Annotated in this window: 62 protein-coding genes and 1 other annotated feature (1 of these 63 running past the window's edge); of the genes, 44 read left to right on the top strand and 18 right to left on the bottom strand. The window is 31.3% G+C overall.

The features are described 5' to 3' along the window. The 4 genes from J2S72_RS05880 to J2S72_RS05865 all read left to right on the top strand — a co-directional run. Positions 1-550 carry the 3' portion of a hypothetical protein gene (locus tag J2S72_RS05880; protein WP_307495160.1) on the top strand. 293 nt of this gene lie to the left of the window's left edge, so the window shows 550 of its 843 coding nt (coding positions 294-843); its start codon lies off the left edge, out of view; the stop codon is at positions 548-550. Between the two features lie 599 nt (positions 551-1,149). Next, entirely contained in the window at positions 1,150-1,965 is an 816-nt protein-coding gene (locus J2S72_RS05875) for an MBL fold metallo-hydrolase (RefSeq protein ID WP_307495159.1), read from the top strand. Beyond that, positions 1,943-2,677, top strand: coding sequence for a 5'/3'-nucleotidase SurE (surE, locus tag J2S72_RS05870; RefSeq protein ID WP_023055048.1), 735 nt, complete (start codon positions 1,943-1,945; stop codon positions 2,675-2,677). Before J2S72_RS05875 ends, surE begins: the two co-directional genes overlap by 23 nt. A gap of 4 nt (positions 2,678-2,681) precedes the next feature. Beyond that, positions 2,682-3,611, top strand: coding sequence for an alpha/beta fold hydrolase (locus tag J2S72_RS05865; protein ID WP_307495158.1), 930 nt, complete (start codon positions 2,682-2,684; stop codon positions 3,609-3,611). Position 3,612: 1 nt separating this feature from the next. On the opposite strand, the gene J2S72_RS05860 is transcribed toward J2S72_RS05865, so the two are convergent. The 6 genes from J2S72_RS05860 to J2S72_RS05835 are packed head-to-tail and all read right to left on the bottom strand — an operon-like array spanning position 3,613 to position 8,841. Continuing rightward, positions 3,613-4,137, bottom strand: a complete 525-nt coding sequence (locus J2S72_RS05860) for a DUF3783 domain-containing protein (protein WP_307495157.1) — start codon at positions 4,135-4,137, stop codon at positions 3,613-3,615. 27 nt (positions 4,138-4,164) lie between these two features. Beyond that, positions 4,165-4,887, bottom strand: a complete 723-nt coding sequence (ymfI, locus tag J2S72_RS05855; RefSeq protein WP_307495156.1) for an elongation factor P 5-aminopentanone reductase — start codon at positions 4,885-4,887, stop codon at positions 4,165-4,167. Between the two features lie 39 nt (positions 4,888-4,926). Continuing rightward, positions 4,927-5,355 carry a hypothetical protein gene (locus tag J2S72_RS05850; RefSeq protein ID WP_307495155.1) on the bottom strand — a complete coding sequence of 143 codons (429 nt, stop codon included), beginning with the start codon at positions 5,353-5,355 and terminating at the stop codon, positions 4,927-4,929. An 8-nt stretch (positions 5,356-5,363) separates the two neighbouring features. Beyond that, the gene (locus J2S72_RS05845) at positions 5,364-5,762 is read right to left on the bottom strand and encodes a hypothetical protein (RefSeq protein WP_307495154.1); all 399 of its coding nucleotides are present in this window, start codon (positions 5,760-5,762) and stop codon (positions 5,364-5,366) included. Then, positions 5,759-6,115: a DUF6483 family protein gene (locus J2S72_RS05840; protein WP_307495153.1), complete on the bottom strand. Its 357-nt coding sequence runs from the start codon at positions 6,113-6,115 to the stop codon at positions 5,759-5,761. Before J2S72_RS05840 ends, J2S72_RS05845 begins: the two co-directional genes overlap by 4 nt. Then, on the bottom strand, positions 6,112-8,841 hold the full coding sequence (locus J2S72_RS05835) for a TRAP transporter fused permease subunit (RefSeq protein ID WP_307495152.1): 2,730 nt from the start codon (positions 8,839-8,841) through the stop codon (positions 6,112-6,114). The genes J2S72_RS05840 and J2S72_RS05835 overlap by 4 nt, the downstream gene beginning before the upstream one ends. Before the next feature lie 113 nt (positions 8,842-8,954). On the opposite strand from J2S72_RS05835, the gene hpf reads away from it, so the two are divergent. Next, positions 8,955-9,482, top strand: a complete 528-nt coding sequence (hpf, locus tag J2S72_RS05830; RefSeq protein WP_023055016.1) for a ribosome hibernation-promoting factor, HPF/YfiA family — start codon at positions 8,955-8,957, stop codon at positions 9,480-9,482. A gap of 294 nt (positions 9,483-9,776) precedes the next feature. After that, on the top strand, positions 9,777-11,309 hold the full coding sequence (locus tag J2S72_RS05825; protein WP_023055035.1) for a hypothetical protein: 1,533 nt from the start codon (positions 9,777-9,779) through the stop codon (positions 11,307-11,309). A gap of 29 nt (positions 11,310-11,338) precedes the next feature. Here J2S72_RS05825 and J2S72_RS05820 read toward each other — a convergent pair whose 3' ends face one another. Continuing rightward, positions 11,339-11,851, bottom strand: a complete 513-nt coding sequence (locus J2S72_RS05820) for a hypothetical protein (protein ID WP_023055049.1) — start codon at positions 11,849-11,851, stop codon at positions 11,339-11,341. 169 nt (positions 11,852-12,020) lie between these two features. On the opposite strand from J2S72_RS05820, the gene J2S72_RS05815 reads away from it, so the two are divergent. From J2S72_RS05815 to J2S72_RS05790, 6 genes are all read left to right on the top strand, one after another. After that, positions 12,021-13,721, top strand: coding sequence for an ABC transporter ATP-binding protein (locus J2S72_RS05815; RefSeq protein ID WP_023055030.1), 1,701 nt, complete (start codon positions 12,021-12,023; stop codon positions 13,719-13,721). Beyond that, positions 13,722-14,477, top strand: a complete 756-nt coding sequence (locus J2S72_RS05810) for an energy-coupling factor transporter transmembrane component T family protein (protein ID WP_023055056.1) — start codon at positions 13,722-13,724, stop codon at positions 14,475-14,477. A 16-nt stretch (positions 14,478-14,493) separates the two neighbouring features. Continuing rightward, a complete protein-coding gene (locus J2S72_RS05805; RefSeq protein ID WP_023055060.1) occupies positions 14,494-15,285 on the top strand; it encodes a QueT transporter family protein in 792 nt (263 codons plus the stop codon). A 105-nt stretch (positions 15,286-15,390) separates the two neighbouring features. Beyond that, entirely contained in the window at positions 15,391-16,512 is a 1,122-nt protein-coding gene (locus J2S72_RS05800; RefSeq protein WP_023055059.1) for a M20 metallopeptidase family protein, read from the top strand. 879 nt (positions 16,513-17,391) lie between these two features. Next, a complete protein-coding gene (locus J2S72_RS05795) occupies positions 17,392-18,618 on the top strand; it encodes an arginine deiminase (RefSeq protein WP_023055020.1) in 1,227 nt (408 codons plus the stop codon). 17 nt (positions 18,619-18,635) lie between these two features. Then, positions 18,636-20,021: a YjiH family protein gene (locus J2S72_RS05790; protein ID WP_023055032.1), complete on the top strand. Its 1,386-nt coding sequence runs from the start codon at positions 18,636-18,638 to the stop codon at positions 20,019-20,021. 82 nt (positions 20,022-20,103) lie between these two features. Here the strand turns inward: J2S72_RS05790 and J2S72_RS05785 are convergent, their stop codons facing one another. Beyond that, positions 20,104-21,588 carry an aldehyde dehydrogenase family protein gene (locus J2S72_RS05785; RefSeq protein ID WP_023056009.1) on the bottom strand — a complete coding sequence of 495 codons (1,485 nt, stop codon included), beginning with the start codon at positions 21,586-21,588 and terminating at the stop codon, positions 20,104-20,106. Between the two features lie 181 nt (positions 21,589-21,769). Between J2S72_RS05785 and murI the strand changes: the two genes are divergently transcribed. From murI to J2S72_RS05770, 3 genes are read left to right on the top strand one after another with little or no spacing between them, the layout of a single operon-like run. Then, positions 21,770-22,573, top strand: coding sequence for a glutamate racemase (gene murI / locus J2S72_RS05780; protein ID WP_023056064.1), 804 nt, complete (start codon positions 21,770-21,772; stop codon positions 22,571-22,573). A 10-nt stretch (positions 22,574-22,583) separates the two neighbouring features. Continuing rightward, positions 22,584-22,787: a CopZ family metallochaperone gene (locus tag J2S72_RS05775; protein ID WP_023056054.1), complete on the top strand. Its 204-nt coding sequence runs from the start codon at positions 22,584-22,586 to the stop codon at positions 22,785-22,787. Then, positions 22,784-23,302, top strand: a complete 519-nt coding sequence (locus J2S72_RS05770) for a GNAT family N-acetyltransferase (protein ID WP_023056070.1) — start codon at positions 22,784-22,786, stop codon at positions 23,300-23,302. The genes J2S72_RS05775 and J2S72_RS05770 overlap by 4 nt, the downstream gene beginning before the upstream one ends. Positions 23,303-23,381: 79 nt before the next feature. Here J2S72_RS05770 and J2S72_RS05765 read toward each other — a convergent pair whose 3' ends face one another. Further along, entirely contained in the window at positions 23,382-24,077 is a 696-nt protein-coding gene (locus tag J2S72_RS05765; protein WP_023056035.1) for a gamma-glutamyl-gamma-aminobutyrate hydrolase family protein, read from the bottom strand. Positions 24,078-24,302: 225 nt separating this feature from the next. On the opposite strand from J2S72_RS05765, the gene sdaAB reads away from it, so the two are divergent. The 4 genes from sdaAB to J2S72_RS05745 are packed head-to-tail and all read left to right on the top strand — an operon-like array spanning position 24,303 to position 27,500. Further along, positions 24,303-24,968, top strand: a complete 666-nt coding sequence (gene sdaAB / locus J2S72_RS05760; protein WP_023055994.1) for an L-serine ammonia-lyase, iron-sulfur-dependent subunit beta — start codon at positions 24,303-24,305, stop codon at positions 24,966-24,968. A gap of 1 nt (position 24,969) precedes the next feature. Next, on the top strand, positions 24,970-25,845 hold the full coding sequence (sdaAA, locus tag J2S72_RS05755) for an L-serine ammonia-lyase, iron-sulfur-dependent, subunit alpha (RefSeq protein ID WP_023056067.1): 876 nt from the start codon (positions 24,970-24,972) through the stop codon (positions 25,843-25,845). A 25-nt stretch (positions 25,846-25,870) separates the two neighbouring features. Then, entirely contained in the window at positions 25,871-27,097 is a 1,227-nt protein-coding gene (locus J2S72_RS05750) for a dicarboxylate/amino acid:cation symporter (protein WP_023056099.1), read from the top strand. A 10-nt stretch (positions 27,098-27,107) separates the two neighbouring features. After that, on the top strand, positions 27,108-27,500 hold the full coding sequence (locus J2S72_RS05745) for a hypothetical protein (RefSeq protein ID WP_023056089.1): 393 nt from the start codon (positions 27,108-27,110) through the stop codon (positions 27,498-27,500). A 308-nt stretch (positions 27,501-27,808) separates the two neighbouring features. Here J2S72_RS05745 and cutA read toward each other — a convergent pair whose 3' ends face one another. Together cutA and J2S72_RS05735 are read right to left on the bottom strand one after the other, a co-directional pair. Beyond that, positions 27,809-28,120, bottom strand: coding sequence for a divalent cation tolerance protein CutA (gene cutA / locus J2S72_RS05740; RefSeq protein WP_307495151.1), 312 nt, complete (start codon positions 28,118-28,120; stop codon positions 27,809-27,811). Further along, positions 28,117-29,691, bottom strand: a complete 1,575-nt coding sequence (locus tag J2S72_RS05735) for an SH3 domain-containing protein (protein WP_023056047.1) — start codon at positions 29,689-29,691, stop codon at positions 28,117-28,119. The genes cutA and J2S72_RS05735 overlap by 4 nt, the downstream gene beginning before the upstream one ends. Positions 29,692-29,761: 70 nt before the next feature. On the opposite strand from J2S72_RS05735, the gene J2S72_RS05730 reads away from it, so the two are divergent. Together J2S72_RS05730 and J2S72_RS05725 are read left to right on the top strand one after the other, a co-directional pair. After that, a complete protein-coding gene (locus J2S72_RS05730) occupies positions 29,762-30,661 on the top strand; it encodes an alpha/beta fold hydrolase (RefSeq protein ID WP_023056078.1) in 900 nt (299 codons plus the stop codon). Beyond that, complete coding sequence (locus tag J2S72_RS05725) at positions 30,662-31,615, top strand: NAD(P)-dependent oxidoreductase (RefSeq protein WP_023056098.1); 954 nt, start codon at positions 30,662-30,664, stop codon at positions 31,613-31,615. Between the two features lie 123 nt (positions 31,616-31,738). Here J2S72_RS05725 and J2S72_RS05720 read toward each other — a convergent pair whose 3' ends face one another. Together J2S72_RS05720 and J2S72_RS05715 are read right to left on the bottom strand one after the other, a co-directional pair. Beyond that, a complete protein-coding gene (locus tag J2S72_RS05720) occupies positions 31,739-32,764 on the bottom strand; it encodes a sugar kinase (protein WP_023056030.1) in 1,026 nt (341 codons plus the stop codon). Next, the gene (locus tag J2S72_RS05715) at positions 32,757-33,386 is read right to left on the bottom strand and encodes a bifunctional 2-keto-4-hydroxyglutarate aldolase/2-keto-3-deoxy-6-phosphogluconate aldolase (RefSeq protein ID WP_307495150.1); all 630 of its coding nucleotides are present in this window, start codon (positions 33,384-33,386) and stop codon (positions 32,757-32,759) included. Before J2S72_RS05715 ends, J2S72_RS05720 begins: the two co-directional genes overlap by 8 nt. Before the next feature lie 163 nt (positions 33,387-33,549). Here J2S72_RS05715 and J2S72_RS05710 point away from each other — a divergent pair, with 163 nt between their 5' ends. From J2S72_RS05710 to rlmH, 12 genes are all read left to right on the top strand, one after another. Continuing rightward, complete coding sequence (locus J2S72_RS05710) at positions 33,550-34,308, top strand: IclR family transcriptional regulator (RefSeq protein WP_023056114.1); 759 nt, start codon at positions 33,550-33,552, stop codon at positions 34,306-34,308. 61 nt (positions 34,309-34,369) lie between these two features. Beyond that, positions 34,370-34,588, top strand: a binding site (T-box leader). Between the two features lie 45 nt (positions 34,589-34,633). Continuing rightward, positions 34,634-35,476 (top strand): transporter substrate-binding domain-containing protein, encoded by an 843-nt coding sequence (locus J2S72_RS05705; RefSeq protein ID WP_023056000.1) that lies wholly within the window; start codon positions 34,634-34,636, stop codon positions 35,474-35,476. A 3-nt stretch (positions 35,477-35,479) separates the two neighbouring features. After that, positions 35,480-36,205, top strand: coding sequence for an amino acid ABC transporter permease (locus J2S72_RS05700; RefSeq protein ID WP_023056083.1), 726 nt, complete (start codon positions 35,480-35,482; stop codon positions 36,203-36,205). 1 nt (position 36,206) lies between these two features. Continuing rightward, a complete protein-coding gene (locus J2S72_RS05695; RefSeq protein WP_023055999.1) occupies positions 36,207-36,941 on the top strand; it encodes an amino acid ABC transporter ATP-binding protein in 735 nt (244 codons plus the stop codon). 172 nt (positions 36,942-37,113) lie between these two features. After that, positions 37,114-38,568: a nicotinate phosphoribosyltransferase gene (locus J2S72_RS05690; protein ID WP_307495149.1), complete on the top strand. Its 1,455-nt coding sequence runs from the start codon at positions 37,114-37,116 to the stop codon at positions 38,566-38,568. A gap of 16 nt (positions 38,569-38,584) precedes the next feature. Next, positions 38,585-39,322 (top strand): hypothetical protein, encoded by a 738-nt coding sequence (locus tag J2S72_RS05685; protein ID WP_023056087.1) that lies wholly within the window; start codon positions 38,585-38,587, stop codon positions 39,320-39,322. A gap of 116 nt (positions 39,323-39,438) precedes the next feature. Beyond that, positions 39,439-40,059: an HAD-IA family hydrolase gene (locus J2S72_RS05680; RefSeq protein WP_023056015.1), complete on the top strand. Its 621-nt coding sequence runs from the start codon at positions 39,439-39,441 to the stop codon at positions 40,057-40,059. Further along, a complete protein-coding gene (locus J2S72_RS05675; RefSeq protein WP_023056096.1) occupies positions 40,059-40,415 on the top strand; it encodes a hypothetical protein in 357 nt (118 codons plus the stop codon). The genes J2S72_RS05680 and J2S72_RS05675 overlap by 1 nt, the downstream gene beginning before the upstream one ends. Then, positions 40,412-41,059 carry a trimeric intracellular cation channel family protein gene (locus tag J2S72_RS05670; protein ID WP_023056007.1) on the top strand — a complete coding sequence of 216 codons (648 nt, stop codon included), beginning with the start codon at positions 40,412-40,414 and terminating at the stop codon, positions 41,057-41,059. The genes J2S72_RS05675 and J2S72_RS05670 overlap by 4 nt, the downstream gene beginning before the upstream one ends. A 155-nt stretch (positions 41,060-41,214) precedes the next feature. Continuing rightward, positions 41,215-41,715: a thiol peroxidase gene (tpx, locus tag J2S72_RS05665; RefSeq protein WP_023056122.1), complete on the top strand. Its 501-nt coding sequence runs from the start codon at positions 41,215-41,217 to the stop codon at positions 41,713-41,715. Between the two features lie 55 nt (positions 41,716-41,770). Then, positions 41,771-42,313, top strand: coding sequence for an isochorismatase family protein (locus J2S72_RS05660; RefSeq protein WP_023056038.1), 543 nt, complete (start codon positions 41,771-41,773; stop codon positions 42,311-42,313). After that, entirely contained in the window at positions 42,310-42,789 is a 480-nt protein-coding gene (rlmH, locus tag J2S72_RS05655; protein ID WP_023056117.1) for a 23S rRNA (pseudouridine(1915)-N(3))-methyltransferase RlmH, read from the top strand. Before J2S72_RS05660 ends, rlmH begins: the two co-directional genes overlap by 4 nt. On the opposite strand, the gene J2S72_RS05650 is transcribed toward rlmH, so the two are convergent. From J2S72_RS05650 to J2S72_RS05640, 3 genes are all read right to left on the bottom strand, one after another. Beyond that, positions 42,790-43,437 (bottom strand): DUF1361 domain-containing protein, encoded by a 648-nt coding sequence (locus tag J2S72_RS05650; protein WP_307495148.1) that lies wholly within the window; start codon positions 43,435-43,437, stop codon positions 42,790-42,792. Positions 43,438-43,507: 70 nt separating this feature from the next. Further along, positions 43,508-45,385, bottom strand: a complete 1,878-nt coding sequence (locus J2S72_RS05645; protein ID WP_307495147.1) for an ABC transporter ATP-binding protein — start codon at positions 45,383-45,385, stop codon at positions 43,508-43,510. Next, positions 45,372-47,108, bottom strand: a complete 1,737-nt coding sequence (locus tag J2S72_RS05640) for an ABC transporter ATP-binding protein (RefSeq protein WP_307495146.1) — start codon at positions 47,106-47,108, stop codon at positions 45,372-45,374. The genes J2S72_RS05645 and J2S72_RS05640 overlap by 14 nt, the downstream gene beginning before the upstream one ends. A 131-nt stretch (positions 47,109-47,239) precedes the next feature. Here J2S72_RS05640 and J2S72_RS05635 point away from each other — a divergent pair, with 131 nt between their 5' ends. Next, positions 47,240-47,458, top strand: a complete 219-nt coding sequence (locus J2S72_RS05635; protein WP_023056025.1) for a CDIF630_02480 family spore surface protein — start codon at positions 47,240-47,242, stop codon at positions 47,456-47,458. A 48-nt stretch (positions 47,459-47,506) separates the two neighbouring features. Here the strand turns inward: J2S72_RS05635 and msrB are convergent, their stop codons facing one another. Beyond that, on the bottom strand, positions 47,507-47,965 hold the full coding sequence (gene msrB, locus J2S72_RS05630) for a peptide-methionine (R)-S-oxide reductase MsrB (RefSeq protein WP_023056076.1): 459 nt from the start codon (positions 47,963-47,965) through the stop codon (positions 47,507-47,509). A gap of 56 nt (positions 47,966-48,021) precedes the next feature. Here msrB and J2S72_RS05625 point away from each other — a divergent pair, with 56 nt between their 5' ends. Further along, positions 48,022-48,723, top strand: a complete 702-nt coding sequence (locus J2S72_RS05625) for a hypothetical protein (protein ID WP_023055997.1) — start codon at positions 48,022-48,024, stop codon at positions 48,721-48,723. Positions 48,724-48,832: 109 nt separating this feature from the next. Here J2S72_RS05625 and J2S72_RS05620 read toward each other — a convergent pair whose 3' ends face one another. Next, positions 48,833-50,713, bottom strand: coding sequence for an ABC-F family ATP-binding cassette domain-containing protein (locus J2S72_RS05620; RefSeq protein WP_023056073.1), 1,881 nt, complete (start codon positions 50,711-50,713; stop codon positions 48,833-48,835). A gap of 101 nt (positions 50,714-50,814) precedes the next feature. Here J2S72_RS05620 and J2S72_RS05615 point away from each other — a divergent pair, with 101 nt between their 5' ends. The 9 genes from J2S72_RS05615 to J2S72_RS05575 all read left to right on the top strand — a co-directional run bounded on the left by J2S72_RS05615 (position 50,815) and on the right by J2S72_RS05575 (position 57,333). Beyond that, a complete protein-coding gene (locus tag J2S72_RS05615; RefSeq protein ID WP_307495145.1) occupies positions 50,815-51,450 on the top strand; it encodes a redox-sensing transcriptional repressor Rex in 636 nt (211 codons plus the stop codon). A gap of 65 nt (positions 51,451-51,515) precedes the next feature. Further along, positions 51,516-52,397 (top strand): DNA-3-methyladenine glycosylase family protein, encoded by an 882-nt coding sequence (locus tag J2S72_RS05610; RefSeq protein ID WP_307495144.1) that lies wholly within the window; start codon positions 51,516-51,518, stop codon positions 52,395-52,397. Next, entirely contained in the window at positions 52,394-53,086 is a 693-nt protein-coding gene (locus J2S72_RS05605) for a DUF554 domain-containing protein (protein WP_307495143.1), read from the top strand. The genes J2S72_RS05610 and J2S72_RS05605 overlap by 4 nt, the downstream gene beginning before the upstream one ends. 98 nt (positions 53,087-53,184) lie before the next feature. Beyond that, positions 53,185-53,466, top strand: coding sequence for a co-chaperone GroES (locus J2S72_RS05600; RefSeq protein WP_023056097.1), 282 nt, complete (start codon positions 53,185-53,187; stop codon positions 53,464-53,466). 14 nt (positions 53,467-53,480) lie between these two features. Continuing rightward, on the top strand, positions 53,481-55,106 hold the full coding sequence (gene groL, locus J2S72_RS05595; protein WP_023056037.1) for a chaperonin GroEL: 1,626 nt from the start codon (positions 53,481-53,483) through the stop codon (positions 55,104-55,106). A gap of 88 nt (positions 55,107-55,194) precedes the next feature. Beyond that, positions 55,195-55,797, top strand: coding sequence for a ribonuclease H1 domain-containing protein (locus tag J2S72_RS05590; protein ID WP_307495142.1), 603 nt, complete (start codon positions 55,195-55,197; stop codon positions 55,795-55,797). Then, positions 55,794-56,231 (top strand): deoxycytidylate deaminase, encoded by a 438-nt coding sequence (locus tag J2S72_RS05585; protein ID WP_307495141.1) that lies wholly within the window; start codon positions 55,794-55,796, stop codon positions 56,229-56,231. Before J2S72_RS05590 ends, J2S72_RS05585 begins: the two co-directional genes overlap by 4 nt. A gap of 15 nt (positions 56,232-56,246) precedes the next feature. Continuing rightward, positions 56,247-56,705 carry a large conductance mechanosensitive channel protein MscL gene (mscL, locus tag J2S72_RS05580; protein WP_307495140.1) on the top strand — a complete coding sequence of 153 codons (459 nt, stop codon included), beginning with the start codon at positions 56,247-56,249 and terminating at the stop codon, positions 56,703-56,705. After that, on the top strand, positions 56,689-57,333 hold the full coding sequence (locus J2S72_RS05575) for an NUDIX hydrolase (RefSeq protein ID WP_307495139.1): 645 nt from the start codon (positions 56,689-56,691) through the stop codon (positions 57,331-57,333). The genes mscL and J2S72_RS05575 overlap by 17 nt, the downstream gene beginning before the upstream one ends. The last annotated feature ends 132 nt before the right edge of the window (positions 57,334-57,465 follow it).

Below are 57,465 nucleotides of genomic sequence, written 5' to 3'. Positions count from 1 at the left end.
GGGTAATGGAAGAATAGACTTTAAAGACTCTTCATTTATTTTAATAAATTCAAGAAGAATTTTGTACGAAAGACAAAAGGGTCAAGGCTATACAATTGAAAACTTAGAAGACGCAGTAAAGGCAAGCAAGGATTTTTTAGTAAAACACGGTTTAAGTAACACGGACATGATAATTACAAAAATGGAAAAAGAAGAAGATCAATTTATAGTAGAATACAGAAAACTCTATGACAACAAACTTCTTGAAACTTCCTATACAAACTTTCAAATGGACAAAAACGGAGTAAGGAAACTTGACAGACTCTGGCTCAACGTAATTGATGAAAGCGGAAGAAAAATATATATGGAATCCGCATCAAAAGCCCTTTTATCCATTTTGGAAAAAGACATATCGGACAAGAAAATAACAAAAATAGAAGCTTGTTATTACTTTGATCCAGAAGAACAAGGTTATATAGACGACATAACAAAAGTACTTCAAGGACGTGCAATTCCATCTTGGAGAATAGAATTTGACGACGGAGAAGATTTAATAGTTGAAAATTATTAAAAAATAAAATCCATTGAAAAAATATCAATGGATTTTTTTAATGGAAAAAAATATAAACCCAATGTATGAGACCAATAAATTGGTCCGACGGCGAAGGCGAATTAAACAAAATAAAAAAATGAAGTTGAAAATTAAAACAAAAATGCTCTATGTGAAGCATAAAAAAATATTTGTAAAAAATTTTAAATCAAATATTTATTTTTTCTCCCACAAAAAACACGCGGACCGGTAAACCGGTCCCTAGGCCCCACAAAATCCCACACAAATTTATTATAATTTTGAATCCACACAGAAATGTGGGGTTAATTTATGCGAAGAGATTTCACAAGAATAAATCCCTGCAAGAGAATGTAGGGACCAATTTGAAGACCTAACCCGATTTTTGAAAAAAATCGTGGTAGGTCTCATGCAACTATTTGCCCAAATCTTTGATTTGGCTGCAAATATCTGCAATTGGTCCGGCGGCGAAGCTGAATAAAATAAAACAAAAAAATATAAGAACTTTTACAAATATGTTTTAAAATTTATATTTATAAAAGAGCTTTTTCCTCCTTTATTTTTTTATATAAAACTGTGTTATAATAGCTGCGGAGGTAGTTATGAGATTTTGTTCACTATCCAGCGGTTCCGACGGAAACTGTCAATATATTGAACACAAGAACACAAAAATTTTAATAGACGCAGGTCACAGCGGCAAGAGGATAAAAGAACTTTTAAGTTTAATAGATATAAATATTGAAGATATTGATGCAGTCTTTGTAACTCATGAACACATGGACCATTGTAAGGGTGTAGGAGTAATTTCAAGAAGACACAACATAAAAGTTTTTGCCAATGAAAATACTTTTAAAGGCATGAGTCCTTTTGTGAAAAAAATAAGTTTGGAAAATGCTTTTCAATTTAACAACGGTAAGGCTTTTCAATTTAAAGATTTATTTATTGAGCCTATGCCAATTTTTCACGACTGCCTGGGCGGAACAAGTTTTATAATTCACGGTGGTAAGGAAAAAATTTGTATAATTACCGATACAGGTTGGATTTCTGCAAGCATGATGGAAAAGGCTCAGGGAAGTGATTTATTTTATCTTGAGGCAAATCACGATTTGGATATGCTTATAGGAGGAACTTATACCTGGGCTCAAAAGCAGAGGATAATGTCCAATGAGGGGCATCTTTCCAATGAAAATGCAGGGAAAGTTTTAAGTAAGCTTTTAAGGAGAAAAAAGGAAAAAATCCTTCTTGCTCATTTAAGTCTTGAAAATAATACGCCTGAAAGGGCAAAGAAAACAGTGAAAGATTTGTTGCTTGGAAAAAATTTACAAGAGGGAAGAGATTATTTCTTAGAGGCTGCACCCAGATACCTTCCTTCAAATGTTTACGAATGGAGAAAAGATGAGGATACTTTTAACAAATGATGATGGATATTTTGCACCGGGCATTCTTGCTTTTGCAAAAGAAACAAGAAAAAGAGGTCATGAGGTGGTTATATTTGCACCGGATAAGGAAAATTCGGCAAAGAGCCATTCAATTACAATTTTGGAGCCTCTTTATGTAAAAAAAGTTGAAATTGAAGATTTTGAAGCTTATTCAGTTTCAGGCACTCCTGCAGATTGTGTGAGAGCTGCCATAGAAGTTAAGGGCCACAATTTTGATTTTGTATTTAGCGGTTGCAACTTAGGTCTTAATTCTGGTATGGATATTTTATATTCAGGAACAGTTTCAGCTGCTGTTGAAGCAAACATATTGGGCATTCCTTCTTTGGCATTAAGTGCTCAATATAAACACGGCAACTGTAATTTTCAAACGGCAGTTTACTACGGTCTTGAAGTTTTTGAAAAAATAAAAAATTTAAAGGAAGCAAAGCTTGTTAATGTAAATACACCCAAACTTGAAATTAATAAGGTAAAGGGAATAAAAGTTGCAAGTGTTGGAGGTTCCATTACAGATAAATTTAAAAAGACCGTAAAGGGAGATACAATAAAAATTGAGGTAGTGGGAAGAGATGCGCAAAATGATATAGAAACTGACAGGACTTATCTTGAAGACGGCTATGTTACTGTAACGCCTCTTATTTATGATTTTACAAATTTAAGAGAACTTAAGAATTTTAAGGAAATTTTCAGGTAGAAAAATGGAAGGTTATTTTAAATCAGCAAACGGGAAAAATAATATTCACTATATTGTGTGGGAAGTTGAAAATCCTCTTGCCGTTGTTCAAATTGTTCACGGTATGAGTGAACACATTGCAAGATATGATGATTTTGCAAAATTCTTAAATAAAAAAGGCTATTTGGTCATAGGTCATGATCATTTGGGCCATGGTTTAAGTGTTGAATCAAAGGAAGATTTGGGATATTTTGGAGAAGGAGATACAGTTCAATATTTAATTCAAGATATTAAAAAAGTTAATGAGATGACACAAAATTATAAGGTGCCTCATTACATATTGGGTCATTCCATGGGTTCTTTTTTAGCGAGGATTTATATTCATAAATATAAAGTTGATAGGGCCATTATAATGGGAACAGGTCATTTTACAAAGTTTCAAGGTAAATCTCTTATACGTTTAGCAAAATTAATTGCAAGATTTAAGGGCCAAAGATATAGGGCAAAAATTTTAGGCTATTTTACAACAGGAAGACTTGCAAAAAAAATTGTAGGCGGAAAATTTGATTGGATAAGTAAAAGTGCAAGAAATGTAAAAGACTTCATAGCAGACCCTCTAAGCGGTTTTGATTTTACAGCCAATGGATATATCACCTTAGGTGGAATTCTCTTTAAAATGGCCAGTCTAGAGTCTAAGAGAAGTAAATTTAAAGATACTCCTTGTCTTTTTATTTCCGGCGGAGATGATCCTTTAGGTTTAGGTGGATATGGAGTTAAAAAAGTTTTGGAAGATTATAGGAAGAGGTCATGGAAAGATACGGATATGGTTCTTGTAAAAGATTTAAGGCATGAAGTTTTAAATGAAGACGATAAAAGAAGTTATGATATATGCTATGAATTTTTTGAAAAAAAGCCCTACAAAATCTTGGAAGCCCAAGAAATTGAAGAGCCTTAGTTTAAAATAATTTCATAAATTTTTCCAGCATCTCATCTAATTTTTCTTCAGTAAGATTTTTATCAACACGAAGCTTTTCAGCTTCTTCAATATAAACATTAAGCTTGGGATTTTTAATTTCCTGAGCTTTTTTTATGCACTTACAAAGATTTTGATACTTCATAACAAGCCTGTGTTCTTCTTCAATGTGATTTATCATATAAAAAAGAGTCCAATTTTTGTTGGTTTCTGTTAAAACAGCCTTGTGGGGAATATAAATGTCCTTTTCTTTTAAATCTCCTATAATTTCATAAAGTCTTTTTTCAGTGAAATCACAAAACATCATAAAATTTGTCTTTGAATTAAAATCTTTTTCTTCCTCATTTTCATTTTTTTCAAAACCATCTAAACCCAAAATATATCCTATATTTTGGCAAAGTTCATCTTTTCCTGCTTCCACAAGATTAATGTTGTTTTCCTTTAAAATAGAATATAAGTCATCTTTTTTTTCATAATTTTCAAAACCATAAAGTAAAATTTTTTCCATAAAACCTCCTGTAAAATATAATAAATTTTAGTAAATAGTCATTCCACCGTTAGGTGAAATAATTTGTCCTGTCATAAAAGAATTTTCATCAGAAATTAAAAAAGCTGCAAGATTTGCAATTTCAGAGGGATCTGCAAAACGTCCGAAGGGAATTTCGTTTTTTACCTCCTCAAGGTCCTTTTGACTTAAAAGATTAACCATTTCAGTTTTAACAGGACCTGGTGCAAGGGCATTGACTTTTATATTTGAATAAGCAAGTTCCCAAGCAAGGCTTTTGGTAAAAGCATTTATAGCTCCCTTTGATGCTGAATAAAGAGATTCACAAGAAGCACCCACAATTCCCCAAACGGAAGAAATATTTAAAATGTTTCCCCCACCCTCATGAAGCATCATGGGGACAATTTTTTTTGTAAGATAAATAGTTCCAAAGACATTAGTATCAAAAACTTTTCTATATTCTTCATAGGTAAGGTCTTGGACCATTTTATAAGAGGGAATAGCAGCATTATTAATTAAAACATCAATTTTTTTATAATTTTTTTCTATAAAAGAAACCATTTTGTCTATTTCATCTTTATTTGAAATATCAGCCTTAAAAATTTCAACATTTCCCTTGAGATTTTTCTTTAAAAATTCAGCAGCTTCTTTGCTTTTATTGTAATTTATAATTAAATTGCAGTCCCCGGAAAGTTTTTCAGCTATAGCCCTGCCTATACCCTTAGCTCCTCCTGTAATAAGAACATTTTTCATAAAATACTCCTTAAAAATAAAAAGCGATTTTACTCGCTTTTATTTTTTAAAAATTTCCTTATCTCCCACATAAATTGAAATTAAATCAAGTTTATTGTCCTTATTTTCATAGACAACTTTTGTTACCTTTCCATCAATATCAGACTCACTTGTTATAATTCCATTGTCATTATTAATCTTCCAAGATTTAACACTTACAGGATCCACTATGTCCTCGTCGTGTTCAAGTAAAAAAGCATTAACATTATTTGCCGCTTCAATACATTCTTCACGAGTCATATTTGAATCAAAATTTACATTTTCAAAGCCACCCTCTGAAGAAGATGTTTGAGTTTTTTTAGAGTTTTCAGCATTTGTAACCTGAGTTTTATTGTTCTCAGATCCCTTATTATTTTGATTTTCTTTTCCCTTACCGCAAGCACTTAAAATTAAGAGCAGGGATAAAAGTAGAACGGATAATTTTTTCATATTTCCTCCTAAAGTCTAAGTAATTTTTCAAAAACCTGACAAATTTCATCAGGAATTCTATAGTTAAAATATTTGCCGTCATTGTTTGTGTATATAAATATATACCCCTTATCAGTAAATTTTTTCAGGATTATATAAGTTTCATCTTTTGTGTAGTCAATTATGCCCCTATAAATGTCATTAAAGGCCTTTATTAAATTTCCATCTAAACTTTTAAGATCTTTTTCAAAAGCTTGGGGCAAAAAATCATAAAGGTCATTTTTTTTCACATCTTCATTAAGACAATGGCTTTTTAAAATTATACTTAGATGATCCTCTGAAATTACATTTAAAGTGTCCCTTAAAGAATCTATAACTTGTCCTTCAATGGTAACTGGTCTAAAAAATTCTCTTAAAAATCTGCTCATTTCTCACCTATAAAATTTATATTGTAGGCATCTAAAAGATCTTCGATGCCAATTTTAATTTCCTTTCTTGAAAAATCATTTTCGTGTAAAAACTTGTCGTCCAAATCATTTAAGGCCCTATAAAAACTTAAGCCTATTTGAAGATATTCAGTGTCATTAAGGTCAATGTTATCATAATAAAGATTTTCTCCATCATTAATTTTTCCGTCAGAAATAAAATTTTGAAGCTCCCTATAAATTTTATTATTTTTACTATTTTCATTGTCCTTATAAATTTTTCCTGAGAAAAAAACTCCTAAACACATGTTAATAAGGTCGTTTATCTCTTTAATAAAAGTATCGTTTTGTATCATTTTATTCCTCTTTCAAGATAATATTTTTTAGCTCCGGGATGGAGGGGAACCTTACCTATTCCCCGGAGGGCATTTTTAATTTCCACATTTTTTAAAACTTTATTAGAAGCTTTAAGTTCTTCTAAATTTTCCCAAAAAGCCTTTGTAATTTTGTAAGCACATTCTTCGCTCATATCTGAACTTGTAAAAATAACCATGGGACTTGCAGAAGTGTTTATGTCTTTATTGTTATTATACACGGATTTTTTAATTGTGTAATTTTCGTAGCCCTTGTTATTTTCATTTAATTTTTCTATAAAATCAGGATCTAAGTTTAAAATTTCGCAATTGGCGGTTAAAAGTATTTCCGTTACTGAAGCACTGGGAGCTCCTGCCATAATCCAAACTCCAGAAATTTTTTTGCTCTTTAAAAGAGAAATGGCTTCTGAAGGACTTACTCTTTCGGGAAAAATATCTTTATTTATATCCATGCCCAGGGCTTCAAAATGTGCTTTTGCTTCAAGTTCTGTTGTTGAGCCAGGGTTTCCCACAGAAAAATGGCTGCCTTTTAAATCTTTTAAAGATTTTATTTTTAAATCCTTTCTCACAAGAATTTGGTTGGGATTTAAATATAGGCTTGCAATAATTCTAAGCTTTTTATTTTCCCTGCCTTTAAAAATTCCCTTGCCCTCATAACTTTGAGAAACAATGGAATTAACAGCCATGGAAAGATTGGCATCCCTATTGTATAAAATGTTTAAATTATCTATGCCTCCACCTGAAGCTTGAATGTTAGCACGAAAATCCTTATCCCTATTTAAAACATTTGCTAGGGATGCTCCAAGAGGGTATAGGGCCCCTGTAGTTGAGGCTGTAGGTATATCAATCCTATACTTTGGACTTGTACATCCTGTTAAAAAAAACATTAAAATAAAAAATATTGGAAATTTATTTTTTACCTTAAAATTCATTTCTCCTATAAGTAAAAAAATCAGACCTATAAGAGAAAAAATGGAAGTGTATTTTTCCGGATACATTATAAGAAGTCCCAAAACTAGAAAGAGAAATCTTTTTGTTTTTGAAAGATTTTTTTTGAAAAAGCCTGTAAGGCCTAAAGAAATTGCAAAGACACCAATGGAAGAAAAAACAATTAAAAATATTATTTCTAAAAATTTGGGACTTTCAAGGCCTATTAATTTTGGATTTATTAAAAAGAAAAAAGGAAAAATAAATCCACTAAAAGCAAGTTTTAAAGCTATTAAAGAAGTCTTTACCATATCAGACTCTGCTATAGAAGAAGCAAGATAACTTGAAACTGCCACAGGGGGAGTAATATTTGAAAGGCAGGCATAAATTAAACAAAAAAGATGGGCCCCTATAGGTTGAGCTCCAAGCTTAATTAAAACAGGAACTGCAACGGAAACAACTATTACATAAGCTGCAACTCCTGGCACACCCATGCCTAAAATTAAACTCATTATTGCAACTAAAAACCAGGCGAAAATTAGAGAATGGGAATTTAAATTTAAAATCATATTTCCAAAATTAAGACCCAGGCCGCTAAGAGATACACTTCCTATAATAAGTCCTATTAAAACACAAGATATTCCAACAGCAATTGAATTTACAGCTCCATCAACAAGAGCATCTAAAATATTTTTAAAAGACATTCTTGTGGATTTTTTAAAAGCACAAACTCCAATAAGGGAAAAAATTGAAATAATTACACAAAATTCCAGAGGGAAATAAAAAAGGCCGGCAATTAAAATAAAAATTGGGATTAACAAATGGCCCCTTTCTTTTAATAAATCTAAAAAATTATAAGAAAAAGCCGAACTTTTTAAATTTAATTTTTTTGCTTCATAATGAACTGAAGTAAAAATCCCCAAATAATATAAAAAGGCAGGAATAACTGCAGCCTTAACCACCCTTAAATAAGATATATTTAAAAATTCCGCCATTACAAAGGCAACAGCTCCCATAATAGGAGGAGCAAATTGACCTCCTGTTGAAGATGCAGCTTCAACAGCAGCTGCATATTCAGAAGAATATTTTTGTTTTTTCATAAGAGGTATGGTGAGACTTCCTGTAGTAGCAACATTGGCAAGAGCACTTCCGTTAACCATGCCCATAAGAGCCGATGCAATGACACTTACTTTTGCATAAGAACCGTAGCTTTTTCCCACAAGGCAAAGAGAAAGATCGCTTATAAAATCTATAAAGCCTGAAAATTTTAAAAAACTTCCAAAAAGCATAAAAAGAAAAATATAACTTGAGCTTACTCCTGCGCCAAGTCCGAAAATTCCTTCAGTTCCCCAGACAAAATGAGAAAGAACCCTTCTTAAAGAAAATCCATTGTGAGCAAGGGGACCAGAAATAAACCTACCCCAAAAAAGATAAGATAAAAAAATTAAACTTAAAAGAGTAAAAGTTTTATTGATCTTAAAAGAAACAATAAGGACAAGAAAAATTGCAAAAAAAGCAAAAATATAGTCGATTTTATAGAGATATCCCCCCCTTAAGGCAATTTTATTATAGTTTAAAAAAATATAAGAAAAGGTAAAAATTGTTAAAGGAAGGGTGAAAAACTTTAATTTTTTAAAGTAAAGGCCTCCGAAAAAAATTAAAAACATAACATGAAGGCTACGGACAAAAATAGCCTGAAAGGTAAAAATATTTAAAATAATTTGGACAAAAGCCCAAAAAAGTAAAAGAAAATATGTATTTTTATTTGCCTTAATATCCATAAGCCACCCTTTAATAATTAATTTAAATCTATTATATCAAAAAATATAAAATACCTTATGAGTTAAAAATAATATTTAGGGTAAATATATACAAAAGAATAAGGAGGCACGTTATGAAACTTGAATTAATAGGCAAAAATTTAACTGTAACAGATGCTCTAAAAAATCAAGCAGAAAAAAAATTTTCAAAACTTGAAAAATATTTTTCAGACGATGTAAATGTAAGAGCGGTTTTCTCTCATATTAAAACAAATCAAAAAGTTGAAGCAACAGTATTTTTAAAAGGATCAACCTTAAGAGCTGAAGAAGAAACGGATGATATGTATGCATCAATAGATAAGGCAATTGATGTCCTTGAAAGACAAATAAGAAAATATAAGACTAAAATAAAAAAGAGAAATCAAGACAATAAAACTATAAGATTTGAAAATTTTGAAGAACCTAAAGAAGAACCAAAGGAAAAAATTGTGCGTAGAAAATCCTTTGATTTAAGGCCTATGCATGAAGAAGAAGCAATTCTTCAAATGGAACTTTTAAATCATAATTTCTTTGTATTTTTAAACGAAGAAACATCAAATGTAGAAGTTTTATATAAAAGAAAAGACGGAGATTATGGCCTCATAGAAACAAACTTAGCATAAGGCATATAAAAATTTATAAAAGATAAAAATAAATAATTATAAATTAAAAACATACAAGATTCTAAAATTTTGTATGTTTTTTTATTTATAAAGAAACATCAATGTTAATAGAAGACTGTGGATAATGTTGATAAGTCTGTGGAAAACTGCTTTTCCCTAAATTTTTATTGTTGAAATCTTAATTAAATTTTATAAAATTTTTACTTTTCCTAAACATAAATTTATATTTTTTTCTTTTTGATATAATATATTTAGTAAAATATAAATTTATTTAAGAGGAGCTTTAAAGTTTAATTGGAAAATAAAAAGACCATTTTAGATGAATTAAAAAAACAAAAACTTAATATAGAAAAAATAATAGATAAAGATATAAATTTGTATGAGGGTCTGGAGGAAAAAAAAGACTTCTTCTTTGAATTTTATTCCCATATTTTTGATAGAAAAGATTCTAAAAAACTTTTGGAGTATCAGGGCCAAAGGTTTGAAAAATTTATATTAAAAGCTCTTATAGACTTAAGCTACACTTCCATTCTTTTCGTAAATTATATAAGAAAAGAAAATGATTATTTTTTAATAAATGGAATGGATATGTTTACTTTGGAAAAATTTAATCTTTATACGGATTATATTGATCCTAAATATTTTGAAAAAAATGACTTTGGTATCCTTGGTCGTTTTGTAAAAATTTACGATTCTTATTATCTTTTTGACTTGGGGAAAATTTTACCCTATGTAGATATTGAAAATTTTTACAATATTTTCAACTTAACTATTGAAGAAATGGCAGGTCTTTCTGAAAATGAAAGGATAAAGTATTTAAAAGAAAAATTTTTATACATCTATGGAAGTATAGATAGGTCTTTAAGCTTAGACAAAAAGACTCTTATGAATTTTTATATGGATATTGCTGAAGAGGAAAAGGAAAAATATGATCTGGCCTTTGACAAAGCAAAGACATGGAAATTTTTAAGGCCGATTTTTGTAAATATTTTAAAAAATTTTTTGGATAAAAATAAAAATTTTAAGAATTTTATAGCTTATATGGAAGAGTTAATTGCTTTGGGAGTTTTTTATTCAGAAAGGGAGCTAATTTTATTTTTAAAATTCTTTACTGAATTTATAGGGCTTTTTGATTTTAAAGATGAAGTTTTAAAGGACATTGAAAGAAATATTTTTCTTTTAAAAAATAAATGCAATTCTTCCAAAAGGGGACTTTATTTGGACCAAGAAATTTTAGAGACTATAAGAAGGTCTGATGTTTATCTTAAAATGGAAGAAGATATTTTTATTAAGGATATTTTAGACAGGATGAATTGGGGCTTTAGTGAGGAAACTTTTTATTTCTCAAAAAATAAGACTAGTCTTCTTCCTTCAAATAAAAAGTATTTAATAGAGGAAATAGGGGAAGATGTTTTTGAAATGGAAGAAGATATTTGTGAAGATTTAAATTTAACTTTTGATTTTATTTTTTATTCTTTATTTTTTAGAAATATCTATAAAAGAGCAAATGATGGCCAACTCATTTTTACAAATCTAATGGATTATTTAGAATCCTTAGAAAATGCCCACATTTTAAGTATTTTTTTGACCTCTCTTTTTGAAAATGAATTTTTGTCTGATTTTATCGGCAAGAGAAAACTTAATAAGTTAAATAAATATCTTTTTGATATAGAAAAATTTAAAACCTTTAAAGGAGAAAGAGAATTTGAAATTTTATTTGAAAATTTATTTTTAATAGAGGACAAAAAAATTACTCCCTTTGGGGAGAAAATTTTAAGTTATAAATTTAATAAGTCTGAAAATATTATTAAGATGGTAGATTTTTAAGAATTAAAGCACGCAAAAAACGTGCTTTTTTATTTTAAATAATTTTTTTCGTGAAAGTAGTCTCCTAAAAAATAATCCATGGGAGAGTCATGTTCTATATAGAGGATTTTATTTATATCTCTTTTTACTATGCCTAAAAAAAGTCCGTCGTTTTCATCTATTTTTATAAGAGTCAGATAATTTTCCAAAAGGCCTGAAGGAATTCCGGTTTCCAAATCATTTTCTTCCGTTGCTATTGTTATAGTTTTATTATTTTTTATGGAATCTATAATTAATTCTTCAAAACTTCTGTAGTAGCTTTGCAAATCAAAATTATATTCGTTAAAACTTTTTAATTTAAGATTTTTCTCTTTAAAAAAATTTATAAGATTTAAATAGGGGCTTTCTTCTATTAAAGAATCTATTTGAGAATTTTTTATTAAAAGTTTGCCTGCAAAATTTCCTATTCTGTCATAGAGCAAATATTCTTTTAGATTTTCTCCTTCAAATAGATTTTCGGCAATATAGAAATCCTCGTCATTTTTTGTATAGAGTTCAAACAAAATAAAAAACCTCCTTTTAAGCTAATGGTACTAAAAAATTTTAAAGCTTTCAAGAAAATAGCTAGTTTATATTTTATATGTGGATTTTTTTAATTTTAATTGACAAAAATCACCATAAGTAAAATTTCTTTGATATAATTTATATAGAATTATTAAGAGAGGTGCATAGATGACTAAGTCTATTGAAAAAGCTATAAGTGCAAAAAATTTAGCTTTTAAATATAAGGACAGCGAAAAGTATGCTCTAAAGGATTTTAACCTTGATGTTAACAAGGGTGAATTTGTTGTAATTATGGGGCCGTCAGGTGCCGGAAAATCAACTTTTGCAAATTCTTTAAATGGCCTTATACCAAATTTTATTAAAGGAACTTGCAGTGGAGAACTTAGTGTTTTTGACAAGGATCCCAGAAAGGAATCCGTCTCCACAATGGCAAGAGAAGTTGGGCTTGTATTTCAAGATTTCGAATCTCAACTTTTTTGTACAAATATAAGGCTTGAAGTAGCTTTTGGACCTGAAAACTTTCTTGTTCCAAGGCAAGACATGGACAGAAGAATCGATAAAGTTTTAGACGTTGTAGATCTTGTAGGTTTTGATGAAAGACAACCTGCAACTCTTTCAGGAGGACAAAAGCAAAGGCTTGCTATAGGAAGTGTTCTTTCAAGTGAACCTCAATTAATTTGCATGGATGAGCCAACTACGGACCTGGACCCCTATGGAAAAATGGGAATTTTTAACATCGCAAGAGCTCTTCACGATGAAGGAGAAATGACCTTAGTTGTAATTGAACATGAAACTGAAGAAGCTTTAAGAGCTGACAGACTTGTTCTTATGAACGAAGGCAAGATTGTTAAAGAGGGAAAACCCAGAGAAGTTTTAGCTGATGTTGAAACTATGGATGAACTTGGTCTTCAATCTCTTCACGTTCCGAAATTCTTTAAAGAAATGGGAGATGAAACTTTACCCATTACTCCTGAAGAAGGAAAAGAAGAATTTCTTAAAAAGTTTAAAATTAACGAAGAAAAATATCAAAAGCTTTTAGAAAAAGATAAGAAAATAGAAGATTCTTACGGGGAAACCCTAATAGAAGTTAAAGATCTTTCTTTTACTTATCCAAACGGCAAAAAAGCTCTTAACAATATTAACTTAGAAGTTAAAAAGGGAGAATTTCTTGCGGTCTTAGGTCACAACGGATCGGGAAAAACAACCCTTGTAAAACATTTCAACGGACTTTTGTCCCCAACTGAAGGAAATGTAATTGTAAAGGGAATTGATACAAAAAAATCTTCAATTTTTGAAATTGGGAAAATTGTAGGTTACACCTTCCAAAATCCAGACCACCAAATCTTTTCAGATACAGTATATGATGAAGTTGCTTTCTCTCCAAAAATAAGGGGACTAAGTGATGAAGAAATAAAAAAGAGAGTAGAAGAATCTTTAGCTGCAGTAGACATGTCAGGCTATGAAAAAGAAGACCCCTTCACTCTTACAAAAGGTATGCGACAAAGAATTGCCGTAGCTTCAATATTGTCTTCAAGACCTGATGTTTTAATTTTAGACGAACCTACAACAGGACTTGACTACAAGGGTCAAAAGCAAATGATGGAGCTTATAAAAAAATTAAACGAAGAAGGACACACAATAATAATGATCACCCATACAATGTGGGTTGTTGCAGAATATGCTCATAGAGTTTGTGTAATTGAAAACGGCGATGTTGTAATGATGGGTAGAACGAGAGATATATTTAAGAAAGAAGAAAAACTTGAAAAAGTATACTTAAAAAATCCTCATATAGTTTCCATGTCCAACAAACTTGGAAAAACAGTTCTATCAATAGATGAAATGAAAAGTATAACGGAGGCAAAATAAATGGATATGATATACCGTGATGAAGACACTTTCTTCCACAGGCTTGATCCCAGGTCAAAACTTTTTATAATGCTTTTCACCTTTGTCTTTGCTGTAATGACAGATTCTTGGACTGTGTATATTGTACTTGCAGCTTTAACTATATTACATTCAATAATTTCAAAATCTTATCCAAACCTAAAAAAGATAAGCTTTGTATTATTTATGCTTATGATGATGAGTTTGGTCTTTTGGGCAATAGGTCATAGAGGACCTACAAAACTTATAGGTTTTATAACCTTAGAAGGACTTATTTTTGGTGCCAATAAAGGTGTTAAAATAATTATAATGATAATAGCTGGAATGAATTTTCTTTCAACAACAAAAATTGAAGAAATTTCAGCAGGCCTTGTAAAAATAGGTCTTCCTTATAGAGGAGCCTTTGCTTTTTCCACAGCTATAAGACTTATACCCATGGTTCTTGGAACAACGGAAACAATAATACAAGCTCAAAAAAGTAGAGGGCTTGACCTTGATTCCGGTTCAATAATATCAAAAGTAAAAAAATATATGCCCCTTATGATTCCCGCCTTTGTTTCAGTAATAAGAAACACAAATGTATTTTCAATGGCGTTAGAATCAAAAGGCTTTGGCTATGCAGATAAAAAAACTTCATACATTGAAGTAAAAATGAAAACTGTAGATTGGGTAATCATTGTATTACTTATCGCAACTCTTTTGCTTCTAATCTTTTTAAAGGTTAAAAGATATATTTAATTTTAGGAGGTTTATCTTGAAAGAAGTATTCACAATGTGGAAACACACAAAGATGGTAGTGCTTGTAGCACTGAGCGCCGCTCTATATGCAGCTCTTCTTATTCCCTTTAAAGCAATTCCTTTAATTCCAGGAATAACAGAAGTAAGACCTGCATCAGCTCTTCCGGTAGTATTCGGAATTTTATTCGGACCCGCAGGAGCTTGGGGTTCAGCAATTGGAAATTTAATTGGTGACCTTGGCGGAACTCTTGGACTTGGATCACTATTCGGATTTGTTGGGAACTTTATGTTTGCATATGTACCATACAAAGTATGGCAAAATATTGGACTTATTAAAAAAGACGACGAACCCAAACTAAATTCAGGTAAAAAAATCGGAACATTTGCCCTTGCAGGATTTTTAGGATCAGCAGCATGTGCACTTATAATAGGATTTGGACTTGAATTTTTGAAGATGGTTCCATTCGCAGCCCTTGGAGCAATTATAACAGCAAACAATACAATCCCTGCAATAGTATTAGGAATTCCGATTATGATGGCCCTTTACCCAAGAGTAAAAAAATGGGATTTACTTTGGACAGATATTATGCCTGAAGAAGAACTTCCAAAAGGAGGAGCTTTAGCAAGAACAGGAGCAATCATCATGTGTCTTGCAATAGTAATAGGACTTTTCGGAGGATTCATTTCAGCTATGAGTCTTGGACAAAAACTATTTAACTTTGAAGGAAGTGCAGGATCAACACCTGTAATAATAATAGCAGGACTTGGAGCATTATTCACATTTATAGGAAGCTTTATGCAAAATTAAAATTATTAAAAAAGTGCCGCAAAAGCGGCATTTTTTTTGCGAAAAAATAAAAACTTGATTTATTTTTATTAAAAGCTATAATTTTTTCAGAAAGGAACAGGGATAATGAAAATAGACAAAAATAAAATAGAAAAAGTAAAACAACTAAGGCATGAACTTCATGAGCATCCAGAGATTTCAGAACACGAAACATGGACAAAAAATAAACTTATAAACTTTGTAAAAGAAAATTCAACTTGTAAAATAGTGGATAAAGGAAGCTTTTTTTATGCCCTTCACGAAGAAGGAGAAAATCTTGAAACCATAGGATTTAGAGCAGACTTTGATGCAATAAAAAGAGAAGACGGAAGTGCATTTCATGGATGCGGTCATGACGGACACTCAGCAATACTATGTGGACTTTTAATATCCCTTGAAAAAGTAAAAATAGGGAAAAATATAGTCTTTTTATTTCAACACGCAGAAGAAAATGGAAAAGGAGCAAAATACGTTTCAGAATTTTTAGACGAAATGAAAATAAAAAGAATATATGGACTTCACAACTGGCCAGGAATGGAATTTGGGAAACCCCACACCTGCTACGGAACAGCAATGTGTGCATCAATGGGACTTACAATCACCTATACCGGCAAGCAATCCCACGCATCAGAACCAGAAAAGGGAATAAACCCCTCCTTCGCCATAGGAAAACTAATAGAAGACCTAGAAGAAATTTCAAAATTTAAAGGCTACGAAAAGCACACATGGCAAAATATAGAATTTTCATCAATGGCAATAGCAACAATAGTAAACGTGGAAATTGGAAATAAAGGAGCCTTCGGAGTATCACCCTCAAAAGGAGAAATTTCACTAACAATAAGAGGGGCAAAATTAGAAGATCTTGAAAAATTAAAAGAAAAAATTTTGGGCCTTGCAGAAAAATATGGAGATATGTATAAATTAAAATTTGAATACGAATTTTCAGACCTCTTTCCAGACACAACAAACTCAAGAGAAGAAGTAGAAAGAATCAAAAAAATATTTGAAAAAAATAAAATCAAACTTAACATTTTAAAAGAACCCATAAGATCATCAGAAGACTTCGGCTGGTATGAGAAAAAAATTCCCGGATGTTTTTTCTTTTTAGGAAATGGAGAAAATCATCCCCTCCACAGTGAAAAATATGAATTTTTAGATGAAAATATAGAAAAAGGCATAGAATTATTTTCAATGATAGCCTGCGATTAATAGACAAGAAATTGTCTATTTTTTTTGTAAAATAAAAAACAGAAAAGAATAAATGTAGAAAAAATGTAAATTTAAAATTAATTTTAAATCAAATATTTATTTTTTTCCTCACAAAAGACAGGCGGACCGGTAAACCGGTCCCTAGAGCCCACAAAAGCATAGGCATAAGTGTAAGGTTTATTTATGCGAAGATGATTCATAAGAGTAAATCTTTGCAATCGAATGTAGGGACCAATTCATTGGTCCGGCGGCGAAGCCGAATGAAATAAAATAAAAAATGAAGAAGAAAAATTATAGAAAAAAATTAATTAAAAAAATAAAACAAAAATGCTTCACATAGAGCATAAAAAATATTTTATAAAAAATGTTGAATTTTTTCTCCCACACAAAAGACAGGCGGACCGGTAAACCGGTCCCTAAAGCCCACAAAAACCTAGGCATAAGTGTAAGGTTTATTTATGCGAAGATGATTCATAAGAGTAAATCTTCGCAATCGAATGTAGGGACCAATTCATTGGTCCGGCGGCGAAGCCGAACGAAATAAAATAAAAAATGAAGAAGAAAAATTATAGAAAAAAAATTAATTAAAAAAATAAAACAAAAATGCTTTGCATAGAGCATAAAAAATATTTTATAAAAAATGTTGAATTTTTTTTCCTCACAAAAGACAGGCGGACTGGTAAACCGGTCCCTAGAGGATGTAAAGGTTAAGGCAAGGATTGACGATTATTTAAAATAAAATATAACTTAAAAAAATTGAAATAAATTTTAAAACAAAAATTTTTAAAAATTTAACATTGACAGGTAATTAAAAACCCTTTAAAATGAAAACGTTAGCTTGTTAATTTTATATCGATTTGGAAAAAAAGGAGGAAATTTATGACAAAAAATCCAATTCATGTAGGTTCGGAAATAGGAAAATTAGATGCCGTAATTTTACACCGGCCTGGTAGGGAATTATTAAATGTAACCCCTTCAATTATGGAGGAACTTCTATTTGATGAAATCCCATTTTTAGATGCAGCACAGGAAGAACATGACAACTTTGCCGAAATTTTAAGAAAGACAGGTACAAAAGTTTATTACCTTGAAAAATTAGCTGCAGAAGCACTTACAAGTGATGAAATAAGAAAAAATTTTATAAAAGAATATTTAGATGAAGCTGACATCATGCTTCAAAAAGAAAGAAATTATGTGGAAGATATGTTTTCTGAACTAAATAATGAAGACTTGGTTTTGAAAATGATGGAAGGGGTAAGAAAAACTGAAATGCCTAAATATACAAAGGGTACCTTATCAGAAATGATAGGCACTGATGGCTGTTTTGTTATTAAACCTATGCCCAACCTATATTTCACAAGAGATCCTTTTTCTTTTATAGGAAACGGAGTAAGTTTAAATCACATGTGGTCAAACACAAGAAGAAGAGAAACTTTATTCGGAAAATATATTTTTAACCACCATCAAATGTTTAAAGATTCAGGAATGAAATTTTGGTACAATAGGGATCTTTTACCTTCAATTGAAGGCGGAGATATCTGCGTTCTTTCAGATAAGGTTTTGGGAGTTGGAGTTTCTCAAAGGACTAAACCTTGGGCAGCAGAACTTTTAGCTGAAAATCTTTTAAAGGGAAATTCAGGCTATGAAACTGTTCTTGCTTTTACAATTCCTCATTCTCATGCTTTTATGCACCTTGATACGGTATTTACTATGGTTGATAAGGATCTTTTCACTCTTCATCCTGAAGTTGATGAAACTCTTTGCGTTTATTCCATGAAGATTGAAGATGGAAAAATTGTAACAAGACAAGAGTCTTCAATTATTGAAGAAGTTCTTAAAAAATATTTAAATATAGATGAAGTGCATCTTATTAGAGAAGGCACTGGCACCATGCTTGATGCTATTAGGGAACAATGGAGTGATGGATATAACACTCTTGCCATAGCACCAAGAGAGGCCATTGTTTATGACAGAAATACTATTACAAATGAAGAATTGACTAAGTATGGAGCAAAACTTCATATTTTAAAATCAGGGGAACTTTCCAGAGGAAGAGGGGGCCCAAGATGTATGTCAATGCCTCTTTATAGACAAGATGTAAAATAATAAATGTGAGGTAATTTATGGAAACAAAAGAAAATAAAATAGTGAAGTATCAAAAAATAGGTTTCGGAAGAGTTTTAAAATTTTTAATTCCTTCCATCATAGGTGTTTTACTTTTAATGACACCTTTTAAGAACCCTGAAGGTGGTTCAACCGTTGCAGTATCAGTTATTTCAAAAGCTATTAATGCGGGAATAAATTCAGTTATTCCCATTCACTATATAGCAATTTTTTGCATAACAGTATCAACCCTTTTGGCTATTATATATAAAATTGCTAAGCCTGCTTTTATAGAAAATGTTAAAATTTTAAAAGATTTGTCAAATATAACACCCTTTTGGCTCTTTGCAAGAATCTTAGGCTGCATTATAGGTTATATGACAATTTTAAAAGTTGGTCCTGAAATTATTTGGTCTGATGGAACGGGAGGACTTATTTTATTTGAACTTATAGGAGGACTTCTTACAATATTTCTTGTTGCAGGATTTATCCTTCCATTTTTAACTGAATTCGGCCTTCTTGAATATGTAGGAATTTTCCTTTCAAAAGTAATGAGACCTGTTTTTAAACTTCCAGGTCGTGCAGCAGTAGACTGTGTTGCATCTTGGATTGGAGACGGAACAATAGGAGTTGCTCTTACAAATAAACAATATGAAGAGGGAAATTATACTGAAAAAGAAGCTTCAGTTATTGCTACGACATTCTCCGCAGTTTCAATTACTTTCTGTTTAGTTGTTCTTGAAAACATAGGAATGGTTGATTATTTTGGAAAATTTTATTTAACAGTAGGAGTTGCTGGAATAGTTGCAGCTTTCTTAGCTCCCAGAATTCCACCCCTATCATTAAAAAAAGATACAAGACTTAGAGAACCGGAAAATAAAAACGAAGAAGCCATACCGGAAGGTTATACAAGAGGACAATGGGCCCTTCAACTGGCAGTTAACAAAGCTGAAAAAAACTTAGACATTAAAAACTTTTTAAAGAGCGGTTTTGAAACTGTTTTAAGCTTATGGATAGGAGTTACTCCTATTATAATGGCAGCAGGAACTCTTGCTCTTGTACTTTCAGAAGCAACACCTATTTTCACATATTTAGGCATGCCTTTCTTGCCAATTTTAAATTTATTAAAAGTTCCGGAAGCTGTTGAAGCAAGTAAAACAATGGTAGTAGGTTTTGCCGACATGGTTGTTCCTTCAATTTTAGCTCAAGAAGGAATAACAAGCGAAATGACAAAATTTATAGTTGGAGCAACTTCAGTTACTCAACTTATCTATATGTCTGAAACAGGTGCAGTAATCTTAGGATCAAACTTACCTGTAAACTTGCCGGATTTATTTATTATTTTCTTGGAAAGAACTTTAATAACTTTACCGGTAGTAGTGATTTTCGCCCACATATTCTTTTAGAATTTAATTTAAATAAAAAATCGACTTATTTTTTACATAAGCCGATTTTTTATTTTATTTAAAAAGGAGAAAAATTTTTAAATTAATATAAACCTGTAGGTTTATCGGAAATATTTATAATAATATTTTTTACTTGAGAATAGGCATCTAAAATCATTTTGTGAGTTTCACGACCTATACCGCTTTTCTTGTAACCTCCGAAGGGAGCTCCTTCAGGGATAGAGTTGTAGTGATTTACCCAAACTCTTCCAGTTTCAAGAGCCTCTGCAACCCTAAGAGCACGATTTATATTTTTAGTAAATACGCCTCCGCCAAGGCCATATTCAGAATCATTTGCCATTTCAATAAGGTCATCCTCATCTTTAAATTTAATTACAACGGCAACAGGACCAAAAATTTCTTCTCTGGCAACTCTCATGTCGTTTGTAACGTCAGTTAAAAGTGTAGGAAGGGTATAACATCCATTTTTTAAAAGAGAATCTTGTGGAGCCTCTCCTCCTGTACAGAGAGTGGCACCTTCTTCCACACCTATTTTAATATAACCTAAAACTTTTTTCATTTGACCTTCATTTATTTGAGCTCCCAATTGAGTATCAGGAAGCCAAGGAAGGCCAACTTTTACCTTGTTAAATTTTTCTTTCAATTTTCCAACAAAGTCATCGTAAAAACTTTCTTGAACGAAAATTCTTGAACCAGCACAACAAACTTGACCTTGATTGAACAAAATACCTGTCAAAGCTCCTTCAAGAGCAATATCCATATCGCAATCATCAAAAAATATATTTGCACTTTTACCGCCAAGTTCAAGAGTTGCAGGAATAAGTTTATCAGCAGCAGCCTTTGCAACATTGTAGCCTACATCAGTAGAACCTGTAAAAGCAAATTTAGCAAAACCAGGGTGATCTAAAATATATTGGCCTGCTTTTGAACCAGAGCCTGTAATTAAATTAATAACACCTGCAGGAACAATATCTCCAATTAATTTTATAAGTTCAAGAAGAGAAAGAGAAGTTGATGAAGAAGGTTTAATAACTGTACAATCACCAGCAGCTAAAACAGGAGCAAGCTTCCATGCAGCCATTAAAAATGGAAAATTCCAAGGAATAATTTGCCCTACAAGACCAAGAGGTTCTCTCATAACAAGAGAAAGGGTATTTTCATCCATTTTATTTAAAGAACCTTCATCAGAGAGAATAGCTCCAGCAAAATATCTGAAATGTTGAGCAGCAAGAGGAATATCCACAGACATAGTTTCTCTAATAGGCTTTCCGTTATCAACAGTTTCAACCATAGCAAGAAATTCTCTATTTTCGTCAATAATATCTGCAATTTTATTTAAAATCCTTGCTCTTTCTTTTGGAGAAGTCTTTTTCCAAGACTTAAAAGCTTCTTTACCTGCCCTTACAGCCTCATCCACATCTTCCTTAGAAGCTTGAGCAATTTCAGCTAAAAATTCTCCGTCGGCAGGACAATAGGACTTAAAAGTTTCTCCATTTGAAGCATCTTGCCATTTACCATTAATAAAAAGTTTATATTTTTTATCCAACTTAAGTTCATTTCTATTCATAATCATCATCCTTTCATAAATTTTTTATAACATTAAAAATTAAATTCAATTAACTGCATTAATTATTTACCCTAAAAAAACTTTATTAATCTTTTTAAATAAAATAAACAATTATATAAAGGAAAGCAAAAAAAACTGGTAAAAAAAATTCCTTAAGGGTATAAATAAAAAGGTGATAAAAATGAACGGAATAGGAATATTCGACTCAGGAGTAGGAGGGCTTACAGTGTTAAAAGCCATGATAGACCTACTTCCAGAAGAAAATTATATATATTATTGCGATGCGAAAAACCTTCCCTATGGAGAAAAAAGTCCAGAGCAAATTAGAAAATTAAGCTATGAATCTTTTAAAATTTTTGAAAAAAATAAAGTAAAAGCCTCTATAATAGCCTGCAATACTGCAACTACATATAGTGAAGCCTATCTTAAAACAAAATTTAATTTTCCAATTTTAGGAGTAGTTTCATCAGGAGTAATGGAAGGCTTTAAAAATAGTAAAAATAAAAAAATTGCCCTTATAGCAACAAAAGCAACAGTAGAAGGGCAAGTTTATCAAGACCAACTTAAAAAACTTGATCCATCTTTCGAGATAAGAGCCCTAGCCTGTCCAGATTTGGTAACGGCAATAGAAATGGGTCATGTAGATGATAAAAAAGTTGAGGAAATAATAAAAAAATACTTAGATCAATTGGAAGATTTTGACTACGACACTCTTATATTAGGCTGCACCCACTTTCCCTTAGCTCTAGGAAAAATAAAAGAATATCTGAAAAATAAAAAAGAAGGTGAAAAAATTAACTTAATAGATCCTGCCTTAGAAACGGCAAAGTCAATGAAAGACTTTTTAAAATCAAGAAATATCATTGAAAAAAATAAAAATATAAAGTTTTTAACCAGTGGAGAAGACAGCCAGCTAAGAGAAATGGTAGGAAAATTATTTGGGCAAGAATTTGCAAATAAAATACAAATAGAAATTATAAATTAGGAGGAAAAAAATGGAAAAAATATTAGAAGTTCAAGGAATGACTTGTGAACATTGTAAGGCAAAAGTAGAAAAAGCTCTAGAGGGAATAGAAGGAGTAGAAGAAGTAAAAGTTTCTCTCTTTAAAAAACAAGCAAAAGTAAAAGGAGAAAACTTAGAAGACGAAAAATTAGTAAAAGCAGTAGAAGAAGCAGGCTATAAAGCTAAAATAAAATGAAGTTAGTAAGGCCAGAAAAAAAGTATAGAGAAAAGCTTCAAGAATTTTTTGTAAATTTTCAAGGAGAAAAACTTTATTTACACAATGAAAATTTAGACGATGAAAAAGAATTTAATAAGTGGCTTGAAGAAATAGAAAAATTTGCAAAGGGCAAAGATTTACCCAAATCCTATGTAAGAGCAGATGTCTATTTAATGGTGGATGAAGAGGATAATTTAATAGGAATAATTGCTTTAAGGCATGAGCTTACGGAAAATTTAAAAAAATTCGGAGGCAATATAGGCTATGCAATAAATACAAAATATAGGAAAAAAGGCCATGGGACACAAATGCTCAGCCTTTGCCTTGAAAAAGCAAAAAAAATCGGCTTAAAAGAAGTTTTGCTAACATGTAATGATAAGAATTTAGGCTCCATAGGAGTAATAGAAAACAATAAAGGAAAACTAAAAGACAAAATAGAAAACAATATAGATGGAGAAAAATTTTTAACAAGACGATATTTAATAGAACTATAAAAAAAACCGGGCTGGAAAAACAGCCCGGTTTTTAAAATTAAAAAATCAATCAATATTTCTGAAAAGATTGGTAAGTTTTTTATTTTTTACAAAGGTCTATAAAATATTTTATTATTTTTTCTGAGCCAGGGTCTTTGTTAAAGAGATATTCCGGATGCCATTGAACAGCAAGTAAATCTCTATTTTTCATGTAAACTCCTTCAATAAGTCCATCGTCACTTTGGGCAAAGGGGCTTAAAGAATCCGCAAGTTTTTTTATCCCTTGATGGTGTCTTGAGTTTACCTTTATTTTTTCTCCAAGGAGATTTTTAAACTTTTCATCTGTAATTGTAACTGAGTGGCAAGCATTATGAAAAGGCTTTTCCTGACTATGTTTTATATCTGACGGAAAACTTGTAGGTATATCTTGATATAAGCTTCCACCTAAAAATACATTTATTATTTGCATACCTCTGCAGATTCCCAAAAGGGGAAGATCTGTTTTCATAATTTCATCAAACAACAAATATTCGAGTTTATCTCTTTCAGGCACAACAAGACCCAGCTCTTTTGTTTCTTCTTCATTGTAGTAAGAAGGCTGAATGTCGTGGCCTCCTGAAAAAACAATTCCATCAAGAGCTTCTACTAGGGGTTTCATTTGTTCTCTTTCCGACAAAATCGGTATTAAAAGGGGAACTCCTCCAAGAGCTATTATAGCTTTATAGTATTGAGTAACAGGAAAATAGCTTTCATATTTGCCAGTGTAAGTTGGGGTAAGTCCTATTAAAGGTTTCATTCAATCACTCCATATATTTTTAGTATTAGTAATGTTTTATGCTATCAAATAATAAAAAAATTTTCAAGTTTTTAATAATTATAGTTATTTTTTTGTCAAAAAGTTTTTGACAAATTTGAATGATTAGTATAAATTATATATGTAATTCAAAAAAAGAAAATTTTAATGTTAACGATTTCTATAAAAAATTTTTTTTGGAAATCTTTGATTTTATAGGAGGTAAAAATGGCTGAATTCGGTGCTTTTGATATTTTAGGTCCTATTATGATTGGACCAAGTTCTTCACATACTGCCGGTGCTTGTCGTATTGGCAAGACAGCTATGAAAATATCTTCAAAGGGCTGGAAAAGTGTAGATTTCTTTTTACATGGTTCTTTTGCTCACACTTATAAGGGTCATGGTACAGACAGGGCTCTTGTAGGAGGAGTTATGGGATTTGAAACTGATGATCCTCGTATTAGAAATAGTTTTGAAATTGCCGATGAAGAAGGTGTTAAATATAAATTTATAAAAACTGACTTAGGTGAAAAATATCACCCCAACAGTGTAAAAATAGTTTTTCACTATGATGACCACGATGAATTTGTAATCGGCTCATCTATTGGTGGTGGTGCAATGATTATAGTAAACATAAACGGAATTGAACTGGAATTTAGAGGAGAATTTCCCACAATTTTATTAAGATACAATGAACAAAAGGGTGTAATAGCTTATGTTTCTTCAATACTTTCAGAAAATTCATACAATATTGAATCTATAAATACCGTTAAAGATAAACTGACAGACATTGTAACTTTAACAATTGAAATTGATAGAAATCTAACTGATGAAATTAAGGATGCTATTATAAACAAAGATAGGTTTCTTGAAGCTAAGTATGTAGAGGTGTGAAATGTTAAATACTCATAAAGACATTGTTGATTATTGTGAGGAAAATAAAATTGATATAGGTCAAATGGTTTTGGAATCTGAAATGAAAAATACCAAAAAAACCGAAGAACAAATAAAAGAAAAATTAAAAGTTGTTCTTGATGTTTTTGACAAATCCGCTCATGATACTTTAGAAAAATCTTACAGTACAAGATTTAAGATGATAGATGGCTTCGCAAAAAAGTTTATGGACTATAAAAAAACCGGCAAATCCATTGTCGGGGACTTTTTAATTGAAGCTATGGCTATGGCTTTTTCAACTTCGGAATGTAATGCAGCCATGGGCAAGATTGCTGCCGCACCTACGGCAGGATCTTCGGGGATAATGCCCGCTGCAATGACATCCGCAAGAAAAAGATATAATTTCGATGATGAGACTATGATAAAAGGGCTATTGACATCGATCGGTATCGGTCAAATCATTGGAAAATATGCTACCTTTGCCGGAGCAGAAGGTGGTTGTCAAGCAGAATGTGGAAGCGCGTCAGCAATGGCAGCATCAGCAATAACTGCAATGCTTGGAGGAACTCCGGATCAAGCTCTTCAAGCAGCAAGCATAAGTCTTATAAATGTTATGGGACTTGTATGCGATCCGATTGCCGGTTTAGTTGAGTATCCCTGCACCTTTAGAAATGCCTCAGGAGTTATGAATTCTTTTATTTCAGCAGATATGGCTCTTGCAGGAATTAAATCCATCGTTCCTTTTGAAGAAACAGTTCAAGCCATGGCTTCCGTCGGACATTTATTAGACGAAAGCTTAAGAGAAACAGGCTTAGGTGGAATAGCAGGAACAAAAACCGGTCAATCTATTAGAAGGGAATTTTTAGGAGAAAAATAAAATCCCTTAGAAAAAAGGAGACACTATGAAAAAATTAGGACTTATTCCACGTTTAATCATCGCAATAATCCTTGGTATTTTAATCGGTAGATTTCTACCAGAAACAGTTACACAAATACTTGTAACTCTTTCAGGACTTTTTGGAAAGTTCCTTAACTTTATAATACCATTAATGATTGTTGCATTCGTAACAAAAGGTATAGCAGACCTTTCAGAAGGAGCTGGAAAGCTTCTTGGTATAACAGTAGCAATAGCATACTGTTCAACATTAATAGCAGGTAGTTTATCATACACAATGGCAAATGTAGTTTTTGATAACTTCATAACTCCAGAATTAGTAGAAAAGATTCAAGCAGCAAGTGAAAAGACAATAGCACCTCTATTTGAAATTCCCCTTGGAGCTATCATTGATGTAACCGCAGCCCTTGTACTTGCATTTATGATGGGACTTTGCGTTTCAATACTTAGACAAAAAGGATCAGGAGAAGGATTTTATAAACTAATAAATGAATTTAACGAAATCATAGTAATGGTACTTTCAGGAGTAATCATTCCACTACTTCCATTCTTTATAATGGGTAACTTTGCAAACATGTCCTACTCAGGATCAGTATTTGCAATACTTTCAATATTCTGGAAGATATTCCTTTGCATAATAGTACTACACGTTATATACATTTCACTTATGTTTATCGTATCCTGCTCATATGCAGGCAAGAATCCATTCAAATCTCTTAGAAAAGCATTACCTGCATACTTAACAGCAATAGGAACACAATCATCAGCAGCAACAATACCTGTAAACGTAGAATGTAACAGAAGAATCGGAGTAACAAAACAAATAAGAGACTTTGTTATACCACTATGCGCAACAGTCCATCTACCAGGATCAATGATCACATTAACAGCATGTATCTATACACTTCTTGAAATGTACGGTCTTGACCACTCATTCGGACTGATTATAAAATTTATCGCAATACTTGGAGTAGCAATGGTAGCAGCACCAGGAGCACCTGGTGGAGCAGTAATGAGTGCACTTCCCTTCCTACCATTTGTAGGAGTAGCAAGTGACTCACCAATGGCAACAATTCTTATTTCTCTTTATCTAACACAAGACAGCTTCGGAACAGCAGCCAATGTAACAGGAGATAACGCAATATCAATAGCAGTAGAAAAAATCTACTACAAACATATTGTAAAAAGACCTATCCCTGAAGAAAACTTCGATGACGAACAAGCATTAATTTAAAGGAGAAAAAATGGATTTAAAAACTCGTCTTGCTGAGAATATTTATCAAACAATAAAGACGGAAAAATTAAACACAAATGAAATTGTAAAACTATTAAGACAAGTGGAGCTTGAAGTACTTGAAAAACAAATATCAGAAACTCATAACCCCGGTGAGAGATATGTACTTCACAAAAACGGCTATATACAAAAATTTTCAAAACAAAAAATGTTTTTTGATATAGCAAGCAACAGCGAATTTGCAGAATGCCCCATGAACGAATACGACATAAACATCGTAACGGAAGACGTGTTGAAAAACTTTAAAAATAGGCAACTTTTAACCACAGGAGAATTAAAAAATTGGCTGAGGGAAGCCCTATATTCAAACGGCTATAAATCCACAGCAAATCGCTATAAATAAAAAATATCCGAGACATAGCTCTCGGGTATTTTTTTGTGCCATGTAGATAAAAATTTGCATAGAGCATTATAAAAATTTTTTAAAAAGATTTACCAACGAATGTAGGGACCAATTTGAAGCCCTAACCCGATTTTTGAAAAAAATCGTGGTAGGTCTCATGCAACTATTTGCCCAAATCTTTGATTTGGTTGCAAATATCTGCTATTGGTCCGGCGGCGAAGGTGAATTAAATAAAAAAACAATAAAAAAGAGACTTATTTTTATAAGCCTCTAAAATTTTAATTTATGAATTTTATTATTTCCAATATTTAAATTAATTGTATATAATTTATTACTGGACATTCATAGGGGTGATTTAATTTTATTATTTTGTCCACGTCTTCTTTTTTTTCTTTTTTTATTCTAAATTCCAGTTTAATTTCTTCCTGGTCTGTGACTTGTCCGATTTTTCCCACTGCTGGGTTTGCTCCTTCAAGGGGTCTGAAATGTCCTCTTACGAGGCTTTCGCAGTAGACATAATCATAGTTGCCGTCCAAAAGAAGTCCTTTTTCGTTTAATTTATTTACAAGACTTGTCACATTTTCTTTTGGAATAAATACTTCGACTTTTAAATAAATCATTTTTCTGCAGCCTCCATAACTTTGTTTGAGATCCAACCTTCAAAACTTTCACCAGTTTTTTCATTTTTTGTTTCTACCAGGCACCAGATTCTTTTGTTGCCTTCTATTTTTGTGTCTTTAATGTAAAGGTCTGTTCCTTTTGATAAACTTGTAATTATTTCAGAGTTTATGCTGGGTCCCTTTCTTAGGTTGGCATTGTCCCAAAGAACTTTTTGATAGCTGTTTAATAAAGCTTGTCCTTGGCTTACAAGGTCGGCCCTGGTTTTATCTTCTTCTTCCGATTCTGTTTTTTCGTCAATTTTTCCAGAATTTTCAGTTTTTTGTCCCTTCAATTCTTCTAAAAGAGCTGTTGCTTTTGCTGATTCGGGTATTACTTGTAAAAATGAGCTAAGGGTATTTTTTGCTTTTTCCGGATTGTTTTCTTGGACTTCTCTTTTTGCCCGGTCTAAAAATATTTTTTCTAGGCCTAAAATTTTATCTTGGGCTGATTTATAATTTTTTCCGTCTTCTTCTATTACTTTTCTGAAACTTTTTGCTGCATTTAAATAGTCTCCGGAGATAATAAAGTTATCTCCTTCTTTGTTTGCACGGTCACTTTTTATAAGGGCTCTTGCTTGATCTATTTTTTCTTTTGAAAGATTTTTATTTCTTATGGACATAAATTCTTTAAGGGCCTTGTCGTAGGATCCTTCTTCTATGGAATTTATGCCACTTGTTAAAAGTTCTTTATCATTAAATCTAAAGACTAGTTTTAAGCCTGCAAAAGATAGAGATAAAATTAATATGATTATCCATAAAAATTTTATAAGTTTTGAAAAAAATAGGGTTAAACTTTTTTCTCTTCTATAATTTTGATTAGGTTCATTTATCCTTTTTTCTTCAATTTCTTCGGGGGATGGAACAACTTTTGAAAGGGTTGTTTGAGTTAAACTTGATTTTAATTTTTCTTTATCTTCATTTTCATTAAGAGTTAGAAGATTGAGCATTTTTAAATTTATAAGAGGCTCTGTTAAATTGTTAAGGACAAAGTTTTTGTTTCTTTTGCAGTTTTTACATTCTTCTTCGTCTTTTCCATTGAGAGCACCGCACACACATCTCCAACCGTAAATGGTATTTTCTCCGTAGGTGTTTATTTCAGGACCCAGGGTGCTTTTAATTTTTTCCATTTTTTGGCTTGTTATAACGGGAAGAATAAATTCGTACTCGTAATCCTTGTCGTATTTATATATTTTTGAATTTTTAAGCTGAACTTTTTCTATTCTGATTTCTACAGCTCTTGCTTCTGTAAAACGGGAGTCCAGAGTAAAAGTTTTTATGTAATATATTTTATGGGGCAAAGCTTCAAATCCGCTAGCTGAAAAAGACCATTCTAATCCGTTAAAAAGAGGATTGTCAAACTGGTCTTTAAATTTTACGGCGAAGTTTATTCCCGTTCCGATTTCTTCGGACATATTTAATATATCAACGGCAAGAGAGAGTTTGTCTCCAAGGACAAGGTCTGCTCTTACTATTTGAAAATTCTCTTCAGGATTTTGTCTAACCACTGTGGGAAGTGTTTGAAATATTTCCATAAAATCACTCCTTTTGTTATTATAATATAGATAGGATATATTTTCAATTTGCACAAGGAGGCGGGGATTTATGGAAATAAATCTTTCAAACGGAGAAAAAATTTCTTATTTTTCTTATTGCTTTAATGATGATAAAGAAGTGAATTTTTTAATTCATGGAAATATGACTTCTAAAGAGATCATGATAAAACTTGGAAAGAGCCTTGGAAAAAATTTTATTGCACCGGATTTAAGAGGATTTGGAGAAAGTTCTTATAAAAACAGAATAAAAAGCGTTTATGATCTTTCTGAGGACATGGCTCTTTTAATTAAAGAGCTTAATTTAGATAAAATTAATTTAATAGGTTGGTCTTTGGGAGGGGGAGTTCTTATGGAGCTTCTTAAAAATCCGGAGATTAAAAACAGAATAAAAAGCGGAGTTTTTTTATCTTCCATGGGAATTAGGGGTCTTAAAAAGACCAATGATAATTTAGGGAGTGATCTATATAAGTCTTTTTTAAATTTTAATATTTTTTCGGCTTACAATGACTATATTAAAAATATAAATAGGGATTATCTTTATACTTATAATGAAATGAAAAATTTATATAAGTCGGCTTTTTTTGATGTTGAGGCTGATCTTAGAAAAATAAGCATTGAAAATATTTTTAAAAGAGTTCTTTTTAACAGACACATGCCGGATTCTTCTACTATTGATTTTTTTGTTTCTCAGGCTCTTAAACAAAAAAACTTATCTGATGTAAATGGGGCTGTAAGATCCTTTGACTATGAGGGCAAGTCTGATGTACCCTTATTTTTCCTTCATGGCAAATATGATTTGGTTGTTCCTCTTGAGATAATGTTTGAAAATTTAGATTATTTTGGAAAAAATAATAAGTACAAGGTTTTTGAAGATAGTGGTCATTGTATTTTTGTTGACTGCTATGATGATTTAGTTAAGACTTTAAAAGATTTTTACGGAGGTTTTTAAATGAAGGTTCTTTTTTTAAGGGATAAATTTCTTTCTTATAAAGAAGAAATTGAAAAAATGGGGCATGAAGTTTATTTTTCAAAGTTAAAAGATTCTTTAAAGGTCAACCTTCCTCTTGATGCTCAGGTCCTTTGCTTAGGTCTTGAGTATAAGAGCATGCCCAAGGATTTTTTAAATAATTTTAAAGATTTAAAGTATATATTTTTAGATTCAGTAGGGCTTGATTACCTAAATCTTTCTTATATAGAAAAAAATAATATCATTTTATGTAACAACCATGGGGCATATTCTGAGCCTATTGGGGAATGGATTGTCTATAATATTTTGCAAATTCAAAAAGAAAATAGGAGTATCCTTGATAATCAAAGGAAAAAAATTTGGAAAAGACCTGATGATCATGTGGGAACTTTATATAATAAAAAAGTTTTAATTTTAGGTACAGGCTCCATTGCTCATGAAGCTGCAAAAAGGCTTAAAGCTTTTGATATGGAAATTTCAGGTTACAACACAAGGGGACAAGGTGCTGAATATTTTGACTTTGTTTATTCTAAAGAAAATCTATATAAAGATTTATCCCAATTTGATTTTGTTGTGTCAACTTTACCGGGCACTCCTAAGACTAATAAAATGATTGATGAGAATTTTATTTCAAAGTTAAAAGACGGAGCTAGCATAATTAATATTTCCAGGGGTTCTATTATTGATGAAGAAGCTCTTTATAGAAATTTAAAGTCAAAAAAATTAAAGGCTGCTGCCATTGATGTTGCCAATATAGAGCCTCTTGATAAAAATAGTCCTCTGTGGGATCTTGAAAACATTTATATAAGCCCTCACATGAGCGATGATGCTGAAAATTACAATGACAGGAGAATGATGGGGATTTTATATAATTTAAAAGCTCTTTCTGAAAATAGAGATTTAATAAATATTGTAAATTTTAAAAAGGGATATTAATTTTAAAGGGTCCGACTAAAAATGCCTTATGTTTTAGTTGAACCCTTTTTTAATAAAAAGGAGACCTGCAAATTATTTGCAGGCCTTTGGAAAATATTTATCAAATTTTTGTTAATTTCTTTTTTATCTTTGAACTCTCCCTGAGCCGTCTCCACCTACAAGATTTTCAACTTCAGCTCTTGTAACCATATTAAAGTCGCCTCTTATTGTGTGTTTTAATGCAGATGCAGCAACTCCAAATTCAAGAGCATCTTTTGTAGATTTACCGTCAAGAAGTCCACATATAACTCCAGATGCAAAAGAATCTCCTCCACCAACTCTGTCTACAATTCTTACATCATATTTCTTAGAGTGGTAAAATTCTTTTCCGTCATAGATACAAGCACTCCAACCGTTATCTGATGCTGAATAAGATTCTCTTAAACTTGAAACTACATATTTAAAGCCAAATTCTTCCATCATTTCTTTAAAGATTACTTCGTAACCTTTTATATCAAGTTTGCCCTTTGTTACATCAAGTCCCTTTGGTGTAAATCCAAGGCAAAGAGAAGCATCTTCTTCGTTTCCTATACAAACATCAACGTATTGCATAAGGTCTCTCATAACTTCTTGTGCTTCTTCAGGAGTCCAAAGTTTTGCTCTGTAATTTAAGTCTACAGAAACTGTAACTCCATGTTTTTTTGCAGCTTTTACAGCAGCTTTTGTAATTTCAGCACCTTTTTTACTTATTGCAGGAGTGATTCCTGAGAAGTGAAACCATTTTGCATCTTTAAAAATTTCATCAAAATCAAAATCACTTACATCAGCTTCTGCAATTGCAGAGTTTGCTCTATCATAGATTACCTTTGAAGGCCTCATGGAAGCACCTGTTTCAGAAAAATAAATTCCAACCCTGTCTCCGCCTCTTGCAATGTAATCTGTATGAACGCCGTATCTTCTTAAAGCATTTACAGCAGCTTGTCCAATTTCATGCTTTGGAAGTTTTGTAACATAATAAGCATCAAAACCGTAATTTGAAAGACTTACTGCAACATTAGCTTCTCCACCGCCATAGATAACGTCAAAACTATCAGCTTGAACAAATCTGTCAAAGCCCGGTGTGCAAAGTCTAAGCATTATTTCACCTAAAGTAACAACTTTTTTAGCCATTATTTTTAGCCTCCTTAATGTTATTTAAAAATTTTCTTGCTTTTTCTATAATTTCTTCTTTACTACCTTTAACAAGTTTGGAACCTACACCTACAGCATAAGAACCTTTTTTAATCCATTCTCCAACATTGTCAATGTCAACTCCACCTGTTGGCATAAGGTTAACATGAGGTAGGGGTCCGTGGATTGCTCCGAAGTATGAAGGACCAAAAGCTGAACCTGGGAAGACTTTAATAATGTCTACGCCATATTTTAAGGCTTCAGTCATTTCAGTTGGAGTCATACAACCTGGCATATAAGGAACTCCGTAAAGATTACACATTTTTGCAACATCCTTATCAAAGGAAGGAGACACTATGAAATTTGCTCCGTTCATTATTGCAAGTCTTGCAGTAACTGGATCAAGAACAGTACCTGCACCTAAAAGTGCATCCTTAACTTCTTCATTTAATTCCTTAAGTACATCAATTGCGCCGGGAACTGTAAAAGTAACTTCAAGAATATCAACTCCACCTTCAACACAGGCTTTTGCATAATTTAAAGCTTCTTCTTTATTCTTTCCACGAATTACAGCTACTATTCCTAGTTCGTGAACTCTTTTTAAAACTTCTAATTTATTCATTTTCCCTCCAAAAAGTTTCATAATATAAAACTAACTTTCGTAATTTAAAACCAATTAGAGTATATATGAAATCGATTTTTCAGTCAAGGGTAAAAGTTTAAAATATAGGAATTTATTTTTTTTTTGTGTTAATATTAACTTTAGTAAGTTAAGAGGTGTAATTATGGAAGATAAAATACAATCCATTGTAAGAGTATTTGATATTCTTGAAAGTTTTGAAAAATTTCCTGCGGGAGCAGGTCTTACTGAACTAAGCAAGGAAGTTAATCTTCACAAGTCAACGGTTCACAGATTTTTAAATACCCTTATTTCCCTTGGATATGTAAAACAAGATGAAGATTCAAAATATTCTCTTACATATAAACTCTATTCTCTTGCAAACACAAAACTTGCGGGAATGGATTTTATTGGAATAAGCCATGAATTTATAAAAAATTTGTCTCAAGATATAAATGAAGTAGTCCATCTTGTCACTCGTGACGGAATTTATGTAGTATATGTTGATAAAATTGACGCACAAAATGCAATTACTTTAAATTCCAGAATAGGAAGAAGGGCTCCTTTAGTAAAAACTTCAGTAGGAAAGGCAATTTTGTCTTTTCTTGAAAATAGTGAAATAAAAGAAATTGTTAAAAAAACTATTGAAGAAGGCCTTATAAAAAAATCAGATATAAAATTAGAGGCTTTTTTAAAAGAAATTGAAGAAGTTAGAAAAAGTAAAATAGCCATAGATGATGAAGAAAATGAAAAGGGGATTTATTGTTTGGGAACGGCAATAATAAACGGACAAAATAAAATTGAAGGTGCTATTTCAATAACTGGACCTAAATTTAGAATTATTGACAAGGATGTTGAAGCTTTAAAGAAAAAATTGCTTCTTTGTTCTCAAAAAATATCAAAAAATTTAGGTTATTTAAAATAAAAACAAAAATAAATTGAAATTCCCTTGTTTTTAAAAATTACTTTGTGTATAATGGTTTAAAGTTTTAGCGATGAAGAGAAGAGTATTTGGAAAAAAGGTCTCTTAGAGAGTGCTGTAAGGTGAAAGAGCACAGATACTTTTTCAAAGAATAAGGACTCGGAGCTTCTTGAAGTAATATTTCAAGACGTAGTTGGCGTTAACAAATAAGTTTAAACTTAAAGAGGTACATTTTGCGAGAAATGTATAAAATTGGGTGGTACACGATGCTTTCGTCCCTTGGGGCGGAAGCTTTTTTTATTTTGATTTAAAAATTAGGAGGAAAAAAATGAAAAAATTAATAAGTATTTTACTTGTATCAATAATGATTTTAACATCATGTGGAAGTAAGGATTCTCAACAAGCAAAAGAAAAAAAGGATTCAGAAACATTTACAGTAGGAATGGAAGCTATGTATGCTCCCTACAACTGGACACAAACAGACGATAAAAACGGAGCAGTTCCCATAGCAGATACAAAAGAATTTGCAAATGGATATGACGTACAAATTGCAAAGAAAATAGCAGATTCTCTTGGTAAAAAACTTGTAATTCAAAAAATGGAATGGTCAGGACTTATACCAGCCCTTCAAGCAGGCTATATAGATGCAATTATAGGAGGAATGAGCCCAACAGACAAAAGAAGAGAAGAAATAGATTTTTCCGACTTATATTGGAAGAGCGATTTAATAGTTGTAGTAAAAAAAGATTCAAAATATAAAGATGCAAAATCAATAAATGACTTTGCAGGAGCAAAACTTACAGGTCAACTTAACACCTTCCACTATGATGTATTAGATCAAATGCCAGGCATAGATAAACAAGACCCCATAGGTGACTTTTCTCAAGAAAGAGTTGCCCTTAAAAGTGGTATAATTGATGGATATGTTGCAGAGCTTCCAGAAGGACTTTCCATAACAAAAGCAGTAGATGATTTTACCTATGTAAGCTTTGAAGAAGGAAAGGGATTTGACGTATCAGATTCAGACATAGGAATTGCAGTTGGACTTAAAAAAGATAATACAGAATTAAAAGATAAGATAAATGAATTTTTAAAGACATTAACCCAAGAAGATAGACAAAAATTAATGGAAGAAGCACTTTCAGTGCAACCAATTTCGGAGGCAAATTAATAAATGCTAAATAAAATTTCCAACATTTGGGCAACAAGCGGCCCCATGTTTATTAACGGAACAATAGTTACCCTTAAAATTTCTATATTCGGCACAATAGTAGGCTTAATAATAGGACTTTTAGTAGGAACAATAAGGACAATCCCAAAACAAAAAGGTTCAAAGGGAATTTTTCAAAAAATTATAAATGCTATTCTCTCCATATATATTTTAGTTTTCAGAGGAACACCCATGATGGTTCAATCCATGCTTATATTTTATGGAATGCCCATATTATTTAATATAACCCTTGATAAAATGCTTGCAGCTTATTTTATAGTAAGCATAAACACAGGAGCCTATATGTCTGAGGTAGTTCGTGGAGGAATAATAGGAGTGGATAAGGGACAATTTGAAGCGGCAACAAGTTCCGGCATGAGTCACCTTCAAACAATGCTCTATATAGTAATACCGCAGACAATGAGAAATATTTTGCCAGCAACAGGAAACGAATTTGTAATAAACATAAAAGATACATCGGTATTAAACGTAATAGCCATAAATGAACTTTTCTTTGCATCAAAATCCATAGGAGGAGCAAGTGGAGATTATTTTTCACCCATGCTTATAACAAGTATCATTTATCTACTATTGACAACAATAATAACAAACCTTTTAAGATGGATTGAAAGAAAAATGGAAGGACCGGAAACTTACGAACTTTCCATGGGAAATCAAATGCAGGTGTAAAATGGAAATTTTAGAAATAAAACACTTAGAAAAAAACTTTGGTAAAAATAAAGTATTAAAAGATATAAACTTTAAAGTAGAAAAAGGACAAGTAGTATCCATAATAGGTTCATCAGGATCAGGAAAAAGTACCCTTTTAAGATGTATAAATGGCCTTGAAGAAAAAACATCAGGAGATGTAATATTTGAAGGCAAAAACATATTTGAAGGCAGGGTAGATTTAAGAAAAATCCGTACAAAAATGGCAATGGTATTTCAATCCTTTAATCTTTATGAAAATTTAACAGTCCTTGAAAATTGCACAATAGGTCCCATAAAAGTGCTAAAGATGAAAAAAGAAGAAGCAGAAGAACTTGCCAAAAAAAACTTAGAAGACGTGGGAATGATAAAATATCAAAATGCAAGGCCAAGACAACTTTCAGGAGGACAAAAACAAAGAGTTGCCATAGCAAGATCTTTAACAATGAAACCTGATGTAATGCTTTTTGACGAACCAACATCAGCCCTTGATCCAGAAATGGTAGGAGAAGTTTTGGACATTATGAAAAAACTTGCAAAAAAAGGAATGACCATGATAGTAGTAACCCACGAAATGGAATTTGCCAGGGACGTATCAACAAAGGTATTATTTATGGATAAGGGAGTAATCCTTGAAGAAGACAGTCCAGAAAATATATTTAACAATCCAAAAAATCAAAGAACAAAAGAATTTTTGTCAAGAATATTAGAAAAATAAGAAGAAATCGAAAAATCACCTTAAAAATAAGGTGATTTTTTATTTTATAAAACAAGGATCCTTAACATGAAGCATTTTAAAAATTTTAAAACTTGATAAATTTTTCCTATTTCTTGAAAAGATTTTTTTTTAATAATATAATTGACTAAAGATAAGGAAAGTGAGAGAAAAAATGAATTTTGAAAAAAAAGAAAACTTAACCCTCCTTTGCGATTTTTATGAATTTGCAATGGGCAACGGTTATTTTAAAGTTGGACTTAAGGAAAAAAATGTTATTTTCGATATGTTTTTCCGTTCTGTTCCCGACAATGCAAGCTATGCAATTATAGCAGGTCTTGAACAAGTTATAGATTATATGGAAAATCTCCACTTTGATGATTCGGACATTGACTTTTTAAGGACCAAGGGAATTTTTGATGAGGAATTTTTAAAATATTTAAAAAATTTTGAATTTAAATGCGATGTTTGGGCAATTCCAGAAGGAACAATTGCCTTTCCTAAAGAACCCCTTGTAATAGTAAGAGGACCTGTTATCCAAGCTCAAATGTTGGAAACTATGGTGCTTTTAACAATAAATCATCAATCTATGGTTGCAACAAAGGCAAATAGGATTGTAAATGCTGCTGAAGGTCGTCCTGTGGTTGAATTTGGCTCAAGAAGGGCTCAAGGATATTCTGGGGCAAATTTGGGAGCAAGGGCATCTTATATAGGAGGCTGTCTCGGAACGGCAGATACTCTTGCTGAAAAGATTTACGGGGTTCCCGCTCTTGGTACTATGGCTCATTCTTGGGTTCAACTTTTTGATTCTGAGCTTGAAGCTTTTAGACAATATGCAAGGGTTTATCCAGACAATTGTCTGCTTCTTGTAGATACTTTTGATGTTTTAAAAGAGGGAGTTCCAAATGCAATTAAAGTTTTTGATGAGGAAGTAGTTCCCAGAGGATTTAGGCCTAAGGGAATAAGAATAGATTCAGGAGATATTGCATATCTTTCTAAGGAAGCAAGAAAAATGCTGGACAAGGCTGGCTATAAAGATGCAAAGATAATGGCATCAAATTCTCTTGATGAGTGGACAATTCAAAACATTTTAATGCAGGGGGCTAAACTTGACAGTTTTGGAGTTGGAGAAAGGCTTATAACTTCAAAATCTTCTCCTGTTTTTGGTGGAGTTTATAAACTTGTGGGAATTGAGGAAGCTGACGGAAATATTCGTCCTTCTATTAAAATTTCAGAGAATGTAAGCAAGATTACAACTCCAGGTTTTAAAAATCTATATAGAATCTATGACAAGAAGACAGGAAAAGCTGAGGCAGATCTTATAACTTTACATGATGAAAAAATAGATGAAAGTAAGCCTATTGAACTTTTCCATCCTATTTACACTTGGAAGAGAAAGACTTTCAAAGATTATTATGTAAAGCCTCTTCTTGTGCAAATTTACAGGGAAGGAAAATTAATTTATAAAAAGCCAACTTTGGAAGAAATAAGAGAAAGAGCTAAAAATGAATTGGATTCTCTTTGGGATGAAGTTAAAAGGCTTGAAAATCCTCATGAATATATAGTGGATTTGTCTCAAAAATTGTGGGAAGTAAAGGATACACTTTTAAAAGAACATAGAGAAAAATAAAAAAGGAAGAAAAAATATGGTTTCAGTTTATAGACTTATTGCAGACCAAGGGGTATTTGAAGATTTTTTAAATTCCAAAAGTATATTTTTTAACTTAGAAGTTAAAGAAGCTTATAAAGATTTTATGGAATATAAAAAGTTAATTGGAAAAAAATTGGAAAATCAAAGAAAAGCATCCATTCTTTTAAACGGCATGAGCAAAATAAAAAAGGGCGATATAGTTTGGATATGTAGTGAAGAAATTGCAATAGGCTCTGCTTTAAAAGATTCGAAATTTAATAAGGGCTTCCAAATTCCCTTTGTCTTTAAAAAAATTAAAAAAGAAGATCTGAATGAAAAAATACTAGACCTTTCTTCGGGCATAATTTTTAAGGAAGTAAAAGATCAAGAGATAATAAAGTTAAGCAAAGAATATTTAAATCAAAAAAATGAGATAATTTTAAGACAGGGAAAAGTTCCCGCAAAAATAGAAATTAAAGCCGAAAAAAAGGAAACAAAGAAAATAAAAGTTCAAGAAGATAAAAATTTTGGAGAACTTATTATTGAAATGCATCCGCCCAAGGAAAAAAGGGTAGATTTAAGGAAAAATCCTGAGTTGCCGGCCAAGATTTCTGAAAAAAAAGGCCAGTTGATGAAACAAACTTATGCTGAAAGACAATTTGAATTATTTTTAAATTGGCAAAAATTAAATTTTGAAATGCTTTTAGAAACACAAAGAATATTTTTAGAAAAAATCCTTGAAATATTAGATTAATAAAAGACCCTATAATATGAAAATATTATGGGGTTTTTTATTAAAAAATAAAAACCCAACTTATTTAAACTGAATTTTATGTTAAGATTAAATAAAATTAAAAAATAGGAGAAGACATGATATATTTATTTGACTTAGATGGAACTCTAATAGATTCTCAAAAGGGAATTGTAGAAGGACTTAAAATAACCTTTGAAGAAATGGGCATAAAAAAAGAAAAATACGGAGATCTTTTAAAATATGTAGGGCCAACCTTTCATGAAAGCTTCAAAAAGCTGGGAATGAATGAAAGAGAAATAGAAGAAGCCACAGAAATATTCAGAGATTTTTATTTGAAAAAAGCCATTAATGAATGCAATTTATTTGAAGGAATAGAAGATTTAATAATAGAAACTTCAAAAAAACATAAAATTGCAGTGGCAACATCAAAACCTGAAGCTCACGCAAAAATGATCCTTAAAAGATTAAAGATAGATGGATATTTTGAGACAATAAAAGGCTCAACAACTGAAAAAAATACAAAGGCCATGGTCATAAGAGAAGCTCTTCAAATATTAAAAACAAAAGAAGCAATTATGATAGGAGACAGATTTTCAGATATAGTGGGAGCAAAAGAAAACGGGCTTAAAACTATAGGAGTCCTCTATGGATATGGAAGCAAGGAAGAATTGGAAAAATTCGGAGCAGATGAAATAGTTGAAAGAGTAAAAGATTTAAAGGAGCGTTTGTTAAAATAATGTTTGAACAAATAATAAAAAACTTATTAGCTGCAATAGCAGGCGCTCAGGCATATCTTGCCACTTATTCTTTAATAAAATATCAAATGAAAAGGCCCTGGGAAGTAATAATACTTCCCATAGTAGGTTTTATACAATATATACTTTTAAAATACTTAATGGACTTTGTAAAAAAAGATAAGAATAAATTAATAATTGTGGGATTAATCGGTCTTTTAATAGAAATAATTTTACTTGCCTTAAATTTTTATTTTATATATACAAAAGCGCCCCAAGTAAAAGACCTAGTATATAACCTTATTGGAAGCCTTGTAGCATTATTTTTAATTGTTATAATAGTTAGGAGAAAAAAATGAACTACGAAGCTATGGACATATTATTTGAACTTTTGGGAACCATATCCTTCGCCTTTGCAGGTTCTATGGTGGGCATAAGAAAAAGTATGGATCTTCTTGGAGTAGTCGTCCTTGGGCTTGTGACGGCCTTAGGAGGGGGATGTATAAGAGACTTGGTTCTTGGAAATATTCCTCCACAAATGTTTAGAGATTCAAAACTTGCCATATATTCTTTAATATCCAGTTTAATATTATTTGCAATTTTTTATGTAAAATTTGATTTTATAAATTCTCGTACAATGAAAAAAATAGAAAAAATAATGCTTTTATTTGATGCCATAGGTCTTGGAGCATTTACTGTAACAGGAATAAATACCGCAATAAGCATGGGTTATGAAAGTAAATTTTTATTGATATTTGTGGGCATGGTAACAGGAGTAGGAGGAGGAGTAATAAGAGATGTAATGGCAGGAAACATTCCCGTTATATTTAGAGAAGAAATATATGCAGTCGCATCTTTTTTAGGAGCCTTAGCATATATAATGTTTTTTAAAACAGATATAAACAAAAATTTTTTAATGATAATAACATTTTCCATTGTGGTAATAATAAGGCTTATATCCTTAAAATGTAACTTCCACCTTCCTAAAATTAAAAAAATATAAAAATAAAATCGAAGGAATTTTCTTCGGTTTTTTAATTACAAAAGAAAAAATTATTTTGTAAAAGAATTTTAAAAGTATACTATAATGGTTTAATTTTTTTTGATTTGGATATAAATTATATGTAGATTGATTTTATTTTTTAGGAGGTTATTATAATGAATGTAACATTTGGCGGAACAAAGATGACTCTTTGTGGAAAGCAAGTTGAAGTTGGACAAAAGGCACCTGATTTTAAGGCAGTTAATAATGATTTAAGCGAATATAAATTAAGTGATGATTTAGGAAAAGTTGTAATTTTAAGTATAGTTCCTTCCATTGATACGGGAGTTTGCTCAATTCAAACAAGAACTTTTAATGAAAAGGCTACTGAAATGAGTAAAGATGTAAAGGTTGTAACTGTTTCCATGGACCTTCCCTTTGCTCAAGGAAGATTTTGTGCAGCTGAAGGAATTGACAGGGCTATTATAGTTAGTGATTATAAGGACAGAGATTTTGCAAAAAAATATGGCTTTATGATTGAAGAACTTGCACTTCTTACAAGAGGTGTTATCATTGTTGATAAGGAAGGCACTGTAAAATATGTTGAAATAGTTCCTGAAGTTACTCATGAAGTAAACTTTGATAGGGCTATTGAAGAAGCTGAAAAATTACTTTAATTTTAATAGGGAGCCTGGCTCCCTTTTTTTATACATAAAATTTGGGAGGTTTATTTTGAAAACTTTAGTTGTTGTTGATTGTCAAAATGATTTTATAAGTGGAAGTCTTGCCTGTTTAAAGGGTCAGGAAGCTATAGATAATATTGTAGAATATATTGAAAAAAATAAGGTAAATCCTGTTTATACAATGGATTGGCACAGTAAAAATAATAAGAGCTTTAAGGTTAACGGAGGCATTTGGCCTATTCACTGTCTTGAAAATACTTATGGAGCAGAATTATCTCAAAAGTTTTTAAAACTTTCTGAGGACAAAAGACCAAATTCTCAAAACACATATAAGAAAGGGCTTAATGATGATATTGAAGAATACAGTGCCTTTAATGGAGAAAATGCTGAGGGACAAAAGTTACATGAAATTCAAACGGAGGAATTTATTGTCTGCGGCATTGCATCGGAGTATTGTGTAAGGGAAACTGTTCTTGAACTTTTAAAGACTGGTAAAAAAGTAAGTTTATTAAAGAATTGCCTTGCTTATGTAAATGAAGAGGATCATAGGAAAAATTTAGAAGATTTAAAGGAAAAAGTGGAGATTAAGTGAAGATAAAAATAATTTGTCCTGGCCATTTAAAAGAAAAATATTTAAAAGAAGCTCAAAAGGAATATTTAAAAAGATTATCTGCCTTTTGCAAGTTTGAGATTATTGAAGTTGAAGATGAAAAAACTCCTGACAATCCAACTGACAGGGAAAGAGAATTGATTCTCCAAAAAGAAGGAGAGAGGATTTTATCAAAGATAAAAGATGGAGATTACTGCTTTAGTCTTGAAATTAAGGGCAAAGAAAGAACCAGCGAAGAGTTTGCAGAAAAATTAAATTCTTTAATGATTCATGGCAAGTCCAGCCTTGTTTTTATTATCGGAGGAAGTTTAGGGCTTGGTGAAAATGTATTAAAAATAAAAAATGAGTCATTTTCTTTTTCAAAAATGACTCTACCTCATCAACTTATAAGGATCAATCTTTTAGAGCAAATTTACAGGGCTTTTAAAATTATTAATAATGAACCCTATCACAAATAATTATCTTTTTAAATTTGCAAAAAGCAAGATAACAAGGAAATGAACTCCTGCAAAAACACATAGAAGATAGTAGTCGTTAAGGTTCATTTTTGAAATTATATCTGTTATTTGCATTTTTAGTGATAGAGGATTTAAAATATCCCAGGAATTTAATCTTATAAATCTGCCTAAATATACGCCTAAAGAAGCAAGACCGCTGAAAAAAATTAAAAGGATAAATTCCGCAAGGATATGGCCTCTGCATTTAAAAATTGTAACTAAATTTACAAAGCTTTCATAGCCCAAGATAAGGGACAGTAAAATCATAATTAAATCTGTGCCCAGGCGAAGCCAATTTAAGTAATTGAAAACATAAATTACTTGATTTATGTTTGTATAGTAGTCGCTTCTTTTTATGTGAATAAAGTCCGTAAACATATAAATACAGTTGGGATAAAAAATTATTGCAACTAAGACTGCTAAAATTAAAAATATGCCCCTTGTCTTTTCTCTTTTTCCATAAGAAGTTAAAATAAAGGGAATAAAGGCAAGGCCTGTATTAAATATTAAATACAATCTTCTTATGTTAAAAAAATAAATTACGGCAGAAGTCAAAAGATATATTAAAAAATAAATTAAAAATTTTGTAAAAGTGTTTTTATTTTCCATAAGTTAAGTTTACCATAATTTTATTAAATAAATTCATTAAAAAACGGCTAAATATTTTAGCCGTTTATTTTTATTCTTCAAGACCACTGTTGTAAAGTTTGTAGTAAAGACCCTTTTGTTCTATTAAATCCTTATGGTCTCCTCTTTCAATTATATTTCCTTTTTCAAGAACCATAATCGCATCTGAATTTTGAACTGTTGAAAGTCTGTGAGCTATTACAAAAGTTGTCCTTCCTTTCATAACTTGATCCATGGATTTTTGCACTAGCATTTCAGTTCTCGAGTCTATAGAAGATGTTGCTTCATCAAGTATTAAAACTGGAGGACTTAATATTTCCGCTCTGGCTATGGATAAAAGTTGGGCTTGTCCTTGAGATATTTCACTGCCGTTTCCTGAGATTATAGTTTCATATCCCTTAGGCAAAAGCTCTATAAAATAGTGGGCTCTTGCTTTTTTTGCCCCTTCTATTATTTCTTCATCAGTGGCATCTAATTTACCGAAACGAAGATTTTCTTTTACTGTTCCTGTAAATAAATGAGTGTCCTGCAAAACCATGCCTAAAGATTTTCTTAGGTCTTTTTTATTTATTTTTCTTATGTCTATTCCGTCAAAGCTTATGGAGCCTGACCATATATCATAAAATCTGTTAATAAGATTTGTAATTGTAGTTTTGCCAGCTCCTGTGGAACCGACAAAGGCAATTTTTTCTTCAGGTTTTGCAAAAAGAGAAATGTTTTTTAAAACAGCTTCCCCTTCCTTGTAGCCAAAAGTAACATTATTAAATCTTATATCACCCTTTAGAGGGGTGTAGGGATTTTGTAAATCTTCCGGATTTTTCCAAGCCCAAAGTCCGGTATTTTCTTTGCATTCTATAATTTTATCCCCTTGGTATTTTATTCTTACTAGTTCTATTTTTCCTAAGTTTTCTTCCGACTCTTGATCTAAAAGATTAAAAACCCTATAGGCTCCAGCAAGGGCAAGTAAAACTTGATTAAGCATAGAGGAGATGTTTCTCATAGGTCCTGATAAATTTCTTGAAAGTTGCAAGAAAGTTGCAATAAGTCCTACACTTATATTAAATTTTCCACTAAGGGCCATGAGGCCTCCAGCTAGGGCTATAAAAGCGTATTGAAGATTAAAAACTGAAAAGACTATAGGTATTAAGAATAGAGAGTATCTGTTGGCAAGCATAGTGTTTTCAAAAAGTCTTTCGTTTATTTTTCTAAATTCTTCCATTGTTTTATCTTCGTAAGAAAAAACTTTTATAATTTTTTGTCCCTCTATTCTCTCTTCTATAAAACCATTTTCTTCTCCCAAAGTTTCCTGTTGTTTTATAAAGTAGGATGAGGATTTCTTGCCCATAAATTTCATTATAATGTACAAAAGCACAAGGCAAAGACCTACAACTAAAGTTAAACTTAAAGATTCAAAAAGCATAACCAAAATTATTAAAATTATAGACATTATTGAAGAAAAAAGTATGGGTAAATTTGCTATAACTTGTTCTACAGCTTGAATATCATTGGTAAAGACACTCATAATATCTCCGTGAGAATTTTCATCAAAATAACTTATGGGAAGAGTTTGTAAATGTTTAAAAACATCCTCTCTTAAATCATAGGAGGTTTGTTCAGTTACATACACCATAATCATTTGATAGATAAAATTTGAAATAGTTCCACCTAAAAAAATTAAAGCCATAGTTAAAATTGCCTTTAATAAGGGAGAAAAATCAGGATTTTTTACTCCAATTAATGGACTGATATAAGAATCTATTAAAGTTTTTAAGAATACAGAAAAAGATATTCCTGATATTGTAGAAAAAATTACCAAGAAGAAAACGAAAATTAATTTAAATTTGTGTTTTTTAATAATATATTTTAAAAGTCTTTTTCCGACTTTTAAATTATCATTTTTAGATAACTTTCTAATATTATTTTTTTTCATCAAAATCCCCCTCTCTTTCTTGAGATTGAGAAATTTCTCTATATATTTTTGAATTCTTTAAAAGATACTCATGATCTCCTATGGATTCAATTTCTCCTTCATCCATAACTATAATTGTGTCTGCATATTTTAAAGAGTTTATTCTTTGAGATATGGTAAGCCTTGTTAAATTCGGTAAATATTTATTTAAGTTTTCTACGATTTTTCTTTCAGTAGTGTTGTCAAGAGCGGAAGTGGAGTCATCTAAAATTAAGATCTTTGGATCTTTAAGAAGGGCTCTTGCAATGGTAAGCCTTTGTTTTTGCCCTCCGGAAAAATTATTTCCTCCTCTTTCAACTTTTGCATCAAGACCTCCAGCTTCTTTTACAAAGTCGTAAGCTCCTGCAACCTTTAAAATTTCAATCATTTTTTCGTCAGATAAATTTTCATCTGCAAATTTTAAATTGCTTCTTATACTTCCTGAAAATAATTGATTTTTTTGTAAAACCATGGCAACACTATCTCTAAGAGCCTTTAGATTATAATCTCTCACATCGAGGCCGCCAACTTTTACACAACCCTTTGTAACATCATAAAGCCTTGGTATAAGTTGAACTAAAGTGGATTTTGAAGAACCTGTTGAACCTATTATCCCTACATTAGCTCCTGCTTTAATATTTAAATTTATATTTTTAAGGGCAAGTTTATTAAGATCATCAGTGTAGGAAAAGCATACATCTTCAAAACTTATGCTTCCGTCTTTTACGATATTTACATTTTTTTTGCCATTCTTTAAACTGGAATCCTTATTTATTATTTGACTTATTCTCTCAGCTGCATTTCTTGAATTTACAATTTGAGTAAAGACCATGGCGAATATCACAAGAGATATTTGTATTTGAAAGGAGTAGGTAATTAAACTTATAAGTTGACCAGTTTTCATGGAACCTAAGATAATAAATTTTGCTCCCAGCCAGGCTATAAGTAGAGAAATACTGTATACGCAAAGATTCATAAAGGGCATAAGCATCATAAAATTTTTCTGAATATAAATATATTTATGGTATAAATCTTTTGAGATTTCATTAAATTTAGAAATTTGTTGGTCTTCACGAGTGAAGGCTTTTACTTCTCTTATACCTATTAAGTTTTCAGAAACATGAGTGTTTAATTTATCGAGGAGTTGAAAAACTTTTTTAAAATAGGGATAAACTTTCTTTATTACAAGAATTAAGACAAAGGCCATAAGGGGAATCATAATTAAAAAATACATGGCAAGTTTTGAATTTATTTTAAAACTCATAAAAAATGCAAAGATTAATAATAAGGGAGACCTTATGGCTATTCTCGTGGACATTTGAAAGGAAAGCTGAACACTTTGCACATCAGTTGTCATCCTCGTTAATAAGGAACCCTTTGAAAAAGAATCTATATCTTCAAAGGAAAAGCCTTGAATATTTTTAAACATGGAGTCCCGCAAATTTTTCGCAAGTCCTGCTGAAGCTTTGGTTGCAAAATATCCTGATGCAATTCCTGATATGAATAATAATAAAACTGAAATTACCAAAAAAACTCCCATTCTTACTATCAGGTCCTCATCTCCAAGGTTTATTCCTTTGTCAACGATAACACTCATAAAATAGGGAATTAAAATATCAAAAAGCACTTCAAAAGTTACAAATAGGGGACTTAATAGAGCATATTTTTTGTATTCTTTTACTTGTGATAATATTGTTTTAAGCATTTTCCACCTCATTCCTATTATTAACAGTATGAACTGTAAAATTATTTATTGCAAGAATACCTAAAGTTTTTGCTTTTAGTGTTATAATAAATAGAGAATTAAAATTTTTTAAATTAATTAGGAGGATTATTATGTCAGAAAAAGAAGCAAGAGAAAATTTAACAAATAAGAGATTAAAACAAGTTAAAGCAGACATTGAGCAAGATAGTGAAATTAAAGAAGCTCACAAACCAGCAAGTGATATTTATTCAAAAACTGCAGGAAAAGATCCTGAAACAGGAGTTGAAATTCCTACTGAAGATGCAGTTGAAGAAGCTAAAGAATGGGTTGACAACCAAAATAGAAGATAAAAACAAAATAAAAAGCACCTTTTAAAGGTGCTTTTTTAATACATAGAATTAATCTTTATTTTTATCCTTATCAAACAATTTTAAATATTCTTCATAACCTTCTTCTTTTAGCCTGTCTTTGGGGATAAATTTTAAACTTGCACTGTTTATGCAGTATCTCAATCCTCCAAGATCTTTAGGGCCATCATTAAAAAGATGACCTAAGTGGGCGTCTGCATTGGAACGAACTTCTATCCTGTGCATACCGAACCTTTCATCTCTAAGCTCTATTAATTTTGTATTTTCAATAACCTTTGAGAAAGCTGGCCAACCGCAACCAGAGTTAAATTTATCTTTTGAAGAAAAAAGAGGTTGACCACTGGTTATATCTACATAAATTCCATCTTCAAAAAAATTGTCGTACTCACCAGAAAAAGGTCTTTCAGTTCCGCTATTTTGAGTTACATCATATTGAATCTTACTTAAAGTTTTTCTTAATTCATCGTCACTTTTTTTATAATATTTCATATTGCCTCCTCTTTATTTATACCCCTTATGTTACAATATTAAAGGAGGTTTTTGTTTTGAAAAAAAGTACAATTTTTATAGGTCTTATATCATTAATAATAGCTTTTGGAAGCGAAAAATATTTTGGACCCAGTCCTTATGTGGAAGATACCACAGTTTTAAATATTTTGTGGGCTATTGTAAATATTATGTTTTTAACTACGACTATTGCCATGCTTAAAGAATATAACCAGATTTTATCTTTAAAGGGACTTACTATGCGAAAGACCAGATTATATTTAAATGTCTTTGTCTATGTAGCCTTTGTAATTTTTCTAAATGCCTTTTTCTTGGGACAACTTTATTTAAGAGATAATTTACTTATTAATAAACTCTCCAACCCCCTTATTATGATTCTCGTTCTTTTTACTTTTACAATGAATCTTTATAGCGGAATTTTTCCCACTGTGGAAGAAAAAGACAATATAAAGATTTTCACTATTAAGGAAAAGGGACCCTTTAGAAACGGAAGAGAAAAATACGATGTTCAAGCGGGAATTTATGAGGATGGTTTGGTTTTTGGAATTTACAATTTTCCCTATGAAGGCATTAAAAATATCTATGAGGAAAAAAGCGGAACTTTAATTATAAAAGGAAAAGACCAAAGAGGAAGCTATAGAATAAATGTTGAAGCTCCTAAAACTCGATTTGTTGTTAAAAAATTGTTGGAAGGAGAAAGAGAAAAAAATAAACTTGAGGGCATAAAAATAAACTTATAAATGTCAACAAATATTTGTTCTAACCCTTGTGGATAATGTTAATAACTTTGGGGATAAAGTAATTATAACATTTTGCCCTGTGAATAAAAAAAGTGGATGAAGATTATTTTTAATTAATCTCCATCCACTTTTCATATAGGTCATTTATAGTATTTTCAAGGCTTTCACGTTTTTCTGTAAGTTCTAAGATTTTTTCGTAATCTCCAGATTTACTGTAGGTTTCAAGCTTTGCATCTATTGTGGATAAGTTTTTTTCAGATTTGGAAATTTTTTCTTCCAATTCTTTTTTTTGCCTTTCAATAAGTTTTTTTTCTTGCCGTTTTTCTCTTTCTAATTTTTTAATTTCATCCCTTTTGGTTTTTGAAATATATTCTTCTTCCTCTTCTTCAGAAACTCTTGTCTTTTCAAGATAATAATCATAATTTCCAAGATATTCTTTAATTTCTGAATTTTCCATAAAAAATATTTTATTTACAACGTGATTTAAAAAATATCTGTCGTGGGAAATTGCAAGGATAGTTCCCTCATAATTTATAAGGGCATCTTCAAGACCCTCTTTTGAATCAATATCCAGGTGGTTAGTAGGTTCGTCAAGAAGCAAAAAATTTGCCCCCTTAAGCATGATTTTCAAAATACTTACTCTGGCTTTCTCGCCGCCGGAAAGTTCTGAAATATTTTTAAAAATATCGTCTCCTATAAATAAAAATTGAGCTAGATATTTTCTAATATCATAGTAGGATAATTTAGGATACTCGTCCCAAATTTCATCAATTACAGTTTTTTCCAAGGATAAATTTTCCATTTCCTGATCAAAATACCCGATTTTTACATTGGCTCCCAGGGAAAAATCTCCCTTATAGTCTTTAATTTTCCCAGTAATAATTTTAAAAATCGTACTTTTTCCAATTCCGTTGGGACCGGTCAAGCCGATCTTGTCATTTTTGTAGACCTCAAAAGAAATATTTTCAAAGATTTTTTTCTTGTAAGACTTTTCTAAATTTTCAACTTTTAAGATGTCCTTTCCCGGTTCCACATCAACTTTAAATTTTACAAGAGTTTGATTTTTTTCTTTTGGAGCTTCAAGTCTTTTCATTTTGTCCAAAAGTTTTTGCCTGCTCTTTCCAGCTCTTATAAACCTATCTCTACCGAGGCTTAAATATCTTGCAATTATTTCTTCTTGACGTTTTATTTCTTTTTCCTGATTTTCATATTGTTTCTTTTTAAGCTCAATTTGTTTTTTACGCTCTTTTACATAATAATCATAATTTCCTTTAAAAAGAGTAAGATTTTTATCCTCAAGAAGGACTATTTTATTTACTATGTTGTTTAAAAAATATCTGTCGTGAGAAATTATTATAAGGGCCTTATTATAATCTTTTAAAAATTTTTCCAGCCAAGTTATAGCATCAATATCCAAGTGGTTTGTAGGCTCATCAAGAAGGAGAAGATCATGGTTTTCCAATAAAAGGCTTAAAAGAGAAAGCCTTGATTTTTGACCGCCGGAAAGATTTTTTACAGGCTTATTAAATTCATCTTCAGAAAAGCCCATGCCCCTTAAAGTTCCACGGATTTTTGACTTGTAGCTGTATCCGTCAAGAGCCTGAAATTTTTCTTGAAGAATGGAATATTCCTCCATAGTATTTTCTAAATCATCGTGATTTTTGCTCATTTTCTCTTCTAAATAAGAAAGTCTTTTTTCAATTTTTATAATATCTTTAAAAGCTCTGAGACAAACATCATATAGGCTTAAATTATCCGCCCAAATATGGTCTTGTTTTAAGTAGCCAATACTCAGGTCCTTTGTCTTAAAAAAATCGCCCCTGTCGAAGGATATAGCTTCTGAGATAATGTTTAAAAGGGTAGTCTTACCAGTTCCGTTATTTCCAATCAGACCGATTTTATCTTTTTCCTCCACAATGAGAGAAGCATTTGAAAAAATTTCTCTATCTATAAAATTTTTATATAAATTTTGAATATTTATTATTGCCATTTTTTACCTCACAAAAATTTTATCACAGTAGGGGACTTATATTAAAGTTTTACAAAGAAGTTTTTTATTGTTATAATAATAACATACTTTCGGAGGTGGATATGGAAAAGAAAATTTCTGATACGGTCATAAGACGCCTTCCAATTTATCACAGATATTTAACAGAATTAATTGACGGAGGAATTGAGAGAATTTCTTCCGGTGAACTTTCAAAGCTTACTGGTTTTACAGCCTCACAAATAAGACAGGATTTAAACAATTTTGGAGGATTCGGGCAACAAGGCTACGGTTATAATGCGGCAGATCTTAGAAGTCAAATCGACAAAATTTTAGGAATAGATCGAGATTATAAAGCAGTTGTTGTGGGAGTTGGACATCTTGGACGTGCAATTGCAAGATATCCAGGCTTTAAAAAAAGTGGCTTTTCAATTGATATGCTCTTTGATATTGATGAAGTTGCAGGGACTCTTGTCGGCGGTATAAAAGTTAAAAGTATAAGTGAGCTAAGTAAATTTTTAAAAGAAAATAAAATAGATGTCGGTATTATAAGTGCTCCCAAAGCTGTAGCTCAAGAGATTGCTGACATCCTTATAAGAGGAAATGTAAAGGGCATTTGGAATTTTGCTCCTGTTGATATTCAGGCACCAGAAAGCGTAGTTGTTGAAAATGTAAGACTTAACGACTCACTACTTACCCTGTCTTATTATTTAAAAGAAAACACTAAAAAAAACAAGTAGCATTGCTGCTTGTTTTTTATATTATTAAAAGTTTAAAATTAAAAAAATGTGTTAAAATTTTAAGTATGAATGAGATCTATAAAAACAATGAAAAAGAAATAATTTTAAAAAACATGGACGACTTTAATCCGGAACACATTTTTTTGTGCGGACAGGCCTTTAGATGGGAATTGGAAGAAGACGGTTCTTTTACCAATGTTGCCCACGATAGAGTTATAAATATAAGTAAAAAAGAAAAGGACATTATAATTAAAAACTCTGATGAAGATGACTTTAATAAAATTTGGAGAAATTATTTTGATTTAAATAGGGATTATTTAAAAATTATAAATGATTTAAGTGAGGATCAAGTTTTAAAGAGGGCAATTGAATATGGAAGAGGAATAAGGATTTTAAATCAAGATCCCTTTGAAACAATTATAAGCTTTATAATAAGTGCCAATAACAACATAAAAAGAATCAAAAAGAGTATAAAAATCATAAGTCAAATGTACGGAGAAAAAATAGAAAATCCCTTTGGAACTTACTATTCTTTTCCCAAGGCGGAAGTTTTAAAAAATGCAGATCCTAAAGATTTAAGAGAATTTGCAAAAGTTGGCTTTCGTGATGAGAGAATAGTAAAAGCCGCGAATATGATTTATGATGAGGAAATAGATATAAATTCTTTTTATACAAAAGATTTAAAACTTGCTTCAGAAGAGTTACAAAAACTTCCAGGAGTTGGACCTAAGGTTTCAGATTGTATCCTTCTTTTTGCTTACGGCAGAAGCGAATCTTTTCCTGTTGATGTTTGGATAAAAAGAGTAATGGAAGAATTGTATTTTAAGGAAACAGTTAAAAAAACAGAAGTTGCAGATAGGGGAAGAGAATTATTTAAAGATTTTGCAGGCTTTGCTCAACAATACCTCTTTTTCTATGGCAGAGAAAATAAGTTGGGAAAAATATGATAGCTATTTTAATAAATTCTTTTGGAATAATATTTGCTTCTTTTATAGGTTCAATTATAGGGGATAAAATTTCTAAAAAATATCAAGATGCAATTATTGATGCCCTTCAGTTGAGCGTTCTTATTATTGGAATAAACACAGCCCTAAAGGGAGATAATTTACTCTCTGTAATAATAGCCCTTGTTCTTGGAACAATTGTGGGAACAAAAATTGACATTGAAGGAAAAATTAACGGTTTAGGTTTAAAAATTCAAAAAATTTTTTTGAAAAAACAAAAAAATGACCTTGGACAAAATAAATTTGTAGAGGCCTTTGTAACAGGCTCTCTCTTATTTTGCGTTGGATCTATGGCGATAATAGGTCCTTTAAATTCCAGCCTTTTAGGAGATAACTCCATTTTAATATCAAAGGCGATTTTAGATACGGTTTCGGCTTTTATGATGAGTGCAAGTCTTGGAAGGGGCATGATTTTTTCAGGATTTAGCGTTTTTTTATATCAAGGCCTTATTTATTTAGCTGCAAACATTTTGAAGAATTTTTTTACCCCTGCAGTTATAAACAACATTTGCGGAGTGGGTGGACTTTTAATAATAGCCCTTGCCTTTAATATGCTTAAGATGAAAGACTTTAAAACTGCCAATATGCTTCCTTCAATTTTGTTTGCAATAATATTGGGACTTATTTTTTAATAAGCTTGAAAAAATAAAATATATGTATTACAATACAATTAGCACTTAAGATAAATGAGTGCTAATAATTTTGTAAAAAATTTTTATAGGAGGATAAAATGGAACTTAAACCTTTAGGAGAAAAAGTTGTAATTAAAAAAATAGAAATAGAAGAAAAGACAGCATCAGGAATAGTATTGCCATCATCAGCAAAGGAAGAAACAAACATTGCTGAAATTATTGCAATAGGTAAAGATGTTGAAGAAGACGAAAAGACAAAGGGACAAATTTCTGTAGGAGATAAAGTTTTATTTTCCAAATATGCAGGAACTGAAGTTGAACTTGAAAAAGAAAAATATATAGTAATAAAATACCAAGACTTACTTGCAGTTATAAAATAAGGAGGTAAATTTTTATGGCAAAAGAAATTAAATTTGCAGAAGACGCAAGAAATGGATTAATTTCAGGAATTAATAAACTTGCAGATACAGTTAAAGTTACTCTTGGACCCAAGGGAAGAAATGTAATTTTAGGAAAAGAATTCGGCTCTCCTTTAATTACAAATGATGGTGTAAGTATAGCAAGAGAAATTGATCTTGAAGATAACTTTGAAAACATGGGAGCACAACTTTTAAAAGAAGTTGCAACAAAGACAAATGACGTTGCAGGAGACGGAACAACTACAGCAACTCTTCTTGCTCAAGGAATAATAAGAGAAGGAATGAGAAACCTTGCAGCAGGAGCAAATCCGATGATTCTTCAAAAGGGAATTAAGGATGCAGTAGATGCAACTGTAGAAACAATAAAGGGTTTTTCAAAACCTATTGAAACAAAAGAAAGCATAGCTCAAGTAGCATCTGTTTCAGCAGCAGATAAAAATATAGGCGATTTAATAGCAGAAGCTATGGAAAAAGTAGGACGTGACGGAGTTATAACAGTAGAAGAATCAAAATCTATGGGAACTGACTTAGCAGTAGTAGAAGGTATGCAATTTGACAGAGGATACCTTTCACCTTACATGGTAACTGATTCTGAAAAAATGGTAGCAGCCCTTGACGAACCCTACATCTTAATAACAGATAAAAAAATTACAAACATTCAAGACCTACTTCCTTTACTTGAACAAGTTCTTCAATCAGGAAAGAGTCTTCTTGTAATAGCAGATGATATTGAAGGAGAAGCCTTAGCAACTCTTGTATTAAATAAATTAAGAGGAACTTTAAACATAGTAGGAGTAAAAGCTCCAGGCTATGGGGACAGAAGAAAGGCAATGCTTGAAGATATAGCAGTTCTTACAAAGGGAACAGTAATTTCTTCAGATCTTGCAATGGACTTAAAAGATGCAACAATAGATATGTTGGGAACAGCTTCAAAAGTAAGAGTTGAAAAAGAACTTACAGTTATTGTAAACGGCGCAGGAGATAAAAAAGACATTGACGAAAGAATAAACCAAATAAAATCTCAAATAGAAAGCACGGACTCTGAATTTGATAAGGAAAAATTACAAGAAAGACTTGCAAAATTATCAGGCGGAGTTGCAGTAATCCACGTAGGTGCAGCAACAGAAGTTGAACTAAAAGAAAAGAAACTTAGAATAGAAGATGCCCTTTCAGCAACAAGAGCAGCAGTAGAAGAAGGAATTGTGCCAGGAGGCGGAACAGTTCTTATAGACTGTATTGAAACTCTTGAAAAATTACTTGAAGAAAAAGAAGGGGACGAAAAAACAGGAGTAAATATTATTTTAAGAGCCCTTGAAGAACCTCTAAGACAAATAGCAGAAAACGCAGGACTTGAAGGCTCAGTAATAGTAGAAAAAGTAAAATCTCTTGAAAAAGGATTCGGCTATGATGCCCTTAAAGGTCAATATGTTGACATGATAAAAGCAGGAATAGTAGATCCTACAAAAGTTACCCGTTCAGCTCTTCAAAATGCAGCAAGCGTATCATCAATGATCCTAACAACAGAAGCAGCAGTAGGCATAATAAAAGAAGACACACCACAAATGCCTATGGGTGGAGCAGGAATGCCAGGTATGATGTAAAAATCAAAATAAAATTAAAATCAAGGACGAGAAAAAGCTCGTCCTTTTTTATTTCTTGTCTTTTGGTATAATATTTTTGAGGTGGAAAATGTATTACGCTGTAAAAGTGGGAAGAGAAAGAGGGATTTATAAAACTTGGGACCAGTGCAAGGAACAAGTCATGGGATTTAAAAATGCAGTTTATAAAAAGTTTAAAACTTTAGAAGAAGCTCAGGCTTTTATAAATAGTTCCAATGAAAATTTAAAAGAAGATGTTTCCTTAAAAACTTTTGAAGATTTAAAGGAAAATGAAATGGTTGCCTATGTTGATGGTTCTTATAGAGATGAGGATAAGTCTTATTCCTACGGAGTTTATTTAAGAGATAGAAAAATTAAGGAAGAATATTCAAAAAGATTTTTCGATGAAGATGCTTCTTTTAGAAATGTAGCAGGAGAATTAAAGGGAGCCATTCTTGCAATGGAAAGGGCAGTAGAACTTAAAAAAGATAAAATTTATATCCACTATGACTATAGGGGTATAGAAGACTGGGCCCTTGGAAATTGGCAGACCAATAAAAGCCTTACAAAGGAGTATAAGGCTTTTTATGATAATATAAAAGAAAGTTTGGAAGTTGTTTTTATTAAAGTTAAATCCCATAAGGGAGTTGAGCTTAATGAATATGTTGACAAACTTGCAAAGGAGGCAATATGAGAAAATCTTGGGATCAATATTTTATGGACATAACAAAACTTGTGGCAAAAAGATCAACTTGCGACAGGGCCTTTGTAGGATGTGTCCTTGTAAATTCAGACAACAGAATTGTATCCACAGGCTATAATGGTTCTTTAGCCGGCAATCCCTCTTGTGATGAAATAGGACATACTATGCGTGATGGTCACTGTATAGCTACAATTCATGCGGAGATGAACGCCCTTTTATATTGTGCCAAGGAAGGTATATCAGTTAAAAATTGCAAGTGTTATGTAACTCATTTTCCATGTTTAAATTGTACAAAGGCACTTTTACAGGCGGGTATAAAAGAAATATATTATTTAAATGCTTATAGGGTTGATCAATATGCCCTTGAGCTTATAGAAAAAAATAATATAAAACTCGTAAAAATGGAAGAAGGCTTGAAAGATTAAAAAGGGAGGATAAAGATGAAAAAATTTGTAAATGACTTTAAAGCTTTCATTTCAAAGGGAAATGTAGTTGACATGGCTATTGGTGTTATAATAGGTGGCGCTTTCGGAAGTATAGTAACATCTCTTGTAAATGATATAATGATGCCTATTTTTGGAAAATTAACAGGAGGAAATGACTTCAGCCAAATGTTTTATGCCCTTGATGGAAAGGACTATCCCAATTTAGCAGCAGCAAAAGAAGCAACTGCAACCTTTGCTTATGGAAGTTTCATTCAAAATGTGGTCAACTTTTTAATAATTTCTTTTGTAATATTTGTTATAATAAGCCAAATTGCAAAATTTAAAAGTAAAATAAAAAAACCGACAGACGAAAAAGTAACAAGTAAAATCTGCCCTTACTGCAAGAGTGAAATAAACATTGAAGCAACAAGATGCCCTCACTGCACATCAGAATTAAATGAATCAATTAAATAAAATAAATTTAGAAAAAATAATAGAGATTTTAAGAGACCACAAACCGCTGCCAGTGGACGTAAAAAAAAGATATGCGGTTTTAATTCCCCTTATATTGGTGGATGGAGAAATTCACGTTCTTTTTGAAAGAAGATCGGATTCATTAAGAACACAACCAGGAGAAGTTTCTTTTCCCGGAGGAAAGATTGAAGCCTTTGAAGAAGAAAAAGAGGCGGCAATAAGAGAAACCTGCGAAGAACTTTTAATAGAAAAAAATAAAATAAAAATTTTTGCCCAGGGAAATTTTTTAGTAAATCCCAATAGGGAAATAATTTACACTTTTATAGGTCTAATTGATGAAGAATTTTATAAGATAAAAGCAAATAAAGATGAAGTGTCTTATGTTTTTACAGTTCCTCTAAGTTTTTTCTTGGAAAATTCTCCCGATGCTTATAAAACCAGTATAAAAATTACAAAAGAACCGGGCTTTCCCTACGATTTAATTCCCAATGGAGAAAATTATAAATTTAAAAGATATGGAGAAATAGTGGAATTTTACCACTATAAAGAAGAAATAATCTGGGGTTTTACTGCAAAAATGATTAGAAACTTCACGGACATAATTTCCCAAAAGTTTACAAAAATTTAATCAACTTGTAATATAAAAAAATAAATCGCTATTTAACAGGCTTAGATAAGATAAAAAAAATAAATTTCAAAAAATTATTTTTTTTAAAACTTATTTAAGTCTGTATTTTATTGAACTTTTAAAGTGTAACAA

The sequence above is a fragment of the Peptoniphilus koenoeneniae genome (assembly GCF_030812875.1).
GTDB lineage: Bacteria > Bacillota > Clostridia > Tissierellales > Peptoniphilaceae > Peptoniphilus_B > Peptoniphilus_B koenoeneniae.
This window is presented reverse-complemented; position numbering and strand designations above follow the sequence as displayed.

Coding starts and splice junctions, on each gene's coding strand:
- groL (WP_023056037.1), top strand. CDS start 53,481: ATGGCAAAAGAAATTAAATTTGCAGAAGACGCAAGAAATGGATTAATT.
- surE (WP_023055048.1), top strand. CDS start 1,943: ATGAGGATACTTTTAACAAATGATGATGGATATTTTGCACCGGGCATT.
- J2S72_RS05680 (WP_023056015.1), top strand. CDS start 39,439: ATGATATATTTATTTGACTTAGATGGAACTCTAATAGATTCTCAAAAG.
- J2S72_RS05585 (WP_307495141.1), top strand. CDS start 55,794: ATGAGAAAATCTTGGGATCAATATTTTATGGACATAACAAAACTTGTG.
- J2S72_RS05590 (WP_307495142.1), top strand. CDS start 55,195: ATGTATTACGCTGTAAAAGTGGGAAGAGAAAGAGGGATTTATAAAACT.
- J2S72_RS05715 (WP_307495150.1), bottom strand. CDS start 33,386: ATGAATAAATTAGAAGTTTTAAAAAGAGTTCACGAACTAGGAATAGTA.
- murI (WP_023056064.1), top strand. CDS start 21,770: ATGAACGGAATAGGAATATTCGACTCAGGAGTAGGAGGGCTTACAGTG.
- J2S72_RS05635 (WP_023056025.1), top strand. CDS start 47,240: ATGTCAGAAAAAGAAGCAAGAGAAAATTTAACAAATAAGAGATTAAAA.
- J2S72_RS05640 (WP_307495146.1), bottom strand. CDS start 47,108: ATGCTTAAAACAATATTATCACAAGTAAAAGAATACAAAAAATATGCT.
- J2S72_RS05845 (WP_307495154.1), bottom strand. CDS start 5,762: ATGAGCAGATTTTTAAGAGAATTTTTTAGACCAGTTACCATTGAAGGA.
- mscL (WP_307495140.1), top strand. CDS start 56,247: ATGAAAAAATTTGTAAATGACTTTAAAGCTTTCATTTCAAAGGGAAAT.
- J2S72_RS05790 (WP_023055032.1), top strand. CDS start 18,636: ATGGAAACAAAAGAAAATAAAATAGTGAAGTATCAAAAAATAGGTTTC.
- J2S72_RS05690 (WP_307495149.1), top strand. CDS start 37,114: ATGAATTTTGAAAAAAAAGAAAACTTAACCCTCCTTTGCGATTTTTAT.
- J2S72_RS05860 (WP_307495157.1), bottom strand. CDS start 4,137: ATGGAAAAAATTTTACTTTATGGTTTTGAAAATTATGAAAAAAAAGAT.
- J2S72_RS05675 (WP_023056096.1), top strand. CDS start 40,059: ATGTTTGAACAAATAATAAAAAACTTATTAGCTGCAATAGCAGGCGCT.
- J2S72_RS05710 (WP_023056114.1), top strand. CDS start 33,550: ATGGAAGATAAAATACAATCCATTGTAAGAGTATTTGATATTCTTGAA.
- J2S72_RS05600 (WP_023056097.1), top strand. CDS start 53,185: ATGGAACTTAAACCTTTAGGAGAAAAAGTTGTAATTAAAAAAATAGAA.
- J2S72_RS05795 (WP_023055020.1), top strand. CDS start 17,392: ATGACAAAAAATCCAATTCATGTAGGTTCGGAAATAGGAAAATTAGAT.
- sdaAA (WP_023056067.1), top strand. CDS start 24,970: ATGTTAAATACTCATAAAGACATTGTTGATTATTGTGAGGAAAATAAA.
- hpf (WP_023055016.1), top strand. CDS start 8,955: ATGAAACTTGAATTAATAGGCAAAAATTTAACTGTAACAGATGCTCTA.
- J2S72_RS05615 (WP_307495145.1), top strand. CDS start 50,815: ATGGAAAAGAAAATTTCTGATACGGTCATAAGACGCCTTCCAATTTAT.
- J2S72_RS05650 (WP_307495148.1), bottom strand. CDS start 43,437: ATGGAAAATAAAAACACTTTTACAAAATTTTTAATTTATTTTTTAATA.
- J2S72_RS05875 (WP_307495159.1), top strand. CDS start 1,150: ATGAGATTTTGTTCACTATCCAGCGGTTCCGACGGAAACTGTCAATAT.
- J2S72_RS05705 (WP_023056000.1), top strand. CDS start 34,634: ATGAAAAAATTAATAAGTATTTTACTTGTATCAATAATGATTTTAACA.
- tpx (WP_023056122.1), top strand. CDS start 41,215: ATGAATGTAACATTTGGCGGAACAAAGATGACTCTTTGTGGAAAGCAA.
- J2S72_RS05695 (WP_023055999.1), top strand. CDS start 36,207: ATGGAAATTTTAGAAATAAAACACTTAGAAAAAAACTTTGGTAAAAAT.
- J2S72_RS05605 (WP_307495143.1), top strand. CDS start 52,394: ATGATAGCTATTTTAATAAATTCTTTTGGAATAATATTTGCTTCTTTT.
- msrB (WP_023056076.1), bottom strand. CDS start 47,965: ATGAAATATTATAAAAAAAGTGACGATGAATTAAGAAAAACTTTAAGT.
- J2S72_RS05785 (WP_023056009.1), bottom strand. CDS start 21,588: ATGAATAGAAATGAACTTAAGTTGGATAAAAAATATAAACTTTTTATT.
- J2S72_RS05725 (WP_023056098.1), top strand. CDS start 30,662: ATGAAGGTTCTTTTTTTAAGGGATAAATTTCTTTCTTATAAAGAAGAA.
- J2S72_RS05620 (WP_023056073.1), bottom strand. CDS start 50,713: ATGGCAATAATAAATATTCAAAATTTATATAAAAATTTTATAGATAGA.
- J2S72_RS05865 (WP_307495158.1), top strand. CDS start 2,682: ATGGAAGGTTATTTTAAATCAGCAAACGGGAAAAATAATATTCACTAT.
- J2S72_RS05800 (WP_023055059.1), top strand. CDS start 15,391: ATGAAAATAGACAAAAATAAAATAGAAAAAGTAAAACAACTAAGGCAT.
- J2S72_RS05645 (WP_307495147.1), bottom strand. CDS start 45,385: ATGAAAAAAAATAATATTAGAAAGTTATCTAAAAATGATAATTTAAAA.
- J2S72_RS05750 (WP_023056099.1), top strand. CDS start 25,871: ATGAAAAAATTAGGACTTATTCCACGTTTAATCATCGCAATAATCCTT.
- J2S72_RS05720 (WP_023056030.1), bottom strand. CDS start 32,764: ATGGCTAAAAAAGTTGTTACTTTAGGTGAAATAATGCTTAGACTTTGC.
- J2S72_RS05735 (WP_023056047.1), bottom strand. CDS start 29,691: ATGGAAATATTTCAAACACTTCCCACAGTGGTTAGACAAAATCCTGAA.
- J2S72_RS05610 (WP_307495144.1), top strand. CDS start 51,516: ATGAATGAGATCTATAAAAACAATGAAAAAGAAATAATTTTAAAAAAC.
- J2S72_RS05700 (WP_023056083.1), top strand. CDS start 35,480: ATGCTAAATAAAATTTCCAACATTTGGGCAACAAGCGGCCCCATGTTT.
- J2S72_RS05775 (WP_023056054.1), top strand. CDS start 22,584: ATGGAAAAAATATTAGAAGTTCAAGGAATGACTTGTGAACATTGTAAG.
- J2S72_RS05765 (WP_023056035.1), bottom strand. CDS start 24,077: ATGAAACCTTTAATAGGACTTACCCCAACTTACACTGGCAAATATGAA.
- sdaAB (WP_023055994.1), top strand. CDS start 24,303: ATGGCTGAATTCGGTGCTTTTGATATTTTAGGTCCTATTATGATTGGA.
- ymfI (WP_307495156.1), bottom strand. CDS start 4,887: ATGAAAAATGTTCTTATTACAGGAGGAGCTAAGGGTATAGGCAGGGCT.
- J2S72_RS05850 (WP_307495155.1), bottom strand. CDS start 5,355: ATGAAAAAATTATCCGTTCTACTTTTATCCCTGCTCTTAATTTTAAGT.
- J2S72_RS05730 (WP_023056078.1), top strand. CDS start 29,762: ATGGAAATAAATCTTTCAAACGGAGAAAAAATTTCTTATTTTTCTTAT.
- J2S72_RS05685 (WP_023056087.1), top strand. CDS start 38,585: ATGGTTTCAGTTTATAGACTTATTGCAGACCAAGGGGTATTTGAAGAT.
- J2S72_RS05810 (WP_023055056.1), top strand. CDS start 13,722: ATGGATATGATATACCGTGATGAAGACACTTTCTTCCACAGGCTTGAT.
- J2S72_RS05835 (WP_307495152.1), bottom strand. CDS start 8,841: ATGGATATTAAGGCAAATAAAAATACATATTTTCTTTTACTTTTTTGG.
- cutA (WP_307495151.1), bottom strand. CDS start 28,120: ATGATTTATTTAAAAGTCGAAGTATTTATTCCAAAAGAAAATGTGACA.
- J2S72_RS05770 (WP_023056070.1), top strand. CDS start 22,784: ATGAAGTTAGTAAGGCCAGAAAAAAAGTATAGAGAAAAGCTTCAAGAA.
- J2S72_RS05840 (WP_307495153.1), bottom strand. CDS start 6,115: ATGATACAAAACGATACTTTTATTAAAGAGATAAACGACCTTATTAAC.
- J2S72_RS05575 (WP_307495139.1), top strand. CDS start 56,689: ATGAATCAATTAAATAAAATAAATTTAGAAAAAATAATAGAGATTTTA.
- J2S72_RS05745 (WP_023056089.1), top strand. CDS start 27,108: ATGGATTTAAAAACTCGTCTTGCTGAGAATATTTATCAAACAATAAAG.
- J2S72_RS05670 (WP_023056007.1), top strand. CDS start 40,412: ATGAACTACGAAGCTATGGACATATTATTTGAACTTTTGGGAACCATA.
- J2S72_RS05815 (WP_023055030.1), top strand. CDS start 12,021: ATGACTAAGTCTATTGAAAAAGCTATAAGTGCAAAAAATTTAGCTTTT.